Below are 57,671 nucleotides of genomic sequence, written 5' to 3' on the forward strand. Positions count from 1 at the left end.
ATTGCACTTGTAGGAAGCTTATTTATTTTCTGGGCTTTAGGTATTCCATTAGGATTTGAATCTACATATACTTATGATTTTAAAGGCTAAGTTATGTTAGTTGAAGATTTTTTAAGATATGTAAAAATTTCGTCGCAAAGTGATGCTAGTAAGAGTAATACTCCTACTAGCCAAGGTCAATTAGAGCTTGCAAAGGTATTAAAAAGCGAATTAGAAAGCTTAGGACTTAGTGAGATAAAGCTTAATGATAATGGCATTTTAACGGCTCTTTTAGAAGGTGATAAAAGTAAAACTAGCTTAGGCTTTGTAGCTCACCTTGATACTATTGATGTAGGACTTAGCCCTATTGTAAAACCTCAAATATTAAAATTTGAAGGCAAAGACTTAGACTTAGGAAATGCTATCTTAGAAGTTAGCAAACGCCCTGAGATTAAGCAATACTTAAACGAAGATATAATTTTTAGCGATGGCTCATCTGTTTTAGGTGCTGATAACAAGGCTGCAATTGCTGTTATAATGAACCTTGTAAAAACTCTTAAAACAAGCGAAATAAATCATCCTGATATTTTCTTAGCTTTTGTTCCTGATGAAGAAATAGGACTTTTAGGCTCAAAACAGCTTAATTTAGATGATTTTAGAACAACTCATCCTTATACGATTGATTGCTGCGAAGTTGGAGAGCTAATGTATGAGACATTTAACGCTGCTAGCGCGAAGCTTAATATCGTTGGAGTATCGGCTCATCCTATGAATGCTTATAAGGTTATGCTAAATCCAACCTTGCTAGCAAATGAGTTTATAAATCTTTTTGATAGATTACAAACTCCTGAAAATACAAAAGATAAAGATGGCTATATTTGGATAAATGAAATGCATTCAAATCAAAATGAAGCTAATGTGTATTTAAATATTCGTGATCATGATAAAGTGAAATTTGAAGAAAAAAAGGCTTTCATTAAAACTTGTGTTGAGTTTATGCAAAATAAATACAAAAAAGCAAGCTTTACATTAGAAATGAGCGATACTTATTACAACCTAAAAGATGCTTTAAATGATAACAATAAAGATAGTTTAGATAAATTATACGAAGCTTTTAAAATGTCAAATGTGGAAGCAAAAACAATTGCTATGCGTGGTGGAACAGATGGAAGTGCTTTAAGTGTTAAAGGGCTTTTCACTCCAAACTTTTTCACAGGAGCGCATAATTTTCATTCAAGATTTGAATTTTTACCTGTAAAATCACTTGAAAAATCTTACGAAGTAGCATTAAACCTAGTAAAGCTATATTCAAAATAAGAATTTGAAATAGGAATTTAAATCCTATTTCAACTTCAATCACTCACATAAATTATAAATATTTATACATAAAGGAGTTTTTATGAAATATATAGTTTGTTTATTATTAATATGTAGTAGTTTATTTGCCTTTAGCGATGAAGAATTAATAAAACAATTACCACAAAATATACAAGATAATATAAAAAAAAGCTATACAGACAAGGGCATTAAAAGCCCATTTATAGAAAACTACAGAAAATATGCTAAAGAAAATCAAAATATAAACGATTACCATAAGATGATTATAGATAATACTAAAGATATAAACTATGTCTTAAGTGAAGATACTATTAAAAAATATTTTAATAAAACAAAGGGTTATACACCTTTTACAAGTGATTATATTAAAAAGGAAACAGAACAGCATAATTTAGTTTTTAATGCAGAAAAACAATATAGCGATTATGTAGATAAAGCTTTTTATACAGGAGAAAAAGTTTTAAGTGCTGATGAATGGCTAGAAAAAAGAGCTTATAAGTTAGAGAATTTAGGTTCAAAATTACAAAGCTATTATGCAATGCTTAATGCGATAGATACCAAACAAAGCTATGAGAAAAACGCAAAAGAGCTAGGGTTTGATTTTACTAAAGAATACTTTATAAATACAATGCTATCATCTCATTTTAATGAATATGAATTAAGTAAAAATGCAAAAAATGAAATAACAGCAACGGACAAAGCCTTAGGACTTAGTGCAAATGTAGGCGATATAGAAAGCTTTAATTATTACACTTTAAAGGCGTTTGTTTTAAACTATCTAGCGAGTATTTTAGGGCTTATAATAGGCATAATTCTATGCGTAAAATATAGGGATAAAAAATTAATCTATATAAGTCCATTTGTATTATTAGCTTTAGGTTTAGTGATTGATTATTATGTAATCGGAATAAAATTACTTAAATATGTGTAAAAAACCCTAGCAAAACACGGCTAGTTTGCTAGGGTTAGGTGAATTGCTTTAAGCTTAGGCTAAGCCGTGCTTCACTATAATTTGTTTAAGATGTTTAAGAATGGTTACTTAGAACTTTTTTAAGGTTCTAAGTAATGCTATGATTAAAACGATTAAAACAATAGTTTCTCCCATATTACCACCTTTCCACCCTAACAGCCTAAGGCAAAAAGCAAATGACATTATAAATTAATTTTTATTAAAAAGATTTTAAATAAATATTTATTCTAATAAACAAAATAAAACTATAAAAATTCTAAAATATTTTTTTAATACAACAAACACTTCCTAATTCCTATTTCAAATTCTATTATTCCAAATCAGATAAAAATAACCTTTTAACTTACTTATAACGTAAGTTAATTAAAATGTTCCCTTATTATTTTACAAAGGAGAAATTATGGCAATTTCAAGAAGAACTTTTCTTAAAGGTTCAGCAGTTGCAGCAGGTGCAATCTCTAGCCCTATAAGTGCTGCTACAAACTTTTATGATATTAAAAAAATCCCACACGCTACACATTTTGGTGCATTTACCGCAGATGTAAATAGCGAAGGACAAGTAATCAACCTTACTCCACACGAAAGCGACAAAAATCCAAGCGTAATTACAAAAGCTATTATTGATAGAACATATTCTGATACAAGAATTAAATATCCTTGCGTTAGAAAAAGCTTCTTAGAAGGTAAAAATCGCCCAGATTTAAGAGGTCGTGAGCCTTTCGTTCGTGTAACTTGGGAAAAAGCACTTGACTTGCTTTATAAAAAATTAAAAGAAACAAAACCTGAAAATATCTTCAACGCTAGTTATGGTGGTTGGGGTCATGTTGGCTTACTACACAACTGCAACGCAGTAGCAGGTAGATTTTTTAACACCGTTTTAGGTGGAGCAATAGGCACTGATGGCGAATATAGTAACGGAGCAGCTGGTAGAGTAAATACTGCTATCGCAGGTGATTTGGAAGTTTATAGCCTACAAACAAACTATGAGCAAATGATTAAAAATTGCGAAGTTTATGTAATGTGGGGTTGCGATATTTATAAAGACAATCAAATAGATTATAAAGTAGCAAATCGTGAAAACGATGAGTGGCTTAAAAAATATGCAGCATCAAATATTAAGTTCATAAACATTGACCCACAATGCACAAAAGCTGCAGAAATCACAAAAGCAGAATGGATAAAAATCGTTCCAAATACTGACGTAGCAATGATTTTAGGAATGTGCCATTATCTATATAAGAGCGGAAAATATGATAAAGATTTCATAGCAAAATATACAGATGGATTTGATAAGTTTTTACCATATTTATTAGGAAAAACTGATGGTGTTGAAAAAACTCCTGAATGGGCTGCAAAAATTTGCGGTATTGATGCAGCAAAAATCAAAGAACTTTGTAATTTATTCGTTAGTAAAAGAACATTCCTAGCAGGTAACTGGGCAAATCAAAGAGCACATCACGGAGAACAAGCTGACTGGGCTATCATAACTCTTGCTTGTATGATAGGACAAGTTGGACTTGCTGGTGGTGGATTTGGATTTTCTATGCATTATTGCTCAGCTGGTGGAGCGTTTAGTGGTGCATTACTTCCTGTTGGTCTTCCACAAGGAAAAAATAATATTAATATAAATATTCCTGCAAGCCGTGTAAGTGAAGCGATTTTAAATCCAAATAAAACTATTAATTTTAAAGGTAAAACATTCACATATCCAGAAATTAAAATGTTCTATGTTGCAGGTGCAAGTGTTCTAGGACATCATCCAAATACAAATGAATTGGTATATGCTTTAAGAAAGCTTGATACCGTAGTAGTTCATGAACCATGGTGGACACCAATGGCAAAAATGGCTGATATAGTAATCCCTGCTACAACTACACTTGAGCGTGATGATATAAGCTTTGGTGGTTCATACTCACAAGATTGGGTTTATGCTATGAAAAAAGTAATCGAGCCTGTATATGAAAGCCGCAATGATTACGATGTATTCTACGAATTAGCAAAGAGATTTGGCGAAAGAGAATTAGCTAAGTTTAGCGGTGGTAAAAAAGATCATTTAGAATGGATTAGAAGCTTTTATGAAAAGAGCGATTGTATAAATGAAATGGAATTTGATGAATTCTGGGAAAAAGGCTCACTTCACTTTAAAGCTCCAAAAGAAGCTTATGAATATGTTCGCCACGCTGATTTTAGAAAAGATCCAGTAAATAACAAACTAGCAACAGAAAGTGGAAAATTCCAAATCTATTCACAAAAATTTGCTGATTATAACCTACCTGATTTCAAAGGTCATGTAACTTGGTTTGAACCAGCTGAGTATTTAGGAAATAAAGATTTAAGCAAAAAATTCCCATTCCACTTACTAAGCCCACACCCAAGATATAGAATCCACTCTCAACTTGATAACACTTGGATAAGAGATTTATACAAAATCCAAGGTCGTGAGCCAGTAGTAATTAACACAGAAGATGCTAAAAAACTTGGCATTAAGCACGGAGAAGTTGTAGAAGTTTATAACAATCGTGGAAGATTACTTGCAGGTGCTTATGTAAGTGATAATATTAGAAGTGGCGTTATAGCTATTCAAGAAGGTGCTTGGTATGATCCAGAAGATGACAAAGACAACGCAAGATGTAATCAAGGCCATGTGAATGTGCTAACATCTTCAAGACCAACTTCGCAAATGGCACAAGCAACAAGCGTAAATACATGCTTAGTAGCTATTAAAAAACTTGATGCTAACGAAGTGGTAAAACCATATAAAAACATAACACCACCAACTATTATAGGAGCGTAAAAAATGAAAAAAATTATAGGACTTAGTTTAGCAGCTGCATCATTATTTGCTTACCAACCTGATTATAAGCAAATATTTTTACCAACTCCTGCAAAAACAGAAGCGGTAAAGCAAGTTTTTGCAAAAGATGTAAGATTTATCTTAGATGAAAAAGTAGCAATGCTAGATGATAATAAAAAAGAAATAGGAACAATTTTTGAAGGCACTCAAGTAAAATTACTAGAAACTAAAGGCGATTTAAGTAAGGTTAGCGTTGTAGGTGAAGTTGTAGGAGATAAATTAGCTTTTAGTAAAGATGGAGAATTTATTTACCTAGTTAGCAAAAGCGCTAAGCCTGAAATGAGCTTTTGGGTAAAATCTAGCTCTTTAACAAGCGATAAAGATGCAGCATTTGAAGGCGTTGAAGTATTTTATTATGATTCATGCACGAGTTGTCACGCAGCTCATGCTCCTAGCGAACACGCACTTGATGAGTGGGACGCATATTTAGGTGCAATGCAAATGAATGCAAAAATCACTGATGAGCAAAAAGATAGAATATTACGCTACATGCAAGCACATTCAAGTAACGGTGCATTTAAATAAAACTTATAGGAATTTCTTTTGAAATTCCTATTTCAAATTCTCTTAATTAAAAGTAAAACATATTAGGATTTATAGGTTTTATTAAAGATATATTAAACTCCAGCGCTTTCTTTAATAGCTTTTATGAAAGCACTTCTTATAGCCTTGTCTTCTAAAACATTTACGCCTTTTATACTAACTCCTGCAGGAGAGCAAACGCCTTCTTTAATAAGTGCGGGATGATTATTTACGATTAAACTCTCAAAGCTAGAAAATAAAGCTTTTGTTAATTCATAAGCTTTTTCGTTTTTAAGCCCTATGCTAAGCCCACCATTTGCAATAGCTTCAGCAACTAAAGCTAAAAAAGCAGGAGCACAGCCATTAATAGCCATTGCTAAGTTTAATTCCTTTTCGCTTTCGCATTCAATTGCACTTCCAAAAGTTTGAATTATTTCTAAAGATTTTTGAAAATATTCATTATTTTTATTTCCTATATAAGTGGTGCAAGATTTGCTATATTCTGCTGCTATATTTGGCATTATTCTTAGATAGTGTTTAGCGTTTATTTTTGTTAATTCATTTAGCGAAACTCCAGCTAAAGGACTTATTATTATTTTTGCGGTTTGTTCTAAGAATTTATTGCTAATTTCATCAAGATTATATGGTTTAAAGCATAGAATACATATCTTATCATTTATATTAAAATCATCATAATGAATTGAGTTTTCGCAATTATTTTTGTTTCTAACTACAAAAATAATTTGATATTTTTTGCTTAATCCTTTAGCAATGGCTTTAGCCATCTTGCCATTGCCAAGGATATAAATGCTTTCTTGCATTATTTAAGTTCTTCCATATTTTGTTGCAAGAAATTTTTAATTTTTTCTGTTGGATGATAGAAAGGATATTGATTTGGATCTAAAATAATTTGAGCCATAGTTTTGTTATCGTAGTTTAAAATAACAGGAGCTAGCATATTTATTGTAGATTCTTCAACGCTTTTATTTAAGATTAAAATATTATAAATTTCAATATTTGAATTTGCTGTAACTTCAAGCAATGCTTTATAAGATAAAGGCATATCAAATTCATATTGCTTACAAATTGTATAAGGATTTAACATAGTAAATGTAAAACCTTTGCCATCAACGCTCTTAAGTCTTGCAAAGCAATCATACATTTTTTCTAATTCAACCTTAGTTGTATCTTCAAAACCTAAAATAGGCATTTTAACATCAAATATCATGATTTCTCCTTTAAAAAATTAATGTAAGTATATAATAAATATTTAACATTAGAACTTATAATCGCCGCTTAAAGGAAAATAAATGAAAAAACTTAATATTTTTTTACTAATCTTATCATTATTATGTTTTAGCGCTTGTGCTAGCAAGAAAGAAATGTTTGATGATTACAACTTAAGCGATAGTGCTTGGCTTGAAAAAATCATAGAAAGTGTGAAGAAAAACGATTTAGAAAAGGCTGATAGCGAGTATATTTCACTTTATAGCGAACATATTAATAGCCCACTTTTAGCAAGTGCAATGCTAATTCTTTCACAAGCTCACGCTAAAGAGCATGAATATTTATTAGCAAATTATTATATTGATGAATACATTAAATTATATGGAAATTCTAAGAATTACGAATGGCTTAGTTATCTTAAAATTAAGAATAATTTTAATGCTTTTTCTTTGCCTAATAGAAATCAATATTTATTAAATGAAACTTTAAAAGAAATTGATGCGTTTTTATTTACGAATAAAAACTCGCAATATTCTCCTTTAGTAAATAGCATAAAAACTAAATTAAACCTAACAAAATTAATGTTAGAAACTGATATAAGAGATTTATACAGAAGAATGGGTCATGATATTAGCGAAAGTGTTTATGATGAAAAGATAAAAAACAATGAGCTAAACGATATAAAATATATAAAACCAAGACTTCCATGGTATAGAAAACTATTTGAAAGTAGCTATGCTTTATAATTAATTCAAATTCTTTTTAAGAATTTGAATTAGGAATTTAAAATATTGATAAATCAAGCGTATTAGATAAAGCTTCTAAAATCCTTACCCCACCTATTGAATTACCTTTATTATCAAGTGAAGGTCCGTATAAGCCAATTCCTAATTCTTTAGGTACTAGCGAAACCATTCCACCACCTACGCCACTTTTGCAAGGAAGCCCAACCCTTAGAGCAATCTCACCTGATAAATCGTAAGTTCCACAAGTTAGCATTAAGCTTTTTATTATTTTTGCAATCTTTTTGCTAATTACTTGCTTACCATCTTTAAAGCCATCGTTTGCCAAGAATAAGCCTAATTTAGCAAGGCTTTGTGTGTTTGCTAAGATTGAGCATTGCTTAAAATATACTTCTAAAGCCTCTTCTACATCGCCTTCTATTATTCCATCATTTTTCATAAAATACGCTAAGGCTCTATTTTTATTACCTGTTTTGTTTTCGCTTTCATAAATTTCATTAGATAAACACGCTGTTTCATCGTCACAAATATAGCGAAAAAACTCAAGCACTCTATTAAATTTCTCATTAGCGTCTTTACCTTTAATAGTTGATGCAACTGCAATTGCACCTGCATTTATCATAGGATTAAAGGGCTTTTTTGTATTTGAACTCTCTAACTTCATAATAGAATTAAAAGCATCTCCACTAGGCTCAACCCCAACTTTAGAAAATACATATTCATAACTATTATCAAGTAATGCAAGCATTAAGGTTATTATTTTTGAAACACTTTGAATGCTAAATCTAGTTTCATAATCTCCTGCACAATAAATATTATGATTTTTATCAATAACACAAACACCTAAAGCATTTATGTTAGCTTTGCTAAGTTCAGGAATGTAGTTTGCTAACCTTCCTTGTCCTAAAAATTGAATATTATCTTTTACTAATTTTTCTAATAATTGCTGCATATTAAACCTTTAATTTTTTGTTGTAATTATAAGGCAAATTCGCATTAATTTTAAATTCTATTTCGCAATTCTTTTTATTTTTTTTGCCACTTTATTGCCACAAAGTGTTTTTATAATTTACTTACAACTTATTACAAAAAATATAAAATTTTTGTTTTTATAATTATTAAGTTGTATAACATCTCTCTTTAAATTATGTAAAAATAATTCCTAATTTTTGTTAGGAATTATTTTGCCACTTTTTTGCCCTTTAGTTTTTTTAAAATTGCTTGATTTTTTTAAAAAGGAGATTTAATGCTAAATAGAAGAAATTTTATCAAAGCAGTTGCAGGGACTACAATCGCAGTTCCTAGTATTTTAAGCGCTAATGAAAGCGTTAAAAAAGATATTAAATTTGATGAGATAGCAGATGTAATCATCGTTGGAAGTGGCGTAAGTGCTCATATATGTGCTGCATATTTGGCAAAAAATAAGGTAGATGTTTTAATGATTGAGAAAATGGATAGAATGGGTGGAAACTCAGTTCTTTCTCAGCAAGATTTTGCTGTGCTTAATTCAGATTTACAAATTAAAGCAGGTATAAAAGATAGCGAAGAATTATTCTTAAACGATTTAAACAAAGCTGGAGCCGGATATAATCACTTAGAACATTCTTTAAGAATTATAAGAAATTCAAATGAAGCTTATGAGTTTGCAAAAAGCTGTGGGGTTAAATACGCTGATAAGCTTAAGTTTTTAGGCGGACATAGTGTTGCTAGAAGTGTTGAAACTATCGGTGGTGGCGGTGCTTGTATAAAGGCATTGCACGAGTTTTTCTTAGCAAATAGAGGAAGATTTAAAAACGAAACTAAAAGCGATGAAATCATTCAAGATGAAAATGGCAAAGTAATAGGCATAAGTGTAAGAGAAAATTATAGATTTAATAGAAACCTAGCAAATGATGATAGAGAGAATTTAAGTGGAGTTAAGAAAAATTACAAAGCAAGACTTGCAGTAGTTTTTGCAACTGGTGGATTTAGCCGTGATGTTGAGTTTAGAAGTATAGTAAATCCTAGATTAAGACTAGCAAAAAGCCCTTCAAGTTTAGGTCAAACTTCAGGTGCATTAAAGCAAATGCTAAAAATCGGAGCAATTCCAACTCAATTAGCACTTAGTAGATTTTCTTTTGGGATTCCAACGGAGGATTTAATTTATGGAATTATGGTTGATGTAAATGCAAAAAGATTTTTAAACGAAGATGGCGATAGACAAGGCTTATCAAATAAAATCCTAGCACATATGGAAAAATTAAATACCACAAGCTATCCAACTATTATTTTTGATAGCACAGGTTTTGCTAATTCGCATGACCCAAACAGAATGCAAAGTTTCATAATAGCAGGAAAGATGAAGAAATTTGATACATTAGACGAACTTGCAAATCATTTTAAACTAAATAAAGATGAATTATTAAAGAGCATGCAAACTTATGAAGATGGTATTAAAAATAATAAAGATGAGTTCAAAAAAGATTTAAGTAAGATTAAAAACTCTAGCATGAGTAAAGCACCTTTTTATGCAATGACAGCCGCACCTGGGCTTAGTTATACACCGGGCGGTGTTTATGCTGATATAAATATGAGAGTTTTACATATTAGCAATTATGAACCTATAAAAGGACTTTATGCAGTAGGCGAAGCAACAGGTGGTGTTCATGGACAAGCAAGACTTACGAGCTGTTCTATTCCTGATTGTATGACTTCAGGTATTGCTTGTGCGAAAGATATTTTAAAAGGAGTGTAAATGCGAAAATTATTAATGATTTTAATGTTTAGCGTTTTTGCACTAGGTAATGAATTTGTGATCAAGCCACACCATGTTGATGTGAAATTAAAATGCACCGATTGTCATAAAGAAACAAATGAAAAGGATTATAAAGCACTTGATTCTAATGCCTGTCTTACTTGTCATGGGACTAAAGAAAAATTAGCAAAAAGGCTTGATTTTTTAAAGGGCAAAAATCCTCATAATAGTATTCATGATAATGCAAATCTTAATTGTTACACCTGTCATAACGAGCATAAGCCTTCGTTTAATATGTGTAATACTTGTCACAATACTAAAACTTGGATGAAGGAGATAAAATGAAAAAAACTATTATTTTTATTTCATCTATTGTAGTTTTAACTTTAATTTTTGTGTTTTTTTCGCATAAGGCTATTGAAATGACTGGCGATGATAGGTTTTGTGCGAGTTGCCATGTAATGCAGCCGATGAAGGAAGCTTATATTAAAGATGTTCATGGTGGTAATAATAATTTAGGTATTAAAGCAAATTGCGTAGATTGTCATTTGCCACATGATAATATATTTAATTATTTAGGCACCAAAGCTTATAATGGTATTAAAGAATTAAGCATTACTGCTTTAGGCAAGGATAAAGATATTAATTGGCAAGATAAATTAGAGCATAGAAAAGATTATGTTTATGATAGTGGCTGTATGAGTTGCCATCAAGACATAACCAAAGTAAATTCTAAAAACGAAATGCAAAATATTATGCATAAAAGATATTTAGATTACGCAAATGAATTAAAATGTGTAAGTTGTCATACTCATGTAGGTCATGATGGTTTAAGGGGTGAATTAAATAAGTGATGAAAAACTACACTATTTTATATGCTGAAGATGATTTAAATCTAGCAAATCAAGTTATTGATTTGCTAGAACTACTTGATTTTAAAGTATTTTATGCAAAAGATGGCTTAAGTGCTTTAGAAATTATTAAAGAAGAAAAGATTGATATATTATTGCTTGATATTTCTATGCCTAGACTTGATGGTTTAAAATTATTAGAGCAAATTAGACAAAATGATAATAAAACTCCTGCTATTATGATTACAGCCTTAAGTGATTCGCAAACTTTATTAAATGCTGTTGAGTTAAATATCTGCAAGTATTTAGTAAAGCCTTTTGATAGATTAAAACTTGAACTTGCTTTAGATAAAGCGATTAAGCAAATTAATAATTTGGTTAAATTAAGCAAAAATGTGTATTTGGATATGGTTACAAATGAATTATTAGTAAATGATGAGGTTAAAAAACTTAGCAAAAAAGAGTTTTTATTACTTGAAATATTATTAAAAAGTAGCCCAAATATAGTTGATTTTTATACAATTTGCGAATATGTTTATAATGATTATGATGTAAGTTCTGATGCTATTAAATCACTTGTTAAAAACCTTAGAAAAAAGATAAACGATAAAGGAATAATCCATAATGCAAATGCTCGTGGGTATTACATCAAAACTACTTAATATAAGCATTCGTAAAAAAGCCTTTATATTTGTTTTAGCACTTATTGTTTTTGTTTGTATTGTGCTTAATTTTTTATATATTTCTTTACATAAAAACTATTTATTTCAAAGCAAAAATAATTTTAATGATAGATTTGAGTATTTTTATAATGATTTTTTAAATACTTTAAAAAAGAATGCTTTTAGTATTAGTTATGAGTTTAGCTCTAATTTAAATAATTTAAAAAATAATGAAAAATTAGTGAAATTAAATCAACTTTTTTTAAATCTTAGCTCAAACGAAGAGTATTTAAAAGATATAAAATTGTTTTTATTAGATGAGAATATATGCTTTACAAAAGATAAAATTATGCTAGCTTGTAAATACAATAACAATTCAGATATTTTGCTAAGATTTGATAAAGAGCCTTATTATTTAATTAGTTTAAAAATCAATCAAAATTATGCAATGACTTATAAAATCAGTGCTAAAAAACTATTAGATTCTCTTATTGTTCAAGATAATTTCTTAGCAGCATTAAAATACAAAAATGAGTATTTTTACAACGAAGCAAATTGGCAAAATAAAAGCAAATTATTAAAACTAGATGATGATATTATTAGTCTTGATGATAAGTATTTTATAAATAGCGAACTTAAATTAAATAATGATTTTTCAATACTAATTGTAAAAGATATTACAAAAGAATATATCCATCATCTACAAATCTCAAAGAAGATTTTTATAATAAGTTTGGTTTTAATATTAATTGCTTTTGTTTGTGTGTATTTTGTCTTAGGATTTTTAATAAATAAACTTTTAAAAACAGAAGAGAAGTTAAGAAAATTAAATGCTAATTTACAAAGCGAAATTGATTTAGCTGTAAATACCATAAAAGACAAATTAGAAGAAAATAGACAAAAAGAACAAATGCTAAATCATCAATCAAAACTAGCAGCATTAGGCGAAATGATAGCTTGTATAGCTCATGAATACAGACAACCACTAGCAACCTTAGGTGCAATTTCAAGCTATCTTGAAATAAGCCTTGAAAAGAACAAAATTGATGATAAATTTAAAAATAAATTAAAAGAAATAAACCCTATTTTAAGCTATATGTCAAAAACGATTGATGATTTTTATGATTTTTTTAAGCCAAAAGATGAGAAGCTAGATTTTTATATTTATGAAGCTATTAATAATGCTATTACGATTTGTAATGCGAGCCTTAAAAGAAATGGAATAATTGTGCTTTTAAAACTTGATGAAAGTATTAAAATAAACTCTTATAAAAATAATTTATCTCATATATTAATTAATCTTATTACAAATGCAAAAGATGCTTTAAATAACAGCAAAAATCCTTTTATAATCATTAATTTGTATTCTTACAAAAATAGTGTTTATATTAGCATTAAAGATAATGGCGAAGGCATTAAAGATGAGTTAAAAGAAGATATTTTTAAGCCTTATTTTAGCACCAAAGGTGGCTCAGGACTTGGGCTATTTATGATAAAAAATATTTTAAAAAAGGATTTAAACGCTACAATTTTTCTAAAAAATAGAAAAATCGGAGCACATTTTTGCATTAGGATAGATAATGAATGAATTATTTTGCTTAATTGTGGGCGGTGGGCTTAGTGGTCTAGTGTTAGCTAATTTATTAGCCGATGAAAATATTTTACTAATTGAACAAGACGAGCAATTAGGCGGAGTAACTAGCTATATGAATTTTGCCGCATCAAATACTAGCTTTCAAGCATTAGCAAATATAAAAGATGATAAATTTTATGAAGATTTAGTATCTTATTCGCCTAATTATTCGGACTTTTCTATGCTTAAGGTCTTAAGCGAAAATTCATCACTTGCAATAGAGCTTTTGCAAAGTTTTGGCGTGGAATTTGAATTCGGAATTAAGAATAGTTTTAATCATCAAATTCCAAGAGAATTAAGCCCTTTAAAAGACGCTAAACAAAGCGTTATAAATCCACTCATAAATAGATTAATTAGTAAAAATGTAAATATTTTAACAAAGGCGAAATTAGTTGATTTTAAAGACAATTTTGCAAGTATTTTATATAAAGATGAAATCTTAAAAATAAAGGTTAAAAATATAGCCTTTTGCACGGGTGGCTTTTCAAATGATAAGGATTTTATAAAAATCCATTATCCACTAGCATTTTATGCTAAAACTCTAAGCAAAAACAATGCTAATTCTCTTAAAATTATGCTTAAAAATAGTGCAATTCCAACTCAGCTTAGCTTAATGAGGTTTGCTTTTATTTTACCTATGGAGATTTTTAAATATGGGATTTTGATTAATTCAGATTTTAAAAGATTTGTTAGCGAAGATAAAGGAAGGCAAGAATTAGCAATAGCTATTTTAAACGAGTTTAAGCAGGGTAAAAAAGTAAAATTACTTTTAGATAGTCATGGAATAAATTATATAAATAATATAAGTAATTTTAAGAAATATTATTCTTTAAAAGACATTGATGAAAGGCTTATTAGTGTTGTAAATGATTATAATTTAGGCATTATTAATAGAGTTGATGAGTTTGGCAAAAACTTAAATAATATCGCTATAAAAGAGATAAAAGAAAGCTTGTTTTATTTATGTGATGTTGATGTTTATTTAAACTATACTTTAGGCGGGGTTAAGTCTAATACGAACGCACAAATTATTGATATTAATACAAATAAAGCAATCGATAATATGTATGTAATAGGAGAAGCTAGTGCAATGTTTGGCGAAGCAAGGCTTAGTGGGGTTGCAAGCACAGCTTGTGTTGTATTTGCTATGAACGCAAGTAAAACAATGCTAGAAAATAATTTATAAAAAATGATTTAGCAATTTAACATGAGAATTAAAAGAAAAACTATTTTTTAAGGCATTACTTACATAATCTTTTGCATTTTTACAAGCTATTTTAATATCTTCATTTAAAGCCAAATTACAAGCAATTGCCGAGCTTAGAGTACAACCCGTGCCGTGAGTTGTGATATTTTTTATTTTTTTGCTTTTAAAAATAGTAACTTCACCATTTTCGCTTAAAAAATCACTCGCATTTAAATGCCCACCTTTTAATAAAACCTTGCATTTTAGAGCTTTTTCTAAACTTCTTGCTGCATTTATTGCCTCGTTTTCATTTGTGATTTTTTCTCCTAATAAAACTTCAGCTTCAAATAAATTTGGAGTAATTAAATAAACATTTTTTGCAAAATCTTTTATAGCATTAATCGCCTTTTCATCAAGTAATCTTGCACCACTTGTAGCTACCATTACAGGGTCTAGCACGATTTTTTTGTAACCTAAAAGGGTGTTTTTAACACAATTTATAATTTCTTCATCATAAAGCATTCCGATTTTTATGTAATCTATCTCGCATTCATCAAAACAAGCTTTAATTTGAGCTTTTATAAAATCTGCATCAACCCTTAAAACGCCAAAAACCCCGCTAGTATTTTGAGCAGTTAGGGCTGCAATTACGCTCATTGCATACATTTTATGAGCTTGAATTGTCTTTATATCAGCTTGAATTCCTGCTCCGCCTGAACTATCACTTCCAGCTATACTTAATATCTTTTTCATTTAATTCTCCTATGTTTTTAATGTTTATTTTTGCATTTTCGCAGTTTATTCCAACGCTAAAAATATCGTTTTTATTAGCTAAATCAATTATTTTAAGGCTATCATCAATTAAAATAAATTTATTAGTATTTAGCTTATTCATACAAGTTTTTAAAGCTATTTGAGTAGTTTTTAAATATTTTCTTTCATCTTGAATGAAAGCAAATTCATCTAAAATATCAAATCTTTTTAAAACTAGTTTTGCAAATGGACTAGCTGTGTAAATACACTTTTTATAAGCTTTAAATTTGGCTAAAAAATCATTTACACCTATACATAAATTAGCTTCTTTGCTATAAAAATCAATGCAAATTTTAATGATTTTTTTACTTAATTTAGCTTTGTTTAATTCATCAATTTTTTTAAGCCCATCATAAAAACTTAAATCATCTAAATTATATCCATTAGCTAATTTTTGCCAAAAGCCAACGCTATCAATAATTACGCCATCAAGGTCAATTATAAAAGAGAAATCTTTTTCCATAATTTTTCGCAATTTGCTTTATAATTTTGATTTTCATAAATCGCACTTATGCAAGCTATATTTTTTATTTTAAATTCTTTTAAATTATCTATATTTTGATAATTTAATCCTCCTATTGCAACTTTAGGAATGTTTATTTCTTGCATTATTTTTATTAGGTCATTTTTGCTTAACATTTTTGCATCTTTTTTAGTATTGCTCTCATAAATTGCTCCAATGCCTAGATAATTCGCCCCTAATTTTAAGCCTTTTAACGCTTCTTCATAATTACTTGCACTTATTCCTAAAAACATATTTTTTGGTATTTTTAGATTTTTGTTTATATCGCTTTGTCCTAGATGAATGCCATCAGCATTTAGCCTAATTGCAAGGTCTAAATCATCATTTATTATTAAAGCTACTTTTTTTATTTCACTAAGATTTTTTAATTTTAAAAGCGTATCAAGGCTATAATTTTTTGCCTTATTTCTTACTTGAAAGCAAGTTACATAATCAAATAAAATCTCACAAATATCTAATAATTCATCTTCTTTAATGTATCCATCATCACTAATTGCATAAAATCTTAAAATCTTATCTAAGTTTTTCAATTTTTATCCTTTCTTTTATAGTAGTTCCATCAATTTTGCTTAATTCATCAATTAAATGCATTTTAAACGACATAGTGCCATTTGCTTTAGTTTCGGCTATTTCAGCGCTTATGTTAAATGCACTTATGCCTGTGATTACGGCGTTTAATTTATCATCATTTGCACCCACAAAAACTGCTAAGATATTTCCTAGCATACAACCTGCACCTGTGATTTTTGTCTGCAATACTGAGCCATTGCTTAGCATAAAAACATTTGTTTTACTGATAATAAAATCATTTTTACCTGTAATTACTAGAATTGTTTTGTGTTTTTTAGCAAAATCAATATATTTTTCTAAATCATTTGGATTTATTTCATCACTACTATCACAACCACTTGTATTTAATGTCTTATTTACTAGATAATTTATTTCACTGGCATTGCCTTTAATTACGCAAAAATTTATATTTTGCATTAAATATTCACATAAATTATTTCTTGCATTACTAACTCCTGCTGCAACTGGGTCAAAAACTATTGGAATGTTTAATTCATTTGCCTTTAAGGCTGCATTTTTATGGGCTTTTATTAGATTTTTGTTTAACTGCCCGATATTTAGCAAAACCGCATTACTAATTGCAACAATTTCGCCGACTTCTTCATAAAAATCTCCCATAATAGGTGAGCTACCAAGGGCTAAAATAGCGTTAGCTGAGTCGTTTATAGTTACATAATTTGTAATGCTTTCTACTAAAGTTTTACAATTTCTTGTATTTTGCATAATAATTTCATACATAAAACTCTCCATAAAATAAATTTATGGGAATGCTAGAAAGGATTGAAAATAAATAATTAAAAAATCTACATCTCCCTACGCTGGCATTACCCAAACAGGTTCAAAGGGTCAAGGCTATTACGCCTACTCTCAGCTTTCGCTCCCCTAAAAAAGTGCTTAATTGTATCATTATTTTGTATTAAATCGTAATTTTTATTCATTAAAAAATCACTTATTAGAGTAATTATTTTAAGCTTATTTTAAGAATGTGGGGGGGGTATTATATAGCATTTAATTTTTAAAAGGAGATTTATGAATATTTATTTAAGTGATAAATCATGCGATTTATTAAAAGATGAAAATGCTTTAAGACAAAAAGTAGCTAAATTTTTAGCAGAACCTGAACAAACACAAAATGTTATGGTAATGACAAATTTATTATTATCAGGTCATAAACAAGATAAGGTTTTGGTTTATGATTTTATGCAATTTCCATTCAACTGGGTAAGCGGTGTTTTTACTCAACTTTCTTTTGTACATAGAAGACTTTGGATAGCTTGGTTTATTAGCATTGCCTTTGGAATGATTACTGCAATGGCTTCTATTACGATTTTTTTATCAATAATATTAGTGCTGGTAGTATTTTTGTATTTGGTAAGCTACATTATTATTTTTTAATCAAAAAATTCTTACATAATTTAGATTTAGGTTTAGAAACTGATAATTTATGCGCTCCTAATATTATAGGAGTTGTGGTATTAATAGTTGTAGAATTAATAATGAGCTTTTTAGTATTTGGAACAATTATCTCTATTTTAACTGCAATATTTCGTTAATATTTATAAAAGAGCTAATATGCTCTTTTATAATCTTAGTTAGGTTTAAAGTTATAAAAAATTCGTGGAATTTGAAATAGGAATTAGATTTTGCTCACTACATAAACATATCTATAAGGGCTAAGGGTTTTCGTATCTTCTAAAACAGCTTTTTTATAACCTGCTTCATCAATTATTTTGCTTATTTTTCCAACATAAATGCCTTCAGGAAAAATCAAATCCTTTCCACTCGTATAAACCTCATCGCCTATATTTAATTCATTATAATCGGTAATAAAATTAATATATATTGCGTTTTTGCTACCTTGTAAAATCGCTGGAGTTTTGCTTTTACCTACGATAACAGAAAAGGCACATTTATCATCATTTAAACTTAAAGCATAAGCTCTATTGTTATTAGAAAACATTATGCCAACGGCATTGTTTTCATAAACAAGTCCATAAGTAATATTTGGCTTAATATCTTCATAATTCATCCAAAACTTTGTCAAGCTTCCGATTTTTTCATAAGACAAAACCCTTGTTAAATTTAATTCAAAATCATATTTTTTAAGATTATGAGCTCTTGCTAGATTATTGTATTCAAGCAATAAATTATCATATAAAATCTTGTATGCTTTAAGGCTTTTGTTTTCTTGGTTTAATTCTTCAATTTGATTTACTTGATTAAAGTATCTTGAAATTTTTTCTCTTGTGTAATCATATGCGTTAAAAAATTTGCTTAAGAAAAAATCATTAACTCCTAAAACTGCATTCCTTACATCAGCTACTAGATAGTATGAGCTTGCAAATAATGCAGTAATTAAGAGTAATAATTTAAACTTATTCATCATTTACTATTTGTCTTAGCAATGATATTTCTTCTAATATTTTTCCAGTTCCTCTTGCAACAGCGTGAAGTGGCTCATCAGCAACATATACAGGTAATTTTACTATATCGCTTAAATACTTATCAATTCCACGAATTAATGCACCACCACCAGTTAAAACGATACCATTTTCTACAATATCGCCTGCAAGTTCAGGCTTTGTGTTTTCTAATACAAATTTAAGTGCATCAGCGATTTCTTTTAAAGGCTCTTTTATAGCTTCACGAATATCTTCGCTACTTAACTCAACCTTGCTTAAAAGTCCTTTTACTTGGTCTTTTCCTTTTACTACTATTGTTAATTCTTCTGGTAGTTGGATAGCTGAGCCTACTTGTATTTTTATATCTTCGCTAGTTCTTTCGCCTATTATTAGATTATATTTTTCTTTTACATAATTTACAATTGAGCTATCTAGCTTATCTCCTGCTGTTCTAATACTTTTTGCTGTATGAAGACCACCTAAAGTAATAACACCTATTTCAGTAGTTCCACCCCCGATATCAACTACAAGTGAGCCAACAGGCTCTTGCACAGGAAGATTTGCTCCGATTGCTGCTGCCATTGGCTCTTCTACTAGATAAACTTCTCTAGCACCTGCACTTAAAGCACTTTCTCTTACAGCTTTGCGTTCAACTTGAGTTAGACCATAAGGAACTGATATTAATATTCTAGGGCGTAAAAAGCTCTTTCTTCTGTGAGTTTTTTCTATAAAATAGCGTATCATTTTCTCAGTCATATCAAAATCAGCAATAACGCCATCTCTCATAGGGCGGATTGCTTGAATATCGCTTGGAGTTTTGCCTAACATTTCTTTAGCTTCTTTACCAACTGCTAGGATTTTGCTTTTTCCGTATTTTGTATGCTGAACTGCTACAACGCTTGGCTCATCAATAACTACGCCTTTATCTTTTACTAATACTAAAGTATTAGCCGTTCCTAAATCAATCCCCATATCACTTGAAAATAGTCCTATTAAATGGTCTAATATCATTTATTATCCTTAATTTTTAAAAATACAGCGTCGCCTTCGCCATTAACGAAATCTTTATTTATAATAATTTCATAACCTTCGTATTTGTCTAAATCAAACATTAAATCAAGCAATAATTGCTCTAAAATACCACGAAGTCCTCTTGCCCCTGTTTTTCTATCAAGTGCTTTTTTAGCAATTGCTAATAACGCTTCTTTATCAAACTCAAGTTTTACCCCATCAAATTCAAAAATCTTTTGATATTGTTTGATGATTGAGTTTTTTGGCTCAATTAAAATTCTTACCATATCATCTTCGCTAATTTCATTAAGACTTGCAATCGCATGTAATCTTCCAACTAGCTCAGGAATAAGTCCGAATTTAATTAAATCATCAGGCTCAATGTGTGAATAAAGCTCGTCTTCACTAAGTTTTACGCTAGTTGTATCAAAGCCCATTACATTTTCGCCTTGCTTTTGTTTTAAAATCTCTTCAATGCCATCAAAAGCACCACCACAAATAAATAAAATATTTGAAGTATCTACTTGAATGAATTCTTGATTAGGGTGTTTTCTACCACCTTGTGGTGGAACATTTACTATGCTTCCTTCAATGATTTTAAGCAATGCTTGCTGAACGCCTTCGCCGCTTACATCTCTTGTGATTGAACGATTTTCTCCCTTTCTTGCGATTTTGTCAATCTCATCAATAAAGATTATCCCACATTCTGCACGCTCAACATTATAATCAGCTGCTTGTAAAAGTCTTGTTAAGATATTTTCAACATCTTCTCCAACATATCCTGCTTCTGTTAAGCTTGTAGCATCACATATTGCAATAGGAATATCTAAAGCTTTTGCCATTGTTTGAGCTAGAAGTGTTTTTCCACTTCCTGTTGGTCCTACTAATAAAACGTTTGATTTTGCAAGCTCTACATCACTTTCGTTTGTATTACTCATAAGTCTTTTATAATGATTATGAACGCTTACGCTTAGAACTTTTTTTGCTCTTTCTTGACCTATTACATAATTATCTAAATGAGCCTTTAATGCTTTTGAGCTAATGTCTTTTAAACTATCTGCTATGTCTTCTACTGCTAATTCTTTGTCTTTTGTATCATACATTTTAAAAATAACACTAGCACAAGTAGGACAAATAGTATTACCTTTACCATTTGAAAGCAAGTCAAATGGATAACTCTTACCACAAAAACCACAAATATTATTACTCACTTCTATCACCTTTTGTTGGAATTCCGCGCTTAGTATTTAATATAAACGAACACATTTTTAATACTTCAGGACAAGTTGAGCTCTCATATAAAGCTTTTGCTCTATCGCTAATTAGCCCTGTTTTACTTCTAAAAATCTTACTAAACGCATCACTAATTTCATTAATTTTATCTTTATCTAAATGTCTTCTAAGTCCTACTAAATTAAGACTTCTAACATAAGCACGATTGCCTTCTGCTAAACAAAAATGCGGTAAATCTTGAGATAAAGCTGAAGCACCACCTAGCATACAATAATCGCCTATTTTAACCCACTGATGAACAGGAGTAAGTCCGCCAATTACACTAAATGAACCAACTTCAACATGACCTGCTAAAGTTACGTTATTTGCTAAGATTATATTATCAGCTAGAGTGCAATCATGAGCTATATGAACATAAGCCATTATGAAGTTATTTTTACCCACTCTTGTGTAACCATCGCCTTTTTGCGTTCCGCAATTAATCGTGCAAAATTCACGAATGGTAGTATTCTCTCCTATAATTAAAGCTGAAAAATCATCTTCTTTATATGAAATATCTTGAGGAATATCTCCTAAAATAGCATAAGAAAAAATCTTGCAATTATTTCCTATTTTTGTATTTCCTAAAATTCTTGCACCACTTTTAATAATGCAATTATCACCAATTTCTACATTACTTCCTATATATGCAAAAGGCTCTATGCAAACATTTTTGCCTATTTTTGCACCATTTTCAATTACTGCTAAATCTGAAATCATTTATCTACTATCATTGCTTTTAAAATTGCTTGAGTGCATAATGTATCACCTACATAAGCCTCGCCACTAAATACCCACATAGCTCCACGATTTTTAACAACGCTCATTTTATAAACTAATTGATCGCCTGGTTTTACAGGTGATTTAAATTTCACATCTTCCATACCTGTAAAATAAACTACTTTGCTCTTAGGATCAACGCTATCTTTCATACTTTGGAATGCTAAAATTCCTCCAGTTTGAGCCATACCTTCTAAAATTAAAACTCCTGGATAAATAGGGTGTCCTGGAAAATGACCTGCAAATACTTGATCACTTATACTAACATTTTTATAGCCTAATACATAACCTTCATCTAAATTAATTTCTGTTATTTTATCTACTAATAAAAATGGTGGTCTATGTGGTAAAATTTCTTGAATTTGCATTACATCTAACATTACTATTCCTTTACTATGTTTAAAGGAAATAATTGTAATTTCAGCAATTAAACAAAGTGTAATAATTAGGGCTTTTTAATGATTTTTGCTAAAGAATTTGAAATAGGAATTAAACGAAATTCCTATTTCAAATTCTTTGAAAATTATCTATTCATATTAGCAATAATTCTTAGAACTTCTGCAGTTGCTTTATATAATTCAACAGGTATTTCATCTCCTACTTCGCAAATCTTATAAAGAGATCTTGCTAATTCTCTTTGTTCATAAATAGGAATATTATGCTCTCTTGCTATTTCTCTTATTTTAAAGGCGATATTATCAACTCCTTTTGCTAAGACTACTGGAGCTTTATGCTTTGTTTTATCGTAAGCAAGTGCGATTGAATAGTGAGTTGGGTTAGTAATTACAACATCAGCATTAGGGACATCTTGCATCATACGATTTCTTGCTGCTTGCATTTGGATTTGCCTAATTTTTGCTTTTACTTGCGGGTCTCCTTCCATTTGCTTGTATTCATCTTTTATCTCTTGCTTACTCATTCTAAGCCCTTTAAAATATTGAAAACGAACGATAAAAATATCAAGTATTCCAAATACTAAAAACGAGCATATAACAGCTCCAAAAAGTATGATGATTTTATCCCTTAACCATGCCATTTGCTTAATTAATGGAAGTATTGCCAAATGGCTAAGTCCTGGCAAAAAGCTATAAATAAAATATCCAACTATGCCAAAAACTACGCTAACCTTTAAGATAATTTTTACAAGCTCAACTAATTTTTTCATTGAAATTATATTTTTAATGCCTTTTAATGGATTGATTTTACCAAAATTAGGCATTATGGGTTTAAGTGTGAAATTAAATCCTATTTGCATTACATTAGCAATTACTCCTGCAATCGCAATCGCAATCGCAAGTGGTAATACCATTAAAGTAAGTTCAAGTAGAGTCTTAATACCTATCTTGTAAAGCAATTTCCTATCAATTTCACTGCCTATTAAACTCTGATAATAAATATATAAAGCTGTAATTCTTTCATGCAAAAAATATACCCAAAACAAAGCAAAGCCAAAACCAACACAAAGAGTTACAAGTGCTGCAACATCTTGGCTTTTAGCGACATTTCCTTCTTTTCTGGCGTCTTCTATCTTTTTGTCGGTGGGTTCTTCCGTTTTTTCTGCATCATCAGCCATAATTACTCACCAAGTCTTATAGAAAAATCAACCCAAGTTGCCTTATAAATATTTGAGCCTGAGCTTACTACATCAACTCCGCTCTTAGCATACTCTACTATGGTATTTTCGTTGATATCCCCACTTGCTTCTAAAATGACTTTTATACCTAAACTATCTCTTAATTTTACGATTTTTTCACATTCTTGTGGGCTCATATTATCAAGTAAAATCGCATTAACATTAGCATTAAAAGCTTCTTTTACTTGCTCAAGTGTATCGCATTCAATTTCTATTGGAGTATAGTAAGGGATTTTGCTTCTTAGCTCTTTTATGAAAGCTTTTAAATCTTTTACGCCAACTAAATGAGTATCTTTTAGCATTATACAATCATCTAAGCCTAAGCGATGATTTTGCCCACCACCACAGCGAATTGCGTATTTTTCAAAAACCCTTAAACCAGGTCTTGTCTTTCTAGTATCAAGCAAAGCCACATCATAGTCTTTAATCAAAGCCTTCATTGAAGCAACTTTTGTAGCAATCCCGCTTGCATGCTGAATAAAATTAAGCAAGGTTCTTTCACTCATTAATAAAGTTGTCTTAAGTGCTTTAAACTTTGCTAAAATATCGCCTTTTTTAAAGCTTTGCCCATCTTTTATAAATAATTCATATTCAATATTTTGCATTTTGCAAATCTCTTTAAAATAAGGCTCTCCTGCAAAAACTCCATCACTTTTAGCCTTTAAACTTGCTTTTATAATGTCGTAGTTTTTAAGTTGTGAAAATAAATCTCCCCTGCCTAAATCATCATTTAATTCTTTTTTGATTAATTCAATTTCACTATCAATTAACATTTAATTCCTTTCGCAAATGTTTAAAAATTCTAAAAATACATCGCTTAAAGCACAAACTTCACTAAATGGCACGCTTTCATTAATTGCATGGATTTTATCATTAATAACTCCAAGTTCACAAACATCAACACCGTATTTTGCAAATAATCTTGCATCACTTGTGCCACCTTTTGCATTAAGGCTAGGATTTTTAAAGCCTTTATTTTCTAAAGCTAATTTTAGATTTTTAACTAGAATTGAATTAGCGTTTGTATAAAATGGCTCTGAGCTTTGATTAATCTCTAATTCATAATTTAAATTCTTTAGATTTTGTTCTAAAAATTCCTTTAAATCTTGTTTGCTTGTAAGTGGTGAATTTCTTACATTTAGCATTATTTTAAACTCACTTGGGGTTACATTAGATGCACCGATTCCTGCATTTACATTAGTAATTACAATCTTGCTAGGCTCAAAAAATTCATTACCATTATCTAAATCAAATCCAGCGATTTTAGATAAAAACGAAGCTCCTAAATGCACTGGATTTACACATTTTGCAGGGTATGCCGCATGACCTTGAGTGCCTAATATCTTAATATTTGCGTGAATGCTACCCCTACGACCTACCTTTATGCTATCGCCGAATTCTTTTTCGCAAGTTGGCTCTGCAACTATGCACATATCAGGCAAATCATTGCGAATATTTAGTTCATCTAAAACCATTATAACGCCGTCTTTTCCATCGCCTTCTTCATCGCTTGTTAAAATAACGCTAATTTTTCTTATATTTTTTATATCATTTTGACTAAATTGTTTTATAGCATGCAAAAATGCAGCTACTCCACTTTTCATATCTTGAGTGCCACGAGCAATTATTAAATCATCTTTTATAATAGGTGTAAAAGGCTCGCTATCCCAGCCATTTCCAGCAGGAACTACATCAATATGACCACAAAAGCAAATATGCAAGCCTTTTTCGTTAAAAGTTTTGCTTAAGATTTGATTTGAAGTTTCGTTTCTTTTAATTATTTCTTCACTAAAATCAGCTAAAAATTCTTTAGTTATTTTATAACAATTACACGCATTTGGCGTAACGCTTGGCTCTTTTAAAAGTTCTAAAAATAATTTCTTAAGCATCTTTTTCCTTTAATTGATAAAAGTCCAAATCAATTTCTTCTTGAGAAAAAGTTGGGCTTGGTTTTCCTAAATAAAATCCTTGAAACTCATCAACGCCGATTTCTACACATTTATTAAATATATCTTCAGTGCAAACAAATTCAGCAACGGTTTTAATACCAAGAGATTTAGAAAATAGCACAATTGTTCTTGCTATGTTTTCGCTTTTTTCATCATTTGTGATATTTTTTATAATACTTCCATCAATTTTTATGTAATGCGGCATAAGCTCTAATAAATAAGCAAAATTGCTAAAACCGCTTCCAAAATCATCTATGGCGATTTTACAACCTAGTTCTTTTGCTCTTTTTAAGAAGTCTTTTATTTTTTCATTTTGTGAGACATTTTCATCTTCTAATACTTCAATAACTAAGCGTTCAGCTACACCTGTTCTTCTTAAAAGGTTTATGAATTTATTGTTTTTAGCACTATCTATCATATCTCTTCCGCCTAGATTTATAGTAAGCGTTACATCTTTATTCTCAACTAAAGTTTGCACTACTTTTTCTATTATGAAGTTTTCTATTATTTCGTATTGTTTCATTTTAATTGAAACTGCTAAAAACGCACCTGGAGTGATAACTTCCGTTCCTTCTGGAGTTTTTTTCACAATTCTTACAAGGGATTCAAATTTTAAAATATTTTTATCTTTATCAAAAATAGGTTGAAAAAATGGTAAAATTTCATCTTTTGCAATAGCACTTTGAACCCTTTTTGCTGTGCTTAATTGATTGAAATATTCCTTTTCTTCATCTAAGAATTTTGAATAACATACGAAGTTTTTATTGTCTTTTTTAGCTCTTTTTAAAGCAATAAAAGCTTTTTTTATAGTGTTTTCATTTTCTAAACAAAGCCCCATTGTAAGGGTTAAAACTATGCTTGCTGTTTGGTTGTTATATTCTATTGTAAGGTCTTTGTTTTTAAGCTCTTGCATAAGTTCTGTTACTAATTCTTCGTATCTTTGCTCATCTTCTATGCTATCTTCTAAAAGTGCAAATAAATCCCCATCTAATCTATAAACTTCTAAGCCGTTATCACTAGCAAAATCGCTCATTATTAGTGCAATATGTTTTAATAAATTATCAGCAGTATTAGAGTCAAAATAATCATTAATCTTTTTAAACTCATCAATATCTACTAATAAAAGTTTTGGATTTTTCATTAAAATTATTGATTTTTCTAAGCTTCTTTTATTTTTTAGCTGAGTTAACGGGTCAATACTAGCTTCAATTTCAAGTTTTTCTATTCTTTTATTATAAGTTGAGATTATTCTTTGGTATTGATTTTCTATGGCTTTTTTTTGTTTATATAAAATAAACATCAAAATAAAAAAACAGGCATTTAAAAATAAAGGCACATAAAGTTGATAAAATCTTGAATTAGTAAGATAAAAATCATCGCTAAATCCGTAATAAACGCCATCTTGTAATTCATAATGTTTTATTTCAAAATGATTTTTATTAAGTTTTATAGCTTGGTAAATCTCTTCATCTTTGATTAAATCTTGTAATTCTAATTCGCTTAATTTTGGCTCTTTTCCACTTTTTACAATGATTTTGCCATTTTCTATTGTGAATTCATCTAGTTCAGGTAGGGTTTTTGTTTTTTCTTTATTCATTAAAGAATGAAGATAGCTTTCTGCAAATAATTTCACATAATTTCTTGAATCCATAAAAAGATATAGATTAAGTAATAAAAAAACACTAACTAATAAATATAAAACATTTTTTATTTTTTTAAAATCCCTAGCTTCCATATTAACGCCTTATAATTTTATAATCTTAGCTCCAAACCCACCAGCATTTGCAGGTGCATCACTAAAACTTTTTATGCTTTTGCTTGATTTTAAATATTCTTTAACAACTGCTGCTAAACGACCAGTTCCTATTCCATGATACACAATCACTTCATCAAATCCAGCAATCAAAGAATCTGAAATAAATTTATCAAGCAAATCAATTGCTTCTTCGCTTCTTAAACCATGTAAATCTAGCTTTACGCTTGCATTACTTACATTTTTTTCATAAGTAACTTTGCTAGAATTTGATTTAGGAATTTCGCTACTTGCTTTTAACATTGAAATATCAAGTTTTAATTGTAGCATATCAGTTTGCACGGTTGCTATATTTTTGTTTAATGCGATGATTTTGCCTTTAATTTTTTCATATTTTACAAAATCACCTACCTTAAAATCAGCTCTTTTAACAGCTTCAGGTTTTATTTGCTGCTTTAGTGCATTTGCTGCATTTATTTGTCTTTGCTTGTCTTTTAAGTCGCTAAAATCAAGAGTTTTTTTAGCAGCATTTATAGCTTTAAAATACTCGTTTTCTAATTCATTTCTTCTTTTTTTGTATTCATCTTGAAGTTTGTTTTCTTTGTCTTTTAAGTTTTCTAAAAGAGAGTTTAGCTTGTTTTCTTTTTTTTCATTATTTGCTATTAGCATTTTAAGTTTTGCATCTAGCTCTAGGTTTTTATTTAGCATTTCATTTATATTTTGCTCAGCTTCACTAAAGCTTTTTTTAGCAAGCTCAATTAAGCCTGCAGGAATTCCATATCTTAAAGCTGTTTCGTAAGCATAAGATTTACCAACAATTCCAGCTAAAAACTCATATTTAGGACGCTCATTTTTAATATCATATAAAGCTGCTAATAGACTAACTCCATTTTCTTTAGCAAGTAGCATTGCAAGTCTTTTATGATGAGTTGTGATTATTAATTTTCCATGTTTTTTAAGCTCACAAATTAGGGTAAAAAATAGCGAACTTGCTTCTTCAAAATCAGTTCCTAATTCAATCTCATCAACTCCTAATAAGAAGTTTTTCTTTCCATTCATTTTTGCAAAAGCCAACATTCTTCCTGCAAAGGTTGATATATCGTTTTTTGCCATTTGTGGGTCTTCTATAATGCTTATATATTCTTTAAATGCACTTATTTTTGATTTATTAGCGTTAATTCTCATAGGAACTAAATATTTAGCCATAAAACTAGCTGCCATTAGGCTTTTAAGTAACATTGATTTTCCACCAGCATTTACACCTGTTATTAATAATACTTGTTCGTTAAACTCAACACTAACAGGCTTTGGATTATTTAGTGCAGGGTGGCAAAACTCACTTAAGATTATTTTTTCATCATTGCTTGGAGCAATAAAGCTTAAATCCTTTTTCTTAGCAAAATTAACCCTTGCAATATAGCTATCAATTAAATCAAATTCTTTATTTATAAATTTTAAAAACAATAAGTGCTTTGATAAAATTTCACTAAATTTTTTGGCATATTCGTACTTTTTCTCATCTGCTTCGTTTTGCAGTCTTCTTATGCCTTGCTTATAATTTGAAATATTATTAGGTTCAACATAAAATCCCCCACCGCTACTTCTTGAGATAATATTTGCTTCAAGAACTTTTGCAAAACCACCCCTAACTAACAAGCATTCAGTATTTAAAATAAAGTGAATTTGCGTATCTATTAAATAGCTTTCAAGGTTTTTTTGATTTATTGTAGCTCTTAGGCTTTGGCTTATGCTTTGATTTAGCTCTTTTATTTTTGCTTTTATATTTACTAAACTCTCATCGCTATCTTCATCGAATTTATCATCTTTAAAGTATTTTAAAATATCTTCAATTTCTTTAGGAATTACGATTTTTTCAAGATATTTTTGAAAGGAATTTGAAAACGGAATTTGGGCTAAGTATTTAAAATAATTTATAATTTTTATAAACTCTTCAATCTCATCAAGGTGTAAAACACCCTTTTTACTAATATGATTTAAAGCATTGCTTAAATCTTTTACGCTTTTTATTTCTTTTAATTCATATTCGCATAATTCATTTATTCTTGCAAGGTGTAAGTTTGTATCGCCTTGAATAAACAAAGGCTTACTTCTTGCAAACATTACAAATAATTCATCTAAATACTCAACTAAATCAAGGTTTTTAATAATTTGTTGCATCAAAAAACTCTTTTATAATATTAAACATAATCTTAGGTTCATTTATGCGATTTACTTCATTTCTAAATTCACTTGCATTTGCTAAGCCTTTTGAATATTCGTGCAAGTGCTTTCTAAATAATGAACAAGCATAATCTTTATATAAATCACACATATATTCAAAATGAGTTAAGATAATTTCGCATTTATTTATATCTTTAGATTTTCCTTTAATTTCTGAAAAAATCCAAGGATTTCCGATAGCATTTCTTCCTATCATTAAAGCATCTGCGTTTGTATGCTCTAAAACAACTTTGTGATTTTCATAAGATATATCGCCGTTTGCTACGATTTTGGTTTTTGCTAAAGATTTTGCTAGTTTAATAGCATCGTAATTTACTTTAGCGCTATACATTCCAGCTCTAGTTCTTCCGTGAATACTTATAAAATCTAATTCTAATTCATTTAGAGCTGTTATTATTTTTTCTATTTCGCATTCATTAAATCCTAGCCTAATTTTAACGCTTGTAGTTCCTACTTTATTGTTTGATTTTATAATATCTAGCAAGGATTTTAAAGTATCTAAATCTTTTAAAAGTGCTGAACCTGCGTTTTGTTTTATTACTTTATTTACAGGACAACCGCAGTTAAAATCAATTCCGTGAATGTTTTCTTCGTTATTTATGATTTCAACTGCTTTTTTTATTATTTCTTTGTTTGAACCTGCTATTTGGGCTATAAAAGGTATTTCGCTTTTATCTTTTTCTAGCATTGTGCGTGATTTTTCGCTCTCATATACAAGAGCATTTGAGCTAATCATTTCGCTAATTGTAATATCACAATCAAATTTTTTTACAAGTCTTCTAAAGGCAAGGTCGCTAAGACCTGCCATAGGTGCTAAAATTAAAGGTTTAGAATTAGCAAATAAGTTTGTCAACATCGTATGTTTTACCTTGTTCTTTTAAAAATACTATTAGTTTAAAATCTTCTAAATTAGCTTCACTACTATAAATTTGCTCTATTAATTCATCAATTAATGCAAGTTTTGCAAGTAAATATAAATAAGCTCTAAAGGCTAATTCTTTTTCATTTTTTAATTTATAAAAAATCCCTTTTATACTCTCAGGCTCAAGCTTAGTAAATAAATCTTTTGCTATATCTAAATACTCGCTTTCATTAAAATCAACACTAAAAATCAAAACTTCAAGCTCAGCATTGCTTAGACTTAAATCATCGTTTATAAATCTATTTAAAAGTATTTTTACATCTTCTTTGCTTTTTTGGATTTTAAGAGTTTTAATATTTGCATAAAGTCCGTTTAGCATTAAATTATTGTAAGCACTAAGGCTTATTTCATCGTTGATTTCATCTTGATTTTTAAGTAAATTATAAGCATAGTTTAAATCATGCTTAGCTTTATTTGCTTCATTTTTTAAGAAAAGTTCATTATCTTTTCCTAGCTTAAAAGGTTTTAAATCACAGATTTCTCCGTTTTCAATCATAGCTCTTATTGCTATTGCATTGTTTAATTTATCCCCTAAAGCTCCTGCTTGTTTGTAATAAAGCGATTTTACTAATTCGCTTGCTTCTTGAAATTCTTTTGTTTTAAATTTATAGCTATTGTTTTTTTCTAATACTAATTCTTCTAAGAAATTTTCAAATTTTTTCCCGTCTTTTACTAGTCTTTTTTTTGCAAAATGTAGTGATAAAAACGAAGAATAAAAATAAAGTAAAGCAAAAACCATATAAACTGCTAAAGGTAAGCCAACCCAAATTACGTTTTCAAATTCCAAAGTTTTTTGATAATTAAAAACGCTTATTTCAACAGCTCTTTTAGTAGCTAATAAATCATGGAAAAATACAATTACAATAAAGCCTACTATAATTAAATACAAAATAGAATAAATAAAAAAGTTTCTAATTTTCATAACTCCCCTTTATTTGTGATAAGGATGATTTTTGTTTATACAAAAACCACGATAAATCTGTTCTAGTAACACAATTCTAGCTAATTCGTGTGAAAAGGTAAGCTTAGAAAAGCTTAAAACATAATCACATTCATTTAAAAACTCATCGCTAAATCCATAAGCTCCACCGACAAAAAAATTAATCTCATTTTTATCTTTTAATAAACTTGCAAACTCAATACTATCAATACTCTTACCCCTTTCGCTTAGTGCTATGCTAAAAGGTTTTTTGTAAGGCATATAAGCTTTTGCATATTCAAGTTTTGCTTCATTTGAGCCTAAATCTTGAGCTTTTGCAATTTGTTTTGAAAAAACATTATTTAAACTAAGCTTTGAATGCTGATTTATAAGTTTTATAAATCTATTTTCAATCTCGCTTAGTTTTTCTAATTTTTTTTGAATAAAATAAATATTTATATTCATTTAAAATATCGTAAAAAATCGCTTAAAAATTCACGCTGATTAGCTCTAGTTACGATAGCATCAATAAGTCCATGTTCTAATAAAAACTCGGCACTTTGAAATCCTTCAGGTAAATCAGCGCCTATTGTTTGCTTAATTACTCTAGCTCCTGCAAAGCCGATTTGTGCCATAGGTTCAGCGATAACTAAATCCCCAAGCCAAGCAAATGAAGCTGATACCCCACCAAAAGTAGGATTTGTAAGAATTGATATATAAGGAAGTCTTTCTCTAGCTAGCAGTTTTAAGGCTGCTGAAGTTTTTGCCATTTGCATTAGTGAATAAGTGCTTTCTTGCATTCTAGCACCACCACTTGCACTTATTATTATTAATCCTTCTTTTTTCTCCATAGCTCTTTGAATTGCACGAACTATTTTTTCGCCTTCAACACTACCTAAAGAACCACCCATAAAAGAAAAATCAAACACACATAATTGAACGCCAATTCCACCGATTTTGCATTCTCCCGAAATTACCGCACTTGTTCTTCCTGTTTTTTCTTCACTTTCGCTTAAGCGTTTTTTATAGCTTTTTGAATCTACGAATTTTAAAGGGTCATTTGCTCTTAAAGTTTTATCATATTCTATAAAACTTCCTTCATCTACAAGCATTTCAATACGCTCTTTAGGACTAATTTTCATATGTAATCCACATTTTGGGCAAACATTAAAACAGCTTGCTACTTCTTTATAATACATTAAAGCATGGCAATTATCACACTTTACCCAGTGATTTGGTGCTTCACTTGGTTTTGGTTGAGCCTTTCTAAAGTTAAAAATATCTGCAAAATTCATTTTATCTCCTAAAATTGACTTCCTATACTAAATTCAAAAGTATTTGTTTTATCTCCTGCTTTTTTATCAAGAGGTTTTGAGAATACAAACACAAGTGGCCCCATAGGAGTAGTCCAATCAAGACTAATTCCTGCACTTTGTCTTTTTATCTCGTTTAATTTCTTTTCGCCTATCATACCATAATCATAGAAAATTGAACCACGAAGTTTTAATTTATTTATTAAAGGGAAATTTATTTCAGCACTTGAATTAAGTGAAATTGCTCCCCCTTTATCATAAGGATAAGCGATTATTCCACTACCTGGTTTATTTACCTTTGAGTGTGTTGCAGGGTCATAATATCCTATTCCTTTTGGGGTGATAGAATCGCTTTCATATCCTCTTACACTTCTTAAACCACCAAGATATAACCTTGAGTTTATAGGGGTGTTTTTATAATTAAATAGTTTATTAAATGAAGTTCTAAATCTAAAGATTAAATCTGTATCAAAATCTTCTTTTAAGCCTTTGTAGTATTTGAAATCAAAAGCGAATTTTTTATATTTTTGATCGCCTCCTAAACCTACATAAGTAAATGCAGCTCTACTATAAATACCACTTCTTGGCAAGTAAAAATCATCAGTATTATCAAAATAAATATAAGGAGTAATAGCTGATTTTTTTGATTTTCCTAATTTTTCACCACTTGCTATCATTTCAATAGTTGCTTTTCTTAAATCACTTTGCTCGTAATTATAAATAGCACCAGCTCCCCAATATCTAGCAAATTCTCTTCCTATGCTAAGCTCTAAACCATTGTTATATTCTTCGTAAGTATCCCAATCTCTTTTATAGCTATATATATCAAAACCACTTGAAAATTTTGAATCAAACAATCTAGGATTATTTAAAAAGATTTTACCCGTCACATCTTTATCTGATTTTTCAACATTAACTCCGCCATACATTCCACTACCTAAGATATTTCTATCGCTAACAGAAGCATTCATTAAAAATCCATCAGCAGTGCTATATCCAACGCCACCTGTAATTGAGCCTGTTGCTTTTTCTTTAACTTCTACTAATAAATCAATATCTCCCGTAAAGCTAGGTTTTGGAGTGATATCAACTTCTTCAAAATATCCGGTTTTTTTAAGTGCAATTATGCTATCGTTTAAGTCGGTTTTGCTAAATTGCATACCTTCAGTAAGGTAAAGCTCTCTTCTTACTACCTTATCTAAAGATTTGTCATTTCCTTTAACAATCACTTCACCTATATTATAAATCTTGCCTAAATTAACTTTAAAATCAATTTTTACTAAACCATCGCTATCATTTTTGGCAATATCAGGATAAACTTCTGCTAAAGCGTAGCCTTTATCTTGGAATTTAGTTTTTATAAACTCAATATCAGAGCGAATTTTTTCTGAGTTTATGTATTTTCCTTTTTTACTTCTTAAATCTTTTATATTGATTTTTAATTCATTTTCTAAAGGATTTTCTATGCTTATTTCTTCTATTTTATAACGCTTGCCTTCGTTTATATAATAAGTTAATTCAGCTTTATAATTTTGCATATTTGCTTCTAAATAAGGACTTGAAACATTAGCATCAAGATAGCCTTTTTTCATATATTCATCTTTAATTCTTGCTGAATCATTTGGAAGTTCGGTTGAATATAATTTACCATCATTAAAACCCCAAAACCAGCCTAATAATTCTTTTTCTTTATTTGCTATTACTGGGTCAAAATCACTATAATTAAGCTTATTTGCTCCTATTAAATTAACTTTTTTAATAGTTATTATTTCTCCACGATTTATATTAAAGTTAAGCACAACAGCATTATTTTCTAAATCTTGGGTCTCAACTTCTACAACGCTATCATAAAAACCACGAGATTGATAGTAGAGAATGATTTTTTCTTTTGCTTCGCTTATTTTTCTTTCATTATAAGCTTCGCCTTTTTTAATACTTAAAAATGATTCAATTTGCTTTTTATCATTACTTGAAGTTCCTTTGATATTTACTTTTGCGATGAATTGCTTTTCTACTACATTAAAAGTAAGCTTTCCATTATTTTCATCTACATAAATATCATCAAAATATCCATAAGAAAATAGATTTTTTACAGCATTATTAATCTTGTATATATTGATTTCATTATTTACTTTTAAATCTATTGCCTTTAATGCTTGTTCTGCTGATAAATGATATAAGCCTTTAAATTCAATATCACTTATAGTGTTTGCATATAAAAAAGAGCTAATAGCACTTACATATAATATTGTTTTCATATTTAACCTGATTTTTTAATTTTAAAGGGAAATAATAATAAAAGAAAGTTAATGTTAAGTTTGTCAAAAAAGCCCTAAAAATAGGGCTTTTAGGCTTAAATATAGCCTTGGTCTATCATAGCATCTGCAACTTTTTTAAAGCCTGCAATATTTGCACCTGCAAGTAAGTTATGCTCAAAGCCAAAATCTTTTGCAGTAGCCGAAGTTCTTGCATAAATATCTTTCATAATCTTATGTAATTTCTCATCAACTTCGCTAAATGTCCAAGAAGTCATATTAGCATTTTGTTGCATTTCTAATGCACTTGTAGCAACCCCACCTGCGTTTGCTGCTTTTGCTGGTGCATAATACATTTTGTTTTCTAAAATGAACTTTTGAGCATCAAGTGTGCAAGGCATATTCGCACCTTCAGCGATTAATTTACAACCATTTTTATGAAGATTTTTTGCATCTAGTAAGCTTAATTCGTTTTGTGTAGCACAAGGGAAAGCATAATCACAAGGAATGCTCCAAATACCATTAGTTCCTTTTTCGTAATTTACTTTAGATACAAATACAGCACCTTTTTTGCGGTTTGCATAATCACTTACACGAAGTCTTAAATTTTCTTTCACTTCTTTTAATAAATCTAAATCAATTCCGTCTTTATCATATACATAACCATCGCTATCACTTACTGCTACAACTTTTGCTCCATATTGATTTAGCTTTTCAATAGTATAAATAGCAACGTTTCCACTACCTGATACAACGCAAGTTTTACCTTCAAAGCCTTCGCCTTTTTCTTTTAATAATTCATTAGAAAAATACACAGTTCCATAGCCTGTTGCTTCTTTTCTAACTAATGAACCACCCCAGCTAATTTTTTTACCTGTTAGGGTTCCATCAAATTTAGAAGTGATTTTTTTATACGCTCCAAACATATATCCAAGCTCTCTAGCTCCAACGCCAATATCTCCTGCAGGAACGTCAGTTGAATAACCTATGTGCTTGCTAAGTTCGCTCATAAATGCTTGACAAAATCTCATAATTTCTGCATCGCTTTTGCCTTTTGGATCAAAGTTTGCTCCACCTTTACCACCGCCTATATAAAGACCTGTTAAAGAGTTTTTAAAGATTTGCTCAAATGCTAAGAACTTTAAAATATCAAGATTTACAGTTGGGTGAAATCTAAGCCCACCTTTATAAGGTCCAAGTGTGCTAGAAAATTGCACTCTATAACCAAAATGAGTTTGTGCTTTACCGCTATCATCAATATATACAACTCTAAAAATTATTGTTCGCTCAGGCATTACAAGTCTTTGCAATACTGCGTGTTGCTCGTATTGTTTATTGCTTTCTAACAATGGTATAACTGATTTTAAAACTTCAGTTGCACATTGTAAAAATATAGGTTGTCTAGCTGAATAAGTTTTGATTAATTCAAGCGTGTCATTTACATAAGATTTTGCACTCATATTCTCTCCTTTAAAAATTAAAAAAAACATTATACAAAAAAATTAAAAAAATTATGAAAATTTTTTAATAATTTTTTATGAAAAAAATTAGAGAAAAATTTTAATTTTTTTGAAGATAAATTTTAAAGAATTTGAAATAGGAATTTGCTTTAATTCCTATTTCAAATTCCGTTAAACTACAGGTATAAACAGCTGATAATTATCGTCTAATACTTCATATAGCTTAGAAAAATCATTTGATAAATATTTTAATGTATTAGTATGTAATAATTGTTTTTCAAATCCAAGACAATGGATAATATAAGGATTGAATTTTAAGTCTAATAATGGATTTTTGCTCTTGTATTCTACTAATTCAAGGTTTTTATTGAAAAATTGCGATTGCATATTTATATGCTCTATTAAATCATCATTTACAGGGTTTGCATTGTCAAAATAAAGTAATTTTGCATCAAGATTTAATAATAAAGAAATATCTAATAAAGTAGAAGTTAAATTCTCCACACCAAGAGAACCTGAGCTTATACAAGCTATTGAATTAAGCTTTGCAAAATCAACTTTTCCAACCTTTAAAACAGGCATAGAACTATCGTATAATTGCTCCATATTTTTTTTGAAAATTTCTTTGCTAACAATAAATAGCCCAGAATATACATTACAAAACTCAAAAATCGTTTCTTTTACCGATGTAGCTTCATATTTAATATGGACTATTATTGTCTTTCTTTTTAATTTCTTTAATTTTTCTAATGATTTATTTAGAGTTGGGTTTATTACATAAAAAATTAGCTTAATACTATTTGTTTTTGCGTGTAATAAAAGTGCTGTATTTATTAAATTGTCTATATTTGTGTCAATTTTCATATCAATAATTACACAAATTGTATCCCCATAAGGGCTAGGAAATTGTCCAACTTGACCTTTAATCCTTGAAAACATAAGGTTTAAAATATTTGGATCTCCTACTAAAACAAGCTCATCATTTGCTAGTATTTGAGTATCTGGCTTTGGCAAAATTATTTGATTATCTCTATAAATTAGAGCGATTTTATAAAATTCTTGAGCAATCGCATTTATATGTTTATTTGCATAAATTGAGCCAACAGGCACAAAAACTTGCATTATTTCGCCAATTCCAAGTCCAATATCTCTTGCAATCATAGGCATATTTGGCAAAATATCTATTAGATGATTTGTGGTGCTTTCTTCTTGATTTACTAGAGTGCAAAAGCTATCGTTTTCGTATTCTTTATTATTTGATAAGACTACAATTCTTACACGCTTAGCAATTTGTCTAATCGCATCATAAGCAAGTCTTGTGTCGTCTTTTTCATCTAATAAAATATATACTAATTCTAATTTATCATCTATGTAGTTTTTAAGTCTAGCAGCGTTTGTTGGGTCAATTTTAATATGAGTAAAATTGTGTTTAAAAGGAATATCTTCTTGGCAAACGATTATATATTCTTTTGTGCTATCCTTAAACCTTGTTAATTCTTTTAGAAAATGATTTGCTACGCAAACCTTAGCTAAAATTAATATTTTTTTCATAACAACTCCAATTTTAAAGGAAAGATTATAATGAAATTTGATTTATATTCAAGCGATAATTTTGCTAGACTTGGCAAGGTAACAACGGCTAATGGAGAGTTTAATACCCCTTGTTTTATGCCTGTTGGAACTCAAGCTTGCGTAAAAGCTCTTGATGCAAATGATATGCAAAATACCTTAGGTGCTAAGATAATCTTAGCAAATACTTATCATACATATTTAAGACCAGGTGCAAATATCATTGCTAATTTTGGAGGGCTTCATAATTTTACAAAATATAAAGGTTCTTTTTTAACAGATAGCGGGGGATTTCAAGCATTTTCGCTAAGCAAAAATACAAAACATAGTGATGAAGGAATTATGTTTAAAAGCCACATAGATGGCTCAATTCATAATTTTACTCCTGCAAGTGTGCTTAAGACTCAGTATCTTTTAAATAGTGATATTTGTATGGTTTTAGATGATTTATGTGCTTTACCTGCAAGTGATGAAAGGATTAAGGCAAGTTTAAAACGCACGATTTATTGGGCTAAATTATCGCTTGAGATGAAAAAAGAGTTTAAAAATAATGATGAAGAAACTTTGCTTAAAAGATATTCAAAAGAGCTTTATAAACTAGAGTTTAATAAGCTTTATGATGAAGAGCTTAAAAGAGAGCAAAATATTTTCGCAATTATTCAAGGCGGAACTAATAAAACTTATAGAAAAGAATGCCTTGAAGGTATATTAGAATGCGAAAATGAGCATTCTTTTGATGGCTTAGCTATCGGTGGGCTAAGTGTTGGAGAGCCAAATGAATTAATGTATGAAACGGTAGAAAACCTAACTCCTTTAATGCCAACGAATCGCCCTAGATATTTAATGGGGGTTGGAACTCCACTTGATTTGGTTGAAAATGTCGCTCGTGGGGTTGATATGTTTGATTGTGTTATGCCTACTAGAAATGCTAGAAATGGGACTTTATTTACAAGTTTTGGCAAGATAAATATAAAGGCAAGTTCAATGAAGCTTGATAAAAATCCAATAGATAGTAATTGCTCGTGCTATGCTTGCAAAAACTTTAGCCGTGCTTATATTCATCATTTATTTAAAGCAGGTGAGATTACGTTCTTTCGCTTAGCAAGTTTGCATAATCTACATTATTATTTAAATTTAATGCAAGAAATTAGAACAAATATAGCAAATAAAACCTTTGATAATTTTTATAAAAACTTTAAAGAAATTTATAAATAATTTTTAAGAATTTGAAATAGGAATTACAAACTTAATAATGGCAGTTTTTACTGCCACTAAACCTTTTTAAAATATATCCGATTTAAGGCAATAAGCATTACTTATGAGCATTAGTAATTCTTTAAATCTTACTTTAAAATATGATAAAAACCTTGATGGAGCGATAACATTTGGCGAATTTTTAGATGTAGGCAAAAAGGGATATTTTGAAGATTTTTTAGGAGTATCTAATAATAAAAATAATGAAGATTTTATAAATTTTTATAAGCTTACAAATACAGATAAATTAAAAGAAAAAGAATTAGAAGAATTAAAAAAGTTAGCAACCTTAGCAAAGCTAAAAAATCAAGGTTTAGAAAGTCTTACAAATGATGAAAAGAAACTATTAAAAGATTTTTCTATAAATCTTAAAATAAGCGAAGATAAATTAAAGGATTTAATTAATAGCGATAAATTAAAAGATTTTATATCTTATACAAAAGATTTTATAAATGAACTTAGCGAAACAAAGTTGCTTGATATAAAAGCTTAATTAGTATAAACCCCTAAAAAAAGGGGTTTTATTAATGATGATTGTGGTTTGAATGCTCTGGATATTTATAACCTTTTTTGTCTAAATATTCTTGCATAAATTTAATTTCTGCTTCTTGAGCTTTTATAATATCTTCTGCTAGTTTTTTAATGCTTTCATCTTCGCCGTATTTTAATACGATTTTCGCCATATCAACAGCGCCTTCGTGGTGTGGCAACATACCTACAACAAATGATAAATCAGGATCTTTTTCAACTAAACCTGCATTCATTTTTCCATGCATTTTTGCCATACTTTCGTTTAGTTCATTTTGCATAGCTTTAAAATCACTATCGTTTAAAGTTTTTGCATTTACGCTAAGGCTTAACGCAAACGCTGCTAAAAATAATAATCTCATTTTTCTTCCTTGTTTTAAAAATAAGTTCGTATTATAAAAATAAAAAGTGTCAAAAAAGTGTTAAATTATATCTATATGAAGATTTTTTAAAATATCTAAAGCTTTGTTATGCAAATCTTCATCATAACTTGCGGTTGCGTTTTTATCAATAAAAATTCTTGTATTCGGCTTTGCAGCTTTTATGATTATAGCATTTGATAAAACACAAATATTACTTACAAGCCCAACAATTTCAATATTTGCATAATCTTTATTAGCTAGATAATTTCCAAGTTCAAGTGAGCCAAAAGTATTCTTATAAAAGCATAAATGATTTTTAGCTAAATCATCAAATTTTTTGTAAGCTTTAACTCCGTAAGTTTCATTAATGCAGTGTTTTATAGGTAGTTTTTGCCCTTCTAAAGTGTCTAAATAATCATCATAGTGCAAATCAAAGGTAAAAATTATATCATCATTATTTTTTAAATATTTTTCATATTTTTCTAAGATAATTGGCTCTAAGGATTTGGCTTTTTCAAATCCTAGTGAGCCATTTATAAAATCATTTTGAAAATCAACAATTACCAAAAGATTTTTCATGAATTTCTTAATCCTTCGTATTCTGTTGGAATTAAATTATCCTTTGTTTTACAAGGACTAAATCCTAGTTTTTCTCCTAGTTTAAATAATATATCAAGAGATTTTATTTGCTCATCGCTTAAGCTAATGCTTTCATCATTTGCATAAAGACTTAGATATTTATTAAGCTCAGCTTCATTTACTCTAACTTCGTTTTTACTAAGCAAAATGCGACTTAATGAAGCTTTATTTTTAGTAGCGACTTCTACTGCACGAGTTAGTTCATTTTCAATCTTAATTGCATCACTTAGCATTAAAGACCTACGAATTGCCATTCCACCAAGTGGTAAGCTTAAAACTTCGCCACACTCAGCCTTGCAAAACTCAGCCCAAATATCCCAAATCTCACATTCAACCCTTAATTTATCGCTATAATTAAGAATGCTTTCATGAATTAATACTCCAGCATCAACACTGCCATCTAAAACAGCATTTTGAATATCTAAAAAATTCATATATGTTATTCTTGCATTTGGATATTTTAAACGAAATAAAAGAGCATTTGTAGTGTTTTCTCCACTTAAAGCAACTTTAAAATTAGGCTTTAAAATCTTATCTTTTAGAGTGATTAATTTTGGACCATAGCCATTGCCAAAGCTTGTTGCACATCTTAGCAATGCATATTCACTTTGTATTTTTGGATACACAGCAAAAGAAATCGCACAAACATCATAGATATTATTTAAACTTGCTTTGTTTAAGGTCTCAATATCATCAGCAATGCTAGTGTAATTAAACTCTGAACTTATCCAACCATAGCGGATTGCTGCATACATAAAAATATCATCAGCATCAGGGCTATGAGCAAGACTAATTTGCTTCATTTAAGCAACCTTTGAATATAAATTTATGTTCTTCTGGTAAAGCTTCATAGATATTGTAAGCTAGCTCTCTAATCTCTTTTAATGCGGCTTTACTTGTTCTAAGAGTTAAGAAATTTTGTAAAGCTCTTGCATTTATACTCCAAGTAAGCTCAGTTTTATAGCATTCTGGTAGGGCATATTTTGCAATATCTTGTGTCATACCTTCAGCGTTTAAAATAATTCTTAATTTTTCTAAAGCACAAATACTAGCATTATCAACTAAGCGATTTCCGGTTAGCACAATGTATCTTTGAGCGTTAGCAAAATCAAATTCCTTAAACTCGCTTTCATTTCTTAGTTCTTTTAATGTATATCTAGTGCTTTTTACAGATAAACTTGCCATTCTATGTCTTGCTAATTCTTGCAAGCATGCTCTAGAAATTCCTTGAATATAAAAATTATAATGCAAATGCTCTAAAGTGCTTGAATGCTTATAGATATTACCTATACGATTGATTAATTCGCAGTCTTTTTCTCCGCCATTATCACCTTTATCAAAACTTTGCCAACAAGTTCTCATAGCATGAGAGCATATATTTAACGGGGTGTGATTTAGTAGTGTAATTCTCATTATTTGCCTTTAATTTGATTTTTTTCATTATAGTTTTTTTATATAAATCTTAAGGAAACTTCAATGAATATGCTAAAAATCTCAATCTTAAGTATTTCTTTAGCAACCGTTACTGGTGGAGCTGCTGTTGCACCTGCATTAGGTCTAATTGCTAAGCACTTTGCTAGTGAAGATGAAATTTTAATAAAATTAATTATTACTTTACCATCGCTTTTCATTATTTTATCTAGTCTTGTTTTTGCAAAATTAGCTAACTTTTTAAATGTCAAACAACTTGCCTTTATAGGATTTACATTATTTATTGTAGGCGGTATTAGTCCGTTTTTTTTAGATAATATTTATCAAGTTTTATTTTGTAGAGCAATTTTAGGACTTGGAACTGGATTTTTAATGCCACTTAGCGTTTCATTGCTTGGCTTTTTGTTTAAAAAAGAAGAGCAAGGAAAATTAATGGGACTTAGTGCAATGTGCAATCAATTAGGTGCAGTAATTACCGTTAGTTTTTCTGGGTTTTTAGCTTCAATTTCTTGGCAATATAGTTTTTTAATATATCTTTTTGCTTTAGTTTTATTTATTTTAAATATGATTTTTTTACCTAAAATAATAATCGCACAAAAAGAAAAGAAATTAGATTTAAGAAATGTAAAAAATCTAAGTGGAATTTATGTTAATTTATTTTTTATGCAGGTTTTATTTTTTAACTTCACTAATAATTTTTCTATAATTTATCAAAAAGAGCAAATCATAAGTGCAAGTTTTATCGGTGTTATTATGGGGCTTAATGGTTTATTTGGTGCAATTGCTTCAATGAAACTTCAAGCCTTGATTAAAAAAATTAGAACAAAGATAAAAATTACAGGTGCAATTCTTTATATTTTGGCGTTTTCTTTATTTTCTATTAGATTAGATGAGCCTTTTAGTATTTTAGGCATTAATATAATGCTAATTATAGGAATTATTGCAGCTATTTTAAATGGTCTTGCAGTTGGATTTACTCTGCCGTTTTTATTTTCTCAAATTAGCATAAGAAGTAAAAAGCAAAATCTAGCTACAAATATGGCGATAGCTAGTATTGCAACATTTAGCGGACAATTTGCAAGTCCTTTGATTGATGAAATATTAGAAAATTTATTTAATTTACATCATCCAAGAGATGCTTTTTTAATCGCTTCATTTTTAGCGATATTATTATTTATTTATAATCTTAGGTTAAAAATCAAATTAAAGAATTAATTAAAAGGAAAGGTATGGCAAAAGCAAAAGAAACAACAATAATTGATGATAAAGCAAAAGCCCTAGAAGCCGCACTTAAAGGCATTAATAAAGCTTGTGGAGAAGGTGCTATTGTTAGATTTGGTGATAAGCCTATCGTAAAGGCTGAGCCAATTAGCACAGGTTCGCTTGGGCTTGATATGGCTTTAGGAATTGGTGGGGTTCCAAAAGGAAGAATAATTGAAATCTATGGACCTGAAAGTAGTGGTAAAACAACTCTAACTCTTCAAATAGTTGCATCAGCTCAGAAAATGGGTTGCACGTGTGCTTTTATTGATGCAGAACACGCACTTGATCCTGTTTATGCAAAAAATCTAGGTGTAAATATTGATGATTTATTAGTAAGCCAACCAAGTTGCGGTGAAGAAGCGCTTGAGATTGTAGAGCGTTTAGCAAGTAGTGGTGCGGTTGAATTAATAATAGTTGATAGCGTTGCAGCACTTACTCCTAAGGCTGAAATTGATGGAGAGATGGGCGATACTCATGTAGGTCTTCAAGCAAGATTAATGAGCCAAGCTTTAAGAAAGCTTACTTCAGTTGTTAGCAAGATGAATTCAATGGTAATTTTCATAAACCAAATTCGTATGAAAATCGGTCAAATGGGTTACGGAAGTCCAGAAACTACAACAGGTGGAAACGCACTTAAGTTTTATGCTAGTGTTAGAATTGATATTAGAAAAGTAGCTACATTAAAACAAGGTGAAGAGCCTATCGGAAATAGAACTAAAGCTAAGATTGTTAAAAACAAGGTTGCGCCTCCATTTAAAACAGCGGAATTTGATATCATGTTTGGCGAAGGAATTAGCTATGAGGGTGAGCTAATTGATTATGGAATTAAGCTTGATATTATTGATAAAAGCGGTGCTTGGCTTAGCTATGGTGGAAGCAAGTTAGGTCAAGGTAGAGAAAACGCTAAGATATTCTTAAAAGAAAATAAAGAAATAGCAAATGAAATTGCAGAAAAAATTAAAGCAAGCATAGGTGATGATATTACATTAGAAGGAGATTTTGGTGAAAGTAGCGAAGATTGATGCGCTTGAGGTACTAGATAGCAGGGGTAATCCTAGCGTTAAAGTAAAAGTTGTTTTAGAAAACGGAATATGTGGTGAAGCAATAGTTCCAAGTGGGGCTAGTACTGGGATTAATGAAGCTTTAGAATTAAGAGATGGTGGCAGTTATTTTTTCGGTAAAAGCGTAAGTAAAGCAGTAAATAATGCAAAACATGTTGGTGCTGGAATTATCGGTAAAAATGTGTTAAATCAAAGAGAAATAGATGAGCATTTATTAGCTGTTGATGGGACTAATAATTATTCAAGCTTAGGTGCAAATGCGGTATTAGGAGTATCAATGGCAGTTGCAAAAGCAGCTGCTAATGCTTGTAATTTACCACTTTATAGATATTTATGTGGAGAATTTACAAATCTTCCAACCCCTATGCTAAATGTATTAAACGGCGGAGCTCATGCAGATAATAATATAGACATTCAAGAGTTTATGCTACTTCCAACAGGATTTGATACATTTAAAGAAAAATTATTCGCAAGTGCAATTACATATCATACTTTAAAAGATATTTTAAAGAAAAAAGGCTTAAGCACAGCATTAGGAGATGAAGGTGGCTTTGCTCCAAATCTAAATAGCAATGAAGAAGCTATTGAATTATTGCTTGAAGCAATAAATAAGGCAGGATTTAGTGGTAAGATAAATCTAGCTTTAGATGTGGCTGCAAGTGAGCTTTATAACGATGGTTTTTATTCTTACGAAGGCAAAAAACTAAGCAGTGATGAGATGATAAACGAGTATGAAAAACTCTTAAAATATCCTATTTTAAGTATTGAAGATGCACTTGCTGAGCAAGATTATGATGGCTGGATTAATCTAACTAAGAAAATTGGCTCAAGAACTCAGTTAGTAGGAGATGATTTATTTGTTACTAATGTTAAATTACTTCAAAAAGGCATTGATGAAGGTATGGCAAATGCAATATTAATTAAGCCAAATCAAATAGGCACAATCTCTCAAACAATTGATGCTATAAAACTAGCTCGTGCAAATAATTATAACGCTATAATGAGCCATAGAAGTGGCGAGAGCGAAGATAATTTCATAGCAGATTTTGCAATGTGTTGTAAGTATATTAAAACAGGAGCACCTGCAAGAGGCGAAAGAACTGCAAAATATAATAGATTATTAGAAATTGAAGCAGGGTTTTAATGCAAGAATTATTAGAAAATAATAATTATAAAAAGTCTAAATTTAGGATTTTTACAAAGGGCATTTTAGAAATTGCCCTTTATGTAATTATTGTATTTTTTGGACTTTTTACGATTTTGTTTTCTAAATCATCAATAGAGACAATAATGGTGCTTGATACTAGAATAGAAAAATTAAAGTATCAAATACACGAATTAAACAAAACCAACGCACAATTACAAAAAGATTATTTTGAACTACTAAGCATTCAAGGCGATTATGATAATTGATTTTTCAAAATATTCAAGCGTAAGAATAGGCGATGCTTGTGAAGTAAAAGTGCTAAATGAAAGAGTAAAAACAGATTGTTTTGTGATAGGCAATGCAAGTAATTTATTAATAAACAAGCCAAAAAACTTAGCGATTTTAGATGATTGTTTTGATTATATAAAAGATTGCAAGGATTATTTAGAAATCGGAGCTAAGACAAACTCATATAAGATTTTTAATTATTGTAAGAAAAATGATTTCACAGGTTTGGAGTTTTTATCGCATTTACCAGGTCAAATGGGCGGTATTACAAAAATGAATGCTGGTATGAAAGAAACTGAGATTAAAAACTACATTTTAGAAGTAAATGTTGATAATGAATGGATAATGCCGAATTTTTCATATAGAAGTAGTGATATTAAAGGCACAATTTATGCAATCAGGCTAAAGCTTGAAAAAGGTTTTAAACAAGAATTAGTAGAGCAATTTAGCAAAATGAGAGCAAATCAGCCAAAGGGCTTTAGTTTTGGCAGTATTTTTAAAAATCCAAGTGGTTTTAGTGCTGGTGCATTAATTGATAAGACTGGACTTAAAGGCAAGGTTAAAGGCGGAGCAAAAATTAGCGAAATACATGCAAACTTTTTAATCAATTTTAATAAAGCAAGTTTTAACGATGCAAATTATCTTATAAATTTAGCAAAAGATGAGGTATATAAGCATTTTAATATATTGCTTGAATGTGAAGTTATTATTTTAGATTAAGCAAATTCTTATTTCAAATTCTTTTAAAATTTGCAAGGAATTTGAAATCGGAATTAGACTTTTATATCAAGCAATTTTGTTTGGCTAAGTTCGTTTATAAAGTCTTTTGTATAAGATATAAAATCTTTTAATTTATCGCTACTAATTAAATCCTTTAATTTATCTTCGCTTATTTTTAATTCATTGCTTATATTTTGGATATTAAATTTTTGTAATATTTCTTTTTCGTTATTATCTAAAGATTGTGATTTTTTAAGTTTTTCAATTATATTGTTTAGTTTGATTTGTTCTTTTACTCTTTTAATTTCTTCTTCTGCTATATCAACATCAGCTTTTATATGTGGAATACTCATAAAAGGCTGATTATCTTCATAGTATGCAATCCCAAACTCATCTAAATAATCCTTATCAGTGTTCCAATACTCACTTGCTGTTACCTTACCATCTAAGTCTTTGTCCCAATTTATCACAATATCTAATGCTTTACTTAAATCAGATTTGCCTTCAATACTATTTGCTATTCTATTTGAAACATAAGTTTCATCTATATTTGTTGCCTTTAAAAAATATTCTTTATTTTTATCTTGTGCTACTTCATAATTTACATTGACTAAATCAAATAAATCCCAAGCCTCTAAAGCCGTAATTTCTCCATCGTTATCTTTATCAGCTGCAAGATAGTTTCTTTTATACGCTACATCAGCAAACCAACTAGCGACATATCCTGCTGCATCTTTATCTAAAATAATGCCTTTGCTAGTATCTATGAAATTATCTTCACTAAAAAAGTCTTTTAATCTATTTACATTGCTTTCGCTAAGTTTTACTCCGATGTTATCTTTATCAAGTCTAAAAAATACATTGTAATCTTGTTCTTTATTTGTCTTAAAGCTAAAAGAATTTGAAGTAATACTTGCATTTAATTTATTTGTTTCATCAGTGCTTAATTCTTTGCTTTTTATATCGCTTTTGTTAGCTATTGGAGTGTTTTTTACTTGCGAGATGTCTATTTTCATAAAATTTCCTTAATGCTTATTGCTTTAAATCGGATATATTTTAAAAAAGTTTAGTGGCAGTAAAATGCTAATAATATATGAAATAAAATCTATTATATTTAAGAAAGTTTTTAAAATATCTTGCAAAATTGATTTTTTAATAAACTATATTGAAATTAGCTTAAAATTTGAATTCGGAATTTCCGAATTCAAATTCTTAATTACATTTATAACCTTTAGTAGCAAAGAATAATATGTATAAATAACAAATTGCAGGGATAATAAATGAAATATGTAAGTTCATGCTATCAGCAACTAAACCTTGAATAGGTGGCACAATAGCTCCTCCAACTATTGCAATACAAATAATCCCAGAAGCTTCTGAAGTGCAGCGACCAAGCCCATTTGTAGCAAGTGAAAAAATAGTAGGAAACATAATTGAGTTAAAAAAGCCTACCATTAAAATAGCATAAGCTCCAAATTCGCCCCCTATCATAATCGCATAAACTAATAAAACAATAGCCATAATAGCGTTAAATGCTAAGCACAAAGCTGGTTTAATATAATTCATTATATAGCTTCCAACAAAGCGTCCAACCATAGCTCCACCCCAATAATAAGCTATCATTTTAGCAGCTTCGCTTTCAGCAATTCCTAAAATAGGCATTAAATAAAGAATTAAAAATGAACCGATTGCAACTTCAGCTCCAACATAACAAAATATTCCAATAGCGCCTAAAACTAAGTGTTTATATTGCCAAGCACTTGTTCTTGTATCGTGTGCGTTTTCGCTGATTTCTTCTGCGGTAATTCTTACATCAGGCAATTTAATAAAAAACTTTACAAAAATTCCTAATACAATCAACGCAACTGCAATGCCTAAATAAGGTAATTGAACCGAAGTTACCTTTTGCTCTAAGCTTAAATCTTTTGTTGAAGCTAATATAAATAAAGCTCCAAAGAATGGTCCAACGGTTGTTCCAAGAGAGTTAAACGCTTGAACTAAAGCTAGGTTTCTTGCTTCTTTACCACTAGGTGATAATAAAGTTACGAATGGATTTCCAGTAACTTGAAGTAGCACAACGCCACTTGCTAAAACAAATAAAGCACCTAAAAATATAGCATAGCTATGAGTTCCTGCTGCAGGATAAAATAGTATTGCACCTAATGCAGCTAAGAAAAATCCACCCACAACGCCATTTTGATAGCCAATTTTTTGAATTAGCTTACCGAAAAACGCTGAAGTTATAAAATATGCTCCAAAAAAGCAAAATTGAACTAAAGATGATTGAAAATAAGTTAATTCAAAAAGTTCTTTAAGGTGTGGGATTAAAATATCGTTTAAAACGGTTAAAAAACCCATCATAAAAAATAAGGCTGTTAATACAGCTAATGAAAATGAATTGCTTTTCATAATTTTCCTTAATAAATAAAATAAAAAGTCATTTTAAACTAATTTATAAGATTTTTTACAATTTTTCACAATAAAAAATAACAAGTGTGTAATTTATACACATTTTAATAAAAGAATTTGAATTCGGAATTTGATTTTTTAAAATTTAAAAAGATTAGAAAAATTAAGAAATAGGAAATTACTTCCTATTTGCATATAAACATATCTATTTTTTGATAGTTTTTATTATCAATAAATACTGAAGTCCCGTTGTCAAATCCGTGAGTTTTATTGCTTACTTTTATACCATTACAATCTAATTCTTTACCTGATTTATAAATATTTAAAATATCTTGCTTTAAAGCTCCACTTGAATTATCAAGGCTTGTATAAATAAAACCAACTACAAATGTAGCAACAATAAGAGAAATAACTGCAATATAAAGCTTAGAATTAAAATAATTTTTATAATAAACGCAAACTCCGATTAATACAAAAAATAAAATCAAAAATATTGCAAATCTAATCATTTTAAACCTCTTAATTTATAGGTCAAATCTCCTGCATTAAATCCAACAATTACGCCATTTTCTAATATTTCTTCGCCATCATTTGAAATGATTTTTATCTTATCATCAAATCTTTTTATATCTAAAATTAATTTTGCATTAGGAAAATGTTCGGCTAAATCAATCTTAATTTCATTCTCACTAGCACTATAAACAGGCATTATAAATAGCTTTGAAAATCCTTCAAAACAAGTTTTAAAACCTTCTAAATTATCAAGCAATCTTGTGTATTTATGTGGTTGCCAAATAGCAATACTATCTTTAATTCCAAGTGCTTTTGCGTATGCAAATATGCCCTTTTTTGTTTCTTTTATTTCTGTTGGATGATGTGCATAATCATCAATAATTGCTCTAGTATTATTAGCAAATAAAACATCAAAACGCTTTTTAATACCTTTAAAATCTTTTAGATTTTGCTTAATTTCACTAAGACTAAGCCCAACACATCTTGCAGCAAGAATTGCCAAAGCAGCATCAATTGCTATGCACTCGCTATGACCTTGCACGCTAAAGCGACCAAAATCTCTTAAATCAAACGATATAAAAGGCAAATAATCCTTAACGCTAAACTCAAGATTAGCAATATCTTCGCTAGGAATTAATCTTTCGCAATCAATATCAACTTTAGCCAAAAACTCATCTTCAGCATTAATTACACGGATTTTACTTTGTTTTAAAAAGTCTTCATAAGCTTTATAAAAAGCGTTTAAATCGTGGTTATAATGCTCTAAATGTTCAGGCTCAGCATTCGTTACTATGCTAAGATATGGATTTATATTTAAAAACGAACTATCACTCTCATCAGCTTCAAACACTAAGCTTTCGCTTTTTTTATACATCATATTTTTGCCAGCTCTTTTATCTACTGCACCGATAATAAATGAGCTTTGCAAAATATTTGCTAGGATACTACTTGTAGTGCTTTTGCCGTGTGCTCCTGCTACTGCAAAAAGCATTTTATTATCTAAAATAAGTGGCAAAGCTTCTTTTCTTGATAATACTTTTATGCCTAATTCTTTAGCTTTTTTTATTTCAGGATTGTTTTCACGAATAACAGCTGAATGAACTACTAAATCAATATCACTACTTAGATTTGAAGCACTATGACCTATAAAAACTGCTATGCCTTCAGCTCTTAGCTCTTTTACTAATTCGCTCTCATATACATCACTTCCTAAAACACTAACTCCACGCTCATTTAAAAATCTAGCTAATGCACTAAGTCCAATCCCACCTATACCTATAAAAAATATTTTTTTCATTTGTATCCTTTAAGAAAATGCTAGAGCTATTAAAATAAGCCCTGCTCCTAATAATTGTAATATTGTAAATGTTTCTCCAAAAAAACTTCCTAAAATCCCTGCACTTATTGGCTCAAGTAATAAAATCAAAGCAACCTTGCTAGGATGCAAATGTTTTTGTGCATAATTTTGTGCAAAAAAACAAAATATTGTAAATACTAAAGCCGATATTAAAATAAGCATTAAAACCTTAGAATTTGAAATAGGAATTATGCTTAAATTAGCAAAGGAAAGAGCAGAAATTAAATAAATTATAGTGCTACCTAAAAACTGAAAAAATATAAAAGTATTTAAATCATTTGATTTTAAAAATTTATCGTTTAAAGCAACCAAAAGTGCGAAGAAAAACGCACAAATTATCGCTAAATATTCGCCTTTTCCAAAATTATTAAAATTTGCATCGCTAAATAAAAACATTCCAAAACAAGCAAGTAATGCTAAGAAAAATATTTTAAAACTAAGCTTTGCTTTGCTTATAAAAAAGCATAAAAATGGAGCGATAATTCCTTCTAATCCTGTTAAAAACGCAACATTAGAACTTTGAGTATGAGTAAGCGCTATTGTTTGAAAAATAAAGGCTAATGCCATACAAAAGCCTGTTATTAAGCCATAAAAATATGTTTTTTTGTAATGAATTAATATATCTTTTCTTGCAATCACAAAAAATACTAAAGACGCTATTAAAAATCTATAAAACAATAATTCATAGCTATTTATGTATTTTAAAACCCACTGAGTAGGCAAAAATGATGCACCCCAAATAAATACCGCAAATATTAATAAAAAAAACGATTTTTCTTGATGGCTCATAAATTAAACTTACTAAGATTTAAAATATCTTTTGAGAAATCAAAATAATATAAATAATCAGCTTTTATATCAAAACCAGCTAAATATTTTAAGGCTAAAATACTTGCATACGAAGCACTAAACATAACAAAAGGAGTTGCTTGCGGCTTAATTCTTTTGATTTCTTTATTAAATGCTATTTTTTTATTTTTTACTATGCTTGCACTTACAAAAAACTCTTCAACACTAGCAAAAATCCAAGGAATATTATTAGCTTTAGCAAAATTATCAATTTCACTTCTTACTGATAAATTATCAGTCGCATCCATAATCAAATCAGCCTTAGGATTTGTAGCAAAAAACTCTGCTGCGCTCATTTTATAAGTTTTAATATCACAAAATGAACGCTCTTTTAGCTTAGTAAAGCAATCAACCTTTGCCTTTCCTTCATCGCTAAAATTAAACATAATTTGTCTTTGAATATTACTTAAGCTAACAATGTCAAAATCAACTATACTAATACTCTTAATCCCACTACTAGCAAGAGCATAAGCTATGCTTGAGCCAAGCCCACCTGCTCCGATTATTATTATTTCTTTATTTTCTAAGTTATTTTGCTTATCTTTTAATAATAAAGCTTGCCTTTCATAAAAGGCGTTTGTTGATTTCATTTCTTACTTCCTTAAATTTCCAAAACTTAGCCGCATCATTTGGTTTAACAATATCAGAAATTAAAACTTCTTCAGCATTGCTAAGCTCTTGAATAATATCGCCATAAGCATTGCATAAAAAGCTATTGCCATAGAAATTCCACTCAAGCTCATTTACTTCGCTCACACCTATACGATTAATTCTTAAAATATTGATATTATTTAAAAAAGCTCTCATTTTTATAAGCTCACACCATCTTGCGTTTGAATTATAAGTATTTGCAGTAGGAATGATTAATAAATCTAATTCATTTGCCTTTTTAAAAAACTCATCAAAATGTATTTCAAAACCAAATAAAACACCTATTTTAAAATTATCGCATTTAAAGGTTTGTAGTTTGATTTTATCTTTTTTATTTTTAAAATATTCTTCTTCATTCCAATGTGAATATGGCATAAATACTTGCTGATTTATATATTTTATCTTGCCATTATTTGCTACTATGCAAGTTTTTATCGGCTCGTTTTTTTCAATCAAAACAATGGGTGCAACGATACATAAATTATATTTAGCACTATATTCTTTTAAGGCTTGTAATTTTACTTTGCTTTGCTCTTTTATTAAATCTATCGGCATTGTTTTTAATTCTGTAAAAAAATTATTTAAAACATATTCGCCAAGAGCAACAAGCCTTACATTTTTTTGCTCACAAATCCTTAAATAATAATCAAGCCTAGCATTGCTTAAAGCTTGAGTGCTAAGCTGAAGAGCTGCGATTTTCAAAATGGTAATCTTTCTGTATCAATACTAATTGAACTTGATTTGTTTTGTTCAAATTCTTCTATATCTTTACTAGCCTTATCTAATAAATCTCTAGCTTCATTGATTAATTTCATACCATCTTTATAAGCATCTACTAAGTCAAATAAGGGCGTATTTTCATCTTCTATTATTGCTAATTTCTCATCTAAAATCTCACAAATTTCTTCATAAGTCTTTTTCATTGATTTACCTTATAATTTGGTGCTTCTGCTGTAATTGTTACATCATGAACATGGCTTTCTTTAAGCCCTGCACTTGTAATTTCTACAAACTCAGCTTTTTCTTGAAAGTCTAAAATATCCTTAGCTCCATTATATCCCATAGAACTTCTAAGACCGCCTAATAACTGAAATACTACATTTTTAATACTTCCAGTATGTGGAACTCTTCCTTCAATTCCTTCAGGAACAAGCTTTTCTTTTGCTGTGCCTTCTTGAAAATATCTATCAGAACTTCCCTTTGCCATAGCACCAAGACTTCCCATTCCACGATAGCTTTTGTATTTTCTTCCTTGATAGGTGATAAATTCTCCTGGACTTTCATCAGTTCCTGCTAAAAGTGAGCCTATCATTACGCTACTTGCACCAGCTGCTAGTGCTTTTGCAATGTCACCTGAATATTTTATACCGCCATCTGCAATTATAGGCACATTAAACTCTTTTGCAGCCTCAGCACAATCGCTTATCGCAGTAATTTGTGGCACACCAACCCCGCTTACAATACGAGTGGTGCAAATACTTCCTGGTCCAATTCCTACCTTAATCGCATCAGCTCCTGCTAATGCTAAATCCTTAACAGCCTTAGGATTTGCAATGTTTCCAACTATAACATCTATATTTAATTCTTGTTTGATTTCTTTTAAAGTATCAATTATGCCTTTACTATGTCCGTGAGCACTATCCATAACTAATACATCAACGCCTGCATTTACTAAAGCTCTAGCTCTATCAAGTTGCCCTACTCCAATAGCAGCACCTACAACTAATCTTCCTAATTTATCTTTATTTGCATTTGGGTATTCTTTACGTTTTTTTAAATCCTTAATAGTGATTAGACCACAAAGAACATTGTTATCATCAACTAAAGGTAATTTTTCAACTTTATTTTTACTAAAAATAATTTCAGCTTCATCTAAAGTGCAGCCTTGTTTAGCTGTAATTAATGGCATTTTTGTCATTACATCTTCAACTGATTTACTAAAATCGGTTTCAAATCTTAAATCACGATTAGTTAAAATCCCTAAAAGTTTTTTATCACTATCAACTACAGGAACACCTGAAATTGAATATTCGTGCATAATAGCTAAAGCATCGCTTACTTTAGCATTTGCATTCACAAAAACAGGATCGTAAATAATTCCGCTTTCACTTTTTTTAACTCTTATTATTTCTCTTACTTGGCTTTCTATATCCATATTTTTATGAATTATTCCAATTCCGCCAAGCCTTGCCATCATAATTGCAGCACGATGTTCTGTAACTGTATCCATCGCTGCTGAAATTAATGGCATATTTAATCTTATATTTTTAGTAAGTCTTGTGCTAATATCAACTTCTTTTGGTAAAACTTCTGAATATTGTGGAACTAATAAAACATCTTCAAATGTAAGGGCTTTTTTAATAATATTCACTAGATTTTCCTTTCGTTTTTTAATTTATTATAAGGGCTTTTTATTAATTAAAGCCCATTTTTATTTCTTTAGAAAAATCGTTGTTTAATTCTTTTTGAATGCTATCTTTAAAATCATCTAATCTAAAAATTCCATCGCTTTGAGCGACTTTTATTGCTGTATTTTTTACTATCATTTTAATTTGAGCGCCACTTAATTCATAAGTTTTTAAATCATCAATCTTAAATCCTGATTCAAATTCCGCATTTTTTGGCAAATGTAATTTCCATATTTTTTCACGCTCTAATTCATTCGGATTAGAAAACTTGATTTTATATTCAAATCTTCTTGAAAATGCAGGGTCTAAACTATCTAAAAAGTTAGTTGTAGCAATTAAAATACCATCAAATTTTTCAAGCTGTTCTAAGAAAATATTTTGCATTTGATTATGCATTAATTCACTTCCGTGACTTGCAACACTTCTTGTGCTTAAGAACTGATCTGCTTCATTTAGCAATAAAATAGGTGGAGTTTTTACACTCTTACTAATCGCTTTATAATTATCAAAAATTGCACGAACATTCTTTTCGCTTTCGCCTACATATTTATCTAAGACTTTAGAGCAATCAAGGGTTATTATTTCTCTTTTTAAAGTCTTTGCTAAATAACTAGCACTCATAGTCTTACCTGTGCCTGGAGGTCCATAAAAGATTATATTAGCTCTTAAAACATCATCTTTTACAATTCCCCAGTCTTTAAGTCTTTTTGCTACGCTTTTTGTTAGGCGTTTTTTAAGACTTGTAGCAAGGTCGCTAACATCTTTGCTTAATACCAAATCAATTTCTTGAACTTCTAAATATTCAAAGAAATTAAGCTCTTCAACAATAGCTTTTATATTTTCGCCTTTATGCGGGAAGAAATACTTAATAACATTATCGCTTATTATAAATCTATTATCGTTTCCTACATATTCAACTAATTCATTGCTTAAAAGCTTTGAATCATCGCTTAATAACTCATAATTTCTAATCTTTTCTAATTGATAAGGATTTATTATGCTTAATAATTCTTCGTAATGTAAAGGTTTTTTAGAACCTGTTAGCTCTTCTTTTAATAAAGCCATTATGATAAGTGTTTCTTCTGCACTTAAATCATAATCTTTCATTAATTCATTAAAAGGATTATGAAATTTAGGGCTGTTTTTAAGTCTTGTATTGATTAAATCAAGTCTTAAATCAGATGTTAAAAACTCTAGTTTAATCCTTGCATCAATCATATCAAAACAATCATTTAAATAAACGCTTAAATCAGTGTAAGGTTTATGCTTGTATTCTTCTAATTCACTATCACTAATAACTCTTGCTCCATCAAATTCATTAGCAAGATTAAAAAACACATGAGCATATCTTGTAAGTGCTATTGATTGAAATAAAATAAGCCCAGCGTTATCTTTATAATTAAATTGTTTTCCGCTTGCTTCTTGAATAAACTTTTTTTCATAAAGCTCTATAAAAAATGGTAAATACGAAACCATTTGTGCAGTTGTGTGAGCATTGAAAGCATCTTCTACTATGCTATGAAATTTAATCCCAAAGCGTGATTTTATAGTTTTATTTAGCATTGTTCTTAAAATAACGCAAGACTCTTTAGCTAAACCTTGATTTAATAATTTTAAATATAAAAAACTTTCTTCGTAATTATCGCTTAAAAACTCTTTAATTTTTTCCAATTTCTAACTCTTTTTTTAATTCTTTTTTTAAAACTTTTCCCGCAGCATTTTTCGGTAATTCACATTTAAAAATTATAGTTTTAGGAACTTTGTAATTTGCTAAATGCTTTTTAAGATGCCTTTGGATTTCTTGTGCGTTTAGTGTAACACCTTCTTTTAAACAAACATAAGCTACAACGCTCTCATCAAGCTCATTGTCTTTTACGCCAATTACAGCACAAGAATCAACTTCATTAAGTTGCATGATAACATCTTCAATTTCTCTTGGATAAATATTAATTCCTTTTGAAATAATAATATCCTTTTTTCTATCTACAATATAAATAAAGCCATCTTCATCAAGTCTAGCAATATCGCCAGTCTTAAGCCATTCACCTTCTATTACTTCGCTTGTAAGCTCAGGTTTATTGTAATAGCCTTGCATTACACAATCACCCTTTACTATTAATTCTCCTATTTCTCCGATAGGTAATTCTTTTAGTTCATCATCTACGATTTTTACTTCATATCCATGTAAAGGCAAACCTACTGAATTAGCCTTTTGTTTTTCTAAACGATTTACTGCAACAATAGGCGAACACTCGCTTAAGCCATATCCTTCTAATACTGCTGTTCTTTTAAATTTTTCTTTATAAGCTTTAAGAGTGCCTTCGCTTAAAGCACTTGAGCCTGATACTATTATTCTAATTTTGTGAAACCACATAAAATACCAAGGAAGCTTAGCTTTAAGCAGGGCATTTAAAATAACAGGAACTGAAAATAATATCGTAACTCTTTTTAAAAGTATTTGTTTAACCACATTAGAAAATGGTAAAACAGAGCGTTCAATCACAAGCGAACAGCCTGAAAGCAAAGGTAATAAACAAACTGCTGTTAAAGTAAAGCTATGAAACATAGGTAAGTATGCAATAGCTCTATCACTTGATTTAATCTTAAAATCATGTTGAGCTGATGTTATATTTGATAAAATATTTTTATAGCTTAATAATACACCTTTAGGAAGTCCTGTTGTTCCTGATGTATAAATTATATGAAC

Annotated in this window: 59 protein-coding genes and 1 riboswitch (2 of these 60 running past the window's edge); of the genes, 20 read left to right on the forward strand and 39 right to left on the reverse strand. The window is 29.5% G+C overall.

The genetic code is table 11. The features are described 5' to 3' along the window. The 5 genes from AVANS14531_RS00910 to AVANS14531_RS00930 all read left to right on the forward strand — a co-directional run. A protein-coding gene (locus AVANS14531_RS00910) for an AbgT family transporter (protein ID WP_239817351.1) crosses the window boundary here: on the forward strand, positions 1–90 show its 3' end. 1,467 nt of this gene lie to the left of the window's left edge; the window shows 90 of its 1,557 coding nt (coding positions 1,468–1,557); its start codon lies off the left edge, out of view; it ends in the stop codon at positions 88–90. Between the two features lie 3 nt (positions 91–93). After that, entirely contained in the window at positions 94–1,296 is a 1,203-nt protein-coding gene (gene pepT / locus AVANS14531_RS00915; protein WP_336610974.1) for a peptidase T, read from the forward strand. 82 nt (positions 1,297–1,378) lie between these two features. Continuing rightward, positions 1,379–2,248: a hypothetical protein gene (locus AVANS14531_RS00920; protein ID WP_336610975.1), complete on the forward strand. Its 870-nt coding sequence runs from the start codon at positions 1,379–1,381 to the stop codon at positions 2,246–2,248. Positions 2,249–2,687: 439 nt separating this feature from the next. Then, positions 2,688–5,081 carry a molybdopterin-dependent oxidoreductase gene (locus AVANS14531_RS00925; protein WP_336610976.1) on the forward strand — a complete coding sequence of 798 codons (2,394 nt, stop codon included), beginning with the start codon at positions 2,688–2,690 and terminating at the stop codon, positions 5,079–5,081. 3 nt (positions 5,082–5,084) lie between these two features. Beyond that, positions 5,085–5,666, forward strand: a complete 582-nt coding sequence (locus AVANS14531_RS00930) for a hypothetical protein (protein WP_336610977.1) — start codon at positions 5,085–5,087, stop codon at positions 5,664–5,666. Between the two features lie 92 nt (positions 5,667–5,758). On the opposite strand, the gene AVANS14531_RS00935 is transcribed toward AVANS14531_RS00930, so the two are convergent. Beyond that, positions 5,759–6,484 carry a pyrroline-5-carboxylate reductase dimerization domain-containing protein gene (locus AVANS14531_RS00935; protein ID WP_336610978.1) on the reverse strand — a complete coding sequence of 242 codons (726 nt, stop codon included), beginning with the start codon at positions 6,482–6,484 and terminating at the stop codon, positions 5,759–5,761. Beyond that, positions 6,484–6,891: a flagellar assembly protein FliW gene (gene fliW / locus AVANS14531_RS00940; protein ID WP_239817393.1), complete on the reverse strand. Its 408-nt coding sequence runs from the start codon at positions 6,889–6,891 to the stop codon at positions 6,484–6,486. Before fliW ends, AVANS14531_RS00935 begins: the two co-directional genes overlap by 1 nt. A gap of 82 nt (positions 6,892–6,973) precedes the next feature. On the opposite strand from fliW, the gene bamD reads away from it, so the two are divergent. Continuing rightward, entirely contained in the window at positions 6,974–7,636 is a 663-nt protein-coding gene (bamD, locus tag AVANS14531_RS00945) for an outer membrane protein assembly factor BamD (protein ID WP_336610979.1), read from the forward strand. Between the two features lie 37 nt (positions 7,637–7,673). Here the strand turns inward: bamD and glsA are convergent, their stop codons facing one another. Next, entirely contained in the window at positions 7,674–8,585 is a 912-nt protein-coding gene (gene glsA, locus AVANS14531_RS00950) for a glutaminase A (RefSeq protein WP_336610980.1), read from the reverse strand. 294 nt (positions 8,586–8,879) lie between these two features. On the opposite strand from glsA, the gene AVANS14531_RS00955 reads away from it, so the two are divergent. The 6 genes from AVANS14531_RS00955 to AVANS14531_RS00980 are packed head-to-tail and all read left to right on the forward strand — an operon-like array spanning position 8,880 to position 14,699. Next, the gene (locus tag AVANS14531_RS00955; RefSeq protein WP_336610981.1) at positions 8,880–10,367 is read left to right on the forward strand and encodes an FAD-dependent oxidoreductase; all 1,488 of its coding nucleotides are present in this window, start codon (positions 8,880–8,882) and stop codon (positions 10,365–10,367) included. After that, entirely contained in the window at positions 10,368–10,712 is a 345-nt protein-coding gene (locus tag AVANS14531_RS00960; protein WP_336610982.1) for a cytochrome c3 family protein, read from the forward strand. It begins immediately after the preceding gene. Beyond that, the gene (locus AVANS14531_RS00965; RefSeq protein ID WP_336610983.1) at positions 10,709–11,221 is read left to right on the forward strand and encodes a cytochrome c3 family protein; all 513 of its coding nucleotides are present in this window, start codon (positions 10,709–10,711) and stop codon (positions 11,219–11,221) included. Before AVANS14531_RS00960 ends, AVANS14531_RS00965 begins: the two co-directional genes overlap by 4 nt. Beyond that, positions 11,221–11,880 carry a response regulator transcription factor gene (locus AVANS14531_RS00970; RefSeq protein ID WP_239817387.1) on the forward strand — a complete coding sequence of 220 codons (660 nt, stop codon included), beginning with the start codon at positions 11,221–11,223 and terminating at the stop codon, positions 11,878–11,880. Before AVANS14531_RS00965 ends, AVANS14531_RS00970 begins: the two co-directional genes overlap by 1 nt. After that, a complete protein-coding gene (locus AVANS14531_RS00975) occupies positions 11,843–13,468 on the forward strand; it encodes a sensor histidine kinase (RefSeq protein WP_336610984.1) in 1,626 nt (541 codons plus the stop codon). The genes AVANS14531_RS00970 and AVANS14531_RS00975 overlap by 38 nt, the downstream gene beginning before the upstream one ends. Further along, the gene (locus AVANS14531_RS00980) at positions 13,461–14,699 is read left to right on the forward strand and encodes an FAD-binding protein (RefSeq protein WP_336610985.1); all 1,239 of its coding nucleotides are present in this window, start codon (positions 13,461–13,463) and stop codon (positions 14,697–14,699) included. The genes AVANS14531_RS00975 and AVANS14531_RS00980 overlap by 8 nt, the downstream gene beginning before the upstream one ends. Here AVANS14531_RS00980 and thiD read toward each other — a convergent pair. The 4 genes from thiD to thiM are packed head-to-tail and all read right to left on the reverse strand — an operon-like array spanning position 14,694 to position 17,343. Next, the gene (thiD, locus tag AVANS14531_RS00985) at positions 14,694–15,452 is read right to left on the reverse strand and encodes a bifunctional hydroxymethylpyrimidine kinase/phosphomethylpyrimidine kinase (protein WP_336610986.1); all 759 of its coding nucleotides are present in this window, start codon (positions 15,450–15,452) and stop codon (positions 14,694–14,696) included. The genes AVANS14531_RS00980 and thiD overlap by 6 nt on opposite strands. Then, positions 15,421–15,975, reverse strand: coding sequence for a hypothetical protein (locus tag AVANS14531_RS00990; protein ID WP_336610987.1), 555 nt, complete (start codon positions 15,973–15,975; stop codon positions 15,421–15,423). Before AVANS14531_RS00990 ends, thiD begins: the two co-directional genes overlap by 32 nt. Then, positions 15,951–16,565, reverse strand: coding sequence for a thiamine phosphate synthase (locus AVANS14531_RS00995; RefSeq protein WP_336610988.1), 615 nt, complete (start codon positions 16,563–16,565; stop codon positions 15,951–15,953). Before AVANS14531_RS00995 ends, AVANS14531_RS00990 begins: the two co-directional genes overlap by 25 nt. Further along, positions 16,549–17,343 (reverse strand): hydroxyethylthiazole kinase, encoded by a 795-nt coding sequence (gene thiM, locus AVANS14531_RS01000; RefSeq protein WP_336610989.1) that lies wholly within the window; start codon positions 17,341–17,343, stop codon positions 16,549–16,551. Before thiM ends, AVANS14531_RS00995 begins: the two co-directional genes overlap by 17 nt. Before the next feature lie 55 nt (positions 17,344–17,398). Next, positions 17,399–17,499: riboswitch (TPP riboswitch) on the reverse strand. A gap of 135 nt (positions 17,500–17,634) precedes the next feature. Here thiM and AVANS14531_RS01005 point away from each other — a divergent pair. Further along, a complete protein-coding gene (locus AVANS14531_RS01005; protein WP_336610990.1) occupies positions 17,635–18,000 on the forward strand; it encodes a hypothetical protein in 366 nt (121 codons plus the stop codon). Positions 18,001–18,241: 241 nt separating this feature from the next. Here AVANS14531_RS01005 and mreC read toward each other — a convergent pair whose 3' ends face one another. The 17 genes from mreC to AVANS14531_RS01090 form a co-directional block, all read right to left on the reverse strand. Then, the gene (mreC, locus tag AVANS14531_RS01010; RefSeq protein ID WP_336610991.1) at positions 18,242–18,988 is read right to left on the reverse strand and encodes a rod shape-determining protein MreC; all 747 of its coding nucleotides are present in this window, start codon (positions 18,986–18,988) and stop codon (positions 18,242–18,244) included. Further along, the gene (locus AVANS14531_RS01015; protein ID WP_239817382.1) at positions 18,981–20,018 is read right to left on the reverse strand and encodes a rod shape-determining protein; all 1,038 of its coding nucleotides are present in this window, start codon (positions 20,016–20,018) and stop codon (positions 18,981–18,983) included. The genes mreC and AVANS14531_RS01015 overlap by 8 nt, the downstream gene beginning before the upstream one ends. Then, positions 20,015–21,229 carry an ATP-dependent Clp protease ATP-binding subunit ClpX gene (gene clpX / locus AVANS14531_RS01020; RefSeq protein WP_239817381.1) on the reverse strand — a complete coding sequence of 405 codons (1,215 nt, stop codon included), beginning with the start codon at positions 21,227–21,229 and terminating at the stop codon, positions 20,015–20,017. Before clpX ends, AVANS14531_RS01015 begins: the two co-directional genes overlap by 4 nt. Beyond that, positions 21,222–22,010, reverse strand: coding sequence for an acyl-ACP--UDP-N-acetylglucosamine O-acyltransferase (gene lpxA, locus AVANS14531_RS01025; RefSeq protein WP_239817380.1), 789 nt, complete (start codon positions 22,008–22,010; stop codon positions 21,222–21,224). Before lpxA ends, clpX begins: the two co-directional genes overlap by 8 nt. Beyond that, positions 22,007–22,450, reverse strand: a complete 444-nt coding sequence (gene fabZ / locus AVANS14531_RS01030) for a 3-hydroxyacyl-ACP dehydratase FabZ (protein WP_239817379.1) — start codon at positions 22,448–22,450, stop codon at positions 22,007–22,009. Before fabZ ends, lpxA begins: the two co-directional genes overlap by 4 nt. A gap of 143 nt (positions 22,451–22,593) precedes the next feature. Beyond that, positions 22,594–23,646, reverse strand: coding sequence for a flagellar biosynthesis protein FlhB (gene flhB / locus AVANS14531_RS01035; RefSeq protein ID WP_336611030.1), 1,053 nt, complete (start codon positions 23,644–23,646; stop codon positions 22,594–22,596). After that, positions 23,646–24,476 carry a carboxylating nicotinate-nucleotide diphosphorylase gene (nadC, locus tag AVANS14531_RS01040; protein WP_336610993.1) on the reverse strand — a complete coding sequence of 277 codons (831 nt, stop codon included), beginning with the start codon at positions 24,474–24,476 and terminating at the stop codon, positions 23,646–23,648. The genes flhB and nadC overlap by 1 nt, the downstream gene beginning before the upstream one ends. Continuing rightward, the gene (gene dapE / locus AVANS14531_RS01045) at positions 24,477–25,592 is read right to left on the reverse strand and encodes a succinyl-diaminopimelate desuccinylase (protein ID WP_336610994.1); all 1,116 of its coding nucleotides are present in this window, start codon (positions 25,590–25,592) and stop codon (positions 24,477–24,479) included. It lies immediately after the preceding gene. Next, positions 25,585–27,387 carry an EAL domain-containing protein gene (locus AVANS14531_RS01050; RefSeq protein WP_336610995.1) on the reverse strand — a complete coding sequence of 601 codons (1,803 nt, stop codon included), beginning with the start codon at positions 27,385–27,387 and terminating at the stop codon, positions 25,585–25,587. The genes dapE and AVANS14531_RS01050 overlap by 8 nt, the downstream gene beginning before the upstream one ends. 9 nt (positions 27,388–27,396) lie before the next feature. After that, positions 27,397–29,583 carry an endonuclease MutS2 gene (locus tag AVANS14531_RS01055; RefSeq protein WP_336610996.1) on the reverse strand — a complete coding sequence of 729 codons (2,187 nt, stop codon included), beginning with the start codon at positions 29,581–29,583 and terminating at the stop codon, positions 27,397–27,399. Next, positions 29,567–30,502: a tRNA dihydrouridine synthase gene (locus AVANS14531_RS01060; protein WP_239817373.1), complete on the reverse strand. Its 936-nt coding sequence runs from the start codon at positions 30,500–30,502 to the stop codon at positions 29,567–29,569. The genes AVANS14531_RS01055 and AVANS14531_RS01060 overlap by 17 nt, the downstream gene beginning before the upstream one ends. Beyond that, positions 30,480–31,490: a hypothetical protein gene (locus tag AVANS14531_RS01065; protein ID WP_239817372.1), complete on the reverse strand. Its 1,011-nt coding sequence runs from the start codon at positions 31,488–31,490 to the stop codon at positions 30,480–30,482. Before AVANS14531_RS01065 ends, AVANS14531_RS01060 begins: the two co-directional genes overlap by 23 nt. Positions 31,491–31,499: 9 nt before the next feature. Further along, positions 31,500–31,952 carry a 23S rRNA (pseudouridine(1915)-N(3))-methyltransferase RlmH gene (locus tag AVANS14531_RS01070; RefSeq protein WP_239817371.1) on the reverse strand — a complete coding sequence of 151 codons (453 nt, stop codon included), beginning with the start codon at positions 31,950–31,952 and terminating at the stop codon, positions 31,500–31,502. Beyond that, entirely contained in the window at positions 31,949–32,782 is an 834-nt protein-coding gene (gene accD / locus AVANS14531_RS01075; protein ID WP_239817370.1) for an acetyl-CoA carboxylase, carboxyltransferase subunit beta, read from the reverse strand. The genes AVANS14531_RS01070 and accD overlap by 4 nt, the downstream gene beginning before the upstream one ends. Before the next feature lie 8 nt (positions 32,783–32,790). Beyond that, positions 32,791–35,058 (reverse strand): outer membrane protein assembly factor BamA, encoded by a 2,268-nt coding sequence (gene bamA / locus AVANS14531_RS01080; protein WP_442862382.1) that lies wholly within the window; start codon positions 35,056–35,058, stop codon positions 32,791–32,793. A 95-nt stretch (positions 35,059–35,153) separates the two neighbouring features. Next, a complete protein-coding gene (gene gdhA / locus AVANS14531_RS01085; protein WP_239817368.1) occupies positions 35,154–36,515 on the reverse strand; it encodes an NADP-specific glutamate dehydrogenase in 1,362 nt (453 codons plus the stop codon). 171 nt (positions 36,516–36,686) lie between these two features. Beyond that, on the reverse strand, positions 36,687–38,066 hold the full coding sequence (locus AVANS14531_RS01090; RefSeq protein ID WP_239817367.1) for a TrkA C-terminal domain-containing protein: 1,380 nt from the start codon (positions 38,064–38,066) through the stop codon (positions 36,687–36,689). A gap of 30 nt (positions 38,067–38,096) precedes the next feature. On the opposite strand from AVANS14531_RS01090, the gene AVANS14531_RS01095 reads away from it, so the two are divergent. Beyond that, positions 38,097–39,299, forward strand: coding sequence for a tRNA guanosine(34) transglycosylase Tgt (locus AVANS14531_RS01095; RefSeq protein WP_336610997.1), 1,203 nt, complete (start codon positions 38,097–38,099; stop codon positions 39,297–39,299). Positions 39,300–39,402: 103 nt separating this feature from the next. Continuing rightward, a complete protein-coding gene (locus tag AVANS14531_RS01100; RefSeq protein ID WP_336610998.1) occupies positions 39,403–39,831 on the forward strand; it encodes a hypothetical protein in 429 nt (142 codons plus the stop codon). Between the two features lie 31 nt (positions 39,832–39,862). On the opposite strand, the gene copM is transcribed toward AVANS14531_RS01100, so the two are convergent. Genes copM through thyX form a run of 4 tightly spaced genes read right to left on the reverse strand, consistent with a single transcriptional unit; the run spans position 39,863 to position 42,280 of the window. Beyond that, on the reverse strand, positions 39,863–40,228 hold the full coding sequence (gene copM, locus AVANS14531_RS01105) for a CopM family metallochaperone (protein ID WP_239817364.1): 366 nt from the start codon (positions 40,226–40,228) through the stop codon (positions 39,863–39,865). A 60-nt stretch (positions 40,229–40,288) separates the two neighbouring features. Further along, positions 40,289–40,807, reverse strand: coding sequence for a cysteine hydrolase family protein (locus AVANS14531_RS01110; RefSeq protein ID WP_239817363.1), 519 nt, complete (start codon positions 40,805–40,807; stop codon positions 40,289–40,291). Further along, positions 40,804–41,670 (reverse strand): menaquinone biosynthesis family protein, encoded by an 867-nt coding sequence (locus AVANS14531_RS01115; RefSeq protein WP_336610999.1) that lies wholly within the window; start codon positions 41,668–41,670, stop codon positions 40,804–40,806. The genes AVANS14531_RS01110 and AVANS14531_RS01115 overlap by 4 nt, the downstream gene beginning before the upstream one ends. Continuing rightward, a complete protein-coding gene (thyX, locus tag AVANS14531_RS01120; RefSeq protein WP_336611000.1) occupies positions 41,657–42,280 on the reverse strand; it encodes an FAD-dependent thymidylate synthase in 624 nt (207 codons plus the stop codon). Before thyX ends, AVANS14531_RS01115 begins: the two co-directional genes overlap by 14 nt. 63 nt (positions 42,281–42,343) lie before the next feature. On the opposite strand from thyX, the gene AVANS14531_RS01125 reads away from it, so the two are divergent. From AVANS14531_RS01125 to AVANS14531_RS01145, 5 genes are read left to right on the forward strand one after another with little or no spacing between them, the layout of a single operon-like run. Next, positions 42,344–43,513, forward strand: coding sequence for an MFS transporter (locus AVANS14531_RS01125; RefSeq protein ID WP_336611001.1), 1,170 nt, complete (start codon positions 42,344–42,346; stop codon positions 43,511–43,513). Between the two features lie 38 nt (positions 43,514–43,551). Continuing rightward, on the forward strand, positions 43,552–44,583 hold the full coding sequence (gene recA / locus AVANS14531_RS01130; protein ID WP_239818550.1) for a recombinase RecA: 1,032 nt from the start codon (positions 43,552–43,554) through the stop codon (positions 44,581–44,583). Further along, positions 44,561–45,766, forward strand: a complete 1,206-nt coding sequence (eno, locus tag AVANS14531_RS01135) for a phosphopyruvate hydratase (protein WP_336611002.1) — start codon at positions 44,561–44,563, stop codon at positions 45,764–45,766. Before recA ends, eno begins: the two co-directional genes overlap by 23 nt. Continuing rightward, entirely contained in the window at positions 45,766–46,035 is a 270-nt protein-coding gene (locus AVANS14531_RS01140; RefSeq protein ID WP_239817358.1) for a hypothetical protein, read from the forward strand. Before eno ends, AVANS14531_RS01140 begins: the two co-directional genes overlap by 1 nt. Then, positions 46,025–46,777 (forward strand): UDP-N-acetylmuramate dehydrogenase, encoded by a 753-nt coding sequence (locus AVANS14531_RS01145; RefSeq protein WP_336611003.1) that lies wholly within the window; start codon positions 46,025–46,027, stop codon positions 46,775–46,777. The genes AVANS14531_RS01140 and AVANS14531_RS01145 overlap by 11 nt, the downstream gene beginning before the upstream one ends. A 53-nt stretch (positions 46,778–46,830) precedes the next feature. On the opposite strand, the gene AVANS14531_RS01150 is transcribed toward AVANS14531_RS01145, so the two are convergent. The 11 genes from AVANS14531_RS01150 to AVANS14531_RS01200 form a co-directional block, all read right to left on the reverse strand. Further along, complete coding sequence (locus tag AVANS14531_RS01150; RefSeq protein ID WP_336611004.1) at positions 46,831–47,793, reverse strand: hypothetical protein; 963 nt, start codon at positions 47,791–47,793, stop codon at positions 46,831–46,833. Between the two features lie 196 nt (positions 47,794–47,989). Further along, positions 47,990–49,186 (reverse strand): sugar MFS transporter, encoded by a 1,197-nt coding sequence (locus tag AVANS14531_RS01155; RefSeq protein WP_239817395.1) that lies wholly within the window; start codon positions 49,184–49,186, stop codon positions 47,990–47,992. A 185-nt stretch (positions 49,187–49,371) separates the two neighbouring features. Then, a complete protein-coding gene (locus AVANS14531_RS01160; RefSeq protein WP_336611005.1) occupies positions 49,372–49,695 on the reverse strand; it encodes a hypothetical protein in 324 nt (107 codons plus the stop codon). Beyond that, positions 49,692–50,996 (reverse strand): UDP-N-acetylmuramate--L-alanine ligase, encoded by a 1,305-nt coding sequence (gene murC, locus AVANS14531_RS01165; protein ID WP_336611006.1) that lies wholly within the window; start codon positions 50,994–50,996, stop codon positions 49,692–49,694. Before murC ends, AVANS14531_RS01160 begins: the two co-directional genes overlap by 4 nt. Before the next feature lie 9 nt (positions 50,997–51,005). After that, positions 51,006–51,845, reverse strand: a complete 840-nt coding sequence (locus tag AVANS14531_RS01170; protein ID WP_336611007.1) for a DMT family transporter — start codon at positions 51,843–51,845, stop codon at positions 51,006–51,008. Continuing rightward, positions 51,842–52,495, reverse strand: a complete 654-nt coding sequence (locus tag AVANS14531_RS01175) for a HesA/MoeB/ThiF family protein (protein WP_336611008.1) — start codon at positions 52,493–52,495, stop codon at positions 51,842–51,844. The genes AVANS14531_RS01170 and AVANS14531_RS01175 overlap by 4 nt, the downstream gene beginning before the upstream one ends. Next, the gene (locus AVANS14531_RS01180) at positions 52,470–53,258 is read right to left on the reverse strand and encodes a carbon-nitrogen hydrolase family protein (RefSeq protein ID WP_336611009.1); all 789 of its coding nucleotides are present in this window, start codon (positions 53,256–53,258) and stop codon (positions 52,470–52,472) included. Before AVANS14531_RS01180 ends, AVANS14531_RS01175 begins: the two co-directional genes overlap by 26 nt. Next, a complete protein-coding gene (gene xseB, locus AVANS14531_RS01185) occupies positions 53,255–53,479 on the reverse strand; it encodes an exodeoxyribonuclease VII small subunit (protein WP_239817401.1) in 225 nt (74 codons plus the stop codon). Before xseB ends, AVANS14531_RS01180 begins: the two co-directional genes overlap by 4 nt. Further along, on the reverse strand, positions 53,476–54,927 hold the full coding sequence (gene guaB / locus AVANS14531_RS01190; protein ID WP_336611010.1) for an IMP dehydrogenase: 1,452 nt from the start codon (positions 54,925–54,927) through the stop codon (positions 53,476–53,478). Before guaB ends, xseB begins: the two co-directional genes overlap by 4 nt. 43 nt (positions 54,928–54,970) lie before the next feature. Continuing rightward, positions 54,971–56,635 (reverse strand): AAA family ATPase, encoded by a 1,665-nt coding sequence (locus AVANS14531_RS01195; RefSeq protein WP_239817403.1) that lies wholly within the window; start codon positions 56,633–56,635, stop codon positions 54,971–54,973. Then, a protein-coding gene (locus AVANS14531_RS01200; protein ID WP_336611011.1) for a long-chain-fatty-acid--CoA ligase crosses the window boundary here: on the reverse strand, positions 56,622–57,671 show its 3' portion. 468 nt of this gene lie beyond the right edge of the window; the window shows 1,050 of its 1,518 coding nt (coding positions 469–1,518); the start codon falls outside the window, past its right edge; its stop codon occupies positions 56,622–56,624. Before AVANS14531_RS01200 ends, AVANS14531_RS01195 begins: the two co-directional genes overlap by 14 nt.

It is taken from the genome of Campylobacter sp. Cr9 (genome assembly GCF_020138295.1).
Lineage (GTDB): Bacteria > Campylobacterota > Campylobacteria > Campylobacterales > Campylobacteraceae > Campylobacter_E.

Coding starts and splice junctions, on each gene's coding strand:
- pepT (WP_336610974.1), top strand. CDS start 94: ATGTTAGTTGAAGATTTTTTAAGATATGTAAAAATTTCGTCGCAAAGT.
- AVANS14531_RS00920 (WP_336610975.1), top strand. CDS start 1,379: ATGAAATATATAGTTTGTTTATTATTAATATGTAGTAGTTTATTTGCC.
- AVANS14531_RS00925 (WP_336610976.1), top strand. CDS start 2,688: ATGGCAATTTCAAGAAGAACTTTTCTTAAAGGTTCAGCAGTTGCAGCA.
- AVANS14531_RS00930 (WP_336610977.1), top strand. CDS start 5,085: ATGAAAAAAATTATAGGACTTAGTTTAGCAGCTGCATCATTATTTGCT.
- AVANS14531_RS00935 (WP_336610978.1), bottom strand. CDS start 6,484: ATGCAAGAAAGCATTTATATCCTTGGCAATGGCAAGATGGCTAAAGCC.
- fliW (WP_239817393.1), bottom strand. CDS start 6,891: ATGATATTTGATGTTAAAATGCCTATTTTAGGTTTTGAAGATACAACT.
- bamD (WP_336610979.1), top strand. CDS start 6,974: ATGAAAAAACTTAATATTTTTTTACTAATCTTATCATTATTATGTTTT.
- glsA (WP_336610980.1), bottom strand. CDS start 8,585: ATGCAGCAATTATTAGAAAAATTAGTAAAAGATAATATTCAATTTTTA.
- AVANS14531_RS00955 (WP_336610981.1), top strand. CDS start 8,880: ATGCTAAATAGAAGAAATTTTATCAAAGCAGTTGCAGGGACTACAATC.
- AVANS14531_RS00960 (WP_336610982.1), top strand. CDS start 10,368: ATGCGAAAATTATTAATGATTTTAATGTTTAGCGTTTTTGCACTAGGT.
- AVANS14531_RS00965 (WP_336610983.1), top strand. CDS start 10,709: ATGAAAAAAACTATTATTTTTATTTCATCTATTGTAGTTTTAACTTTA.
- AVANS14531_RS00970 (WP_239817387.1), top strand. CDS start 11,221: ATGAAAAACTACACTATTTTATATGCTGAAGATGATTTAAATCTAGCA.
- AVANS14531_RS00975 (WP_336610984.1), top strand. CDS start 11,843: ATGCAAATGCTCGTGGGTATTACATCAAAACTACTTAATATAAGCATT.
- AVANS14531_RS00980 (WP_336610985.1), top strand. CDS start 13,461: ATGAATGAATTATTTTGCTTAATTGTGGGCGGTGGGCTTAGTGGTCTA.
- thiD (WP_336610986.1), bottom strand. CDS start 15,452: ATGAAAAAGATATTAAGTATAGCTGGAAGTGATAGTTCAGGCGGAGCA.
- AVANS14531_RS00990 (WP_336610987.1), bottom strand. CDS start 15,975: ATGGAAAAAGATTTCTCTTTTATAATTGACCTTGATGGCGTAATTATT.
- thiM (WP_336610989.1), bottom strand. CDS start 17,343: ATGTATGAAATTATTATGCAAAATACAAGAAATTGTAAAACTTTAGTA.
- AVANS14531_RS01005 (WP_336610990.1), top strand. CDS start 17,635: ATGAATATTTATTTAAGTGATAAATCATGCGATTTATTAAAAGATGAA.
- mreC (WP_336610991.1), bottom strand. CDS start 18,988: ATGAATAAGTTTAAATTATTACTCTTAATTACTGCATTATTTGCAAGC.
- AVANS14531_RS01015 (WP_239817382.1), bottom strand. CDS start 20,018: ATGATATTAGACCATTTAATAGGACTATTTTCAAGTGATATGGGGATT.
- lpxA (WP_239817380.1), bottom strand. CDS start 22,010: ATGATTTCAGATTTAGCAGTAATTGAAAATGGTGCAAAAATAGGCAAA.
- fabZ (WP_239817379.1), bottom strand. CDS start 22,450: ATGTTAGATGTAATGCAAATTCAAGAAATTTTACCACATAGACCACCA.
- nadC (WP_336610993.1), bottom strand. CDS start 24,476: ATGTTAATTGATAGTGAAATTGAATTAATCAAAAAAGAATTAAATGAT.
- dapE (WP_336610994.1), bottom strand. CDS start 25,592: ATGCTTAAGAAATTATTTTTAGAACTTTTAAAAGAGCCAAGCGTTACG.
- AVANS14531_RS01050 (WP_336610995.1), bottom strand. CDS start 27,387: ATGGAAGCTAGGGATTTTAAAAAAATAAAAAATGTTTTATATTTATTA.
- AVANS14531_RS01055 (WP_336610996.1), bottom strand. CDS start 29,583: ATGCAACAAATTATTAAAAACCTTGATTTAGTTGAGTATTTAGATGAA.
- AVANS14531_RS01060 (WP_239817373.1), bottom strand. CDS start 30,502: ATGTTGACAAACTTATTTGCTAATTCTAAACCTTTAATTTTAGCACCT.
- AVANS14531_RS01065 (WP_239817372.1), bottom strand. CDS start 31,490: ATGAAAATTAGAAACTTTTTTATTTATTCTATTTTGTATTTAATTATA.
- AVANS14531_RS01070 (WP_239817371.1), bottom strand. CDS start 31,952: ATGAATATAAATATTTATTTTATTCAAAAAAAATTAGAAAAACTAAGC.
- accD (WP_239817370.1), bottom strand. CDS start 32,782: ATGAATTTTGCAGATATTTTTAACTTTAGAAAGGCTCAACCAAAACCA.
- bamA (WP_442862382.1), bottom strand. CDS start 35,058: ATGAAAACAATATTATATGTAAGTGCTATTAGCTCTTTTTTATATGCA.
- gdhA (WP_239817368.1), bottom strand. CDS start 36,515: ATGAGTGCAAAATCTTATGTAAATGACACGCTTGAATTAATCAAAACT.
- AVANS14531_RS01090 (WP_239817367.1), bottom strand. CDS start 38,066: ATGAAAAAAATATTAATTTTAGCTAAGGTTTGCGTAGCAAATCATTTT.
- AVANS14531_RS01095 (WP_336610997.1), top strand. CDS start 38,097: ATGAAATTTGATTTATATTCAAGCGATAATTTTGCTAGACTTGGCAAG.
- AVANS14531_RS01100 (WP_336610998.1), top strand. CDS start 39,403: ATGAGCATTAGTAATTCTTTAAATCTTACTTTAAAATATGATAAAAAC.
- copM (WP_239817364.1), bottom strand. CDS start 40,228: ATGAGATTATTATTTTTAGCAGCGTTTGCGTTAAGCCTTAGCGTAAAT.
- AVANS14531_RS01110 (WP_239817363.1), bottom strand. CDS start 40,807: ATGAAAAATCTTTTGGTAATTGTTGATTTTCAAAATGATTTTATAAAT.
- AVANS14531_RS01115 (WP_336610999.1), bottom strand. CDS start 41,670: ATGAAGCAAATTAGTCTTGCTCATAGCCCTGATGCTGATGATATTTTT.
- thyX (WP_336611000.1), bottom strand. CDS start 42,280: ATGAGAATTACACTACTAAATCACACCCCGTTAAATATATGCTCTCAT.
- AVANS14531_RS01125 (WP_336611001.1), top strand. CDS start 42,344: ATGAATATGCTAAAAATCTCAATCTTAAGTATTTCTTTAGCAACCGTT.
- AVANS14531_RS01140 (WP_239817358.1), top strand. CDS start 45,766: ATGCAAGAATTATTAGAAAATAATAATTATAAAAAGTCTAAATTTAGG.
- AVANS14531_RS01145 (WP_336611003.1), top strand. CDS start 46,025: ATGATAATTGATTTTTCAAAATATTCAAGCGTAAGAATAGGCGATGCT.
- AVANS14531_RS01150 (WP_336611004.1), bottom strand. CDS start 47,793: ATGAAAATAGACATCTCGCAAGTAAAAAACACTCCAATAGCTAACAAA.
- AVANS14531_RS01155 (WP_239817395.1), bottom strand. CDS start 49,186: ATGAAAAGCAATTCATTTTCATTAGCTGTATTAACAGCCTTATTTTTT.
- AVANS14531_RS01160 (WP_336611005.1), bottom strand. CDS start 49,695: ATGATTAGATTTGCAATATTTTTGATTTTATTTTTTGTATTAATCGGA.
- murC (WP_336611006.1), bottom strand. CDS start 50,996: ATGAAAAAAATATTTTTTATAGGTATAGGTGGGATTGGACTTAGTGCA.
- AVANS14531_RS01170 (WP_336611007.1), bottom strand. CDS start 51,845: ATGAGCCATCAAGAAAAATCGTTTTTTTTATTAATATTTGCGGTATTT.
- AVANS14531_RS01175 (WP_336611008.1), bottom strand. CDS start 52,495: ATGAAATCAACAAACGCCTTTTATGAAAGGCAAGCTTTATTATTAAAA.
- xseB (WP_239817401.1), bottom strand. CDS start 53,479: ATGAAAAAGACTTATGAAGAAATTTGTGAGATTTTAGATGAGAAATTA.